Genomic DNA, 56,600 nt, shown 5'->3' on the forward strand with positions numbered 1-56,600 from the left:
GGTACGCAATCCGTCGGCGCTTTCGTGCGGGCATCATCGTCCCTTTCCCGAGGGTCGTTTCGCGGTGTTCACCTTCGCCGGACGGTTCCGGACGGGGCAATACCCGGATTCCCGACCTGGCAAGGTGTTCCGCCGAACGAACGGAAGTCGTGAAAGTTTCAGAACGACGGCGGGTTTGCTGTTAGCGTTAACTTCCGCATCGCCGCTCGATTCCGAGGAGGCTTTCCGACATGTCCTCGTTCAGCCGTCGCACCGTGCTGGGCCTGATCACCGTCAGCGGTGCCGCGGCGGCCGGCCTCCTGCGCGGCGGCACCGCCGGGGCCACGGCCGGGCCGGGCAGCTACACGCCCGCCTGGTCGTCGGTCGACCAGCACCCGCCCGCCGCGGAATGGTTCCAGGACGCCAAGTTCGGCATCTACTTCCACTGGGGCGTCTTCAGCGTGCCCGCGTTCGGCAACGAGTGGTACCCGCGCAACATGTACGTCGGCGGCTCGGCGGAGAACAACCACCACAAAGCCGTGTACGGCGACCCGTCGGCGTGGCCGTACCACAACTTCGTCAACGGGGCCCGGGACAAGGCGGGCAACTGGGTCCAGTTCGCACCGAAGCTCAAGTCCGCGGGCGGGAACTTCGACCCCGCCGAATGGGCGCAGCTGTTCGCCGACGCCGGTGCCCGGTTCGCCGGGCCGGTCGCCGAGCACCACGACGGCTTCTCGATGTGGAACAGCGCCGTCAACGAGTGGAACTCGGTCGCCAAGGGGCCGCGGCTGGACCTGGTGCGGTTGCACGCCGACGCGATCCGCGCCCGCGGCCTGAAGTTCATGGTGTCGCTGCACCACGCCTACCACTTCACCGGTTACTACGACCACGTTCCCGCGCAGTCGGACGCCGGTCTGCGCAAGCTGTACGGGCAGCTGGGCTCGGCGGCGGAAAACCAGCTGTGGTACGACAAACTCGCCGAAGTCGTCGACGGCTACCAGCCGGACCTGCTCTGGCAGGACTTCAACCTGCCCCGCGTCGACGAGTCGCGGCGGCTGAACTTCCTGGCGCACTACTACAACCAGGCCGTCGCGTGGAACAAGGACGTCGTCGCGACCTACAAGGACGGCTTCGACAACCGGGGCGAGGTCTTCGACTTCGAGCGCGGCGGGCCGGGGGACATCCAGAACCCGTACTGGCTGACCGACGACAGCATCTCCTCCTCCAGCTGGTGCTACACGACCGGCATCGGCTACTACTCGATGAAGGCGATGCTGCACGCGCTGATCGACCGCGTCAGCAAGAACGGCACCATGCTGCTGAACATCGCGCCGACGGCCGACGGCACCATCCCGGCCGGGCAGCGCACGATCCTGCTCGGCATCGGCGACTACCTCGGCCGCTTCGGCGAGTCGATCTACGCGACGCGCGCGTGGTCGGTCTACGGCGAAGGCCCGACGCAGATGGGCGGCGGGTCCTTCACCACGCCGCGCGAAGGCACCAACCGCGACATCCGGTTCACCCGGAGCAAGGACGGCACCGTCCTGTACGCCACGGTCCTGGGCTGGCCGGGCGCGACGCTCGACGTCACGACACTCGGCTCGAGCCGGATCGACCTCGCCTCGCTGAAGACGGTGCAACTGCTCGGCACCACCGCCGGGTCCTACACCGACCTGCCCGACCGCACGCAGGACGGTTCCGGGCTGCACATCCGGATGCCGTCGTCCGGCGCGCCGTTCAGCGCGCCGGCGTACGTGGTGAAACTGACCTTCGCCGGCCAGATCCCCGGTCCGGCGACCACGGGCTGGGTGCGGATCGCGAACGCCACGACCGGGCTCGTGCTCGACAGCGGCGGCACCGTCGCGTCCGGATCGGTGCTCAAGCAGTGGTCCTACGACGGCTCCACCAACCTGCACTGGCAGCTGGTCGACCTCGGCACCGGGTACCACCGGATCGTCAACCGCACCAACGGGATGGTCGCCGACAGCGGCGGGCGCACCGGCAACGGCGTCAACGCCGTGCAGGCGGCCTGGACGGGGAGCGACAACCAGCAGTGGCGGCTGACCGGCACCGGCAGCGGGCGCTACCAGATCGTCAACCGCGGCACCGGCACGGCACTCGACGGCGCGGGCAGCACCGCGGCCGGCTCGGCCGTCGTGTTGTGGGCACCGAACAGCAGCACCAACAACCAGTGGACCGTCACGGCCGTCTGAGCCCGTTCCCGACAGGAGAGAAAGACCATGCGCGGAAGGGTACGAGCGGCGATGGCCGCAGCCGTCGTCCTGGCGGCGGGACTGGTGGCCGCCGCACCGGCGCAGGCCGCCACCTCGATCACCGTCAGCGGGAGTTCGGCCGGCCGGACGTTCGACGGCGTCGGCGCGGTCAGCGGCGGCGGGGGCAACAGCAGGCTGCTGATCGACTACCCCGAGCCGCAGCGCGGCCAGATCCTGGACTACCTGTTCAAGCCCGGCTACGGCGCCGCCCTGCAGATCCTCAAGGTGGAAATGGGCGGGGACACCAACTCCACCAGTGGCGCCGAGCCCAGCCACGCCCACTTCCGCGGCGACCTCGACTGCAACCGCGGGTACGAGTGGTGGCTCATGGAACAGGCGAAGGCGCGCAACCCCGGTATCAAGCTCGTGGGCCTGCCCTGGGGCGCACCGGGCTGGATCGGCAACGGCACCTTCTTCTCCGCCGACCTGACGGACTACTACCTGTCGTGGCTGGGGTGCGCCAAGCAGCACGGGCTCACCCTCGACTACCTCACGAGCGTCCAGAACGAGAAGCAGTGGAGCGCCGACTGGACCGTGACCCTCCGCAATGCCCTCGACGCCAACGGGTACAGCGCCGTCAAAGTCATCTCCGGTGACTCGTGGCCGGGCGACTGGGGACCGGCGAGCGCGATCTCGACGAACACGGCGTACCGCAACGCGACCGACGTGCTGAGTGCCCACTACACCTGCGGCTACCTCAGCGCGCAGACCTCCTGCAGCGTGCCGGCCAACGTCACCAACACCGGGAAGACGTTGTGGTCCAGCGAAAACGGCTCCCAGGACTACAACGACGGCGCCAAGCCGCTGGCCCGCGGGATCAACCGCGTCTACCTCGACGGCAAGATGACCGCCTACCTCAACTGGGACCTGATCGCCGCCGTCACGCCGAACATCCCGTGGCCGACCGTGGGGCTGATTCTGGCCAACCAGCCGTGGTCGGGGTACTACTCGGTCGGCAAGGACGCCTGGGCGCTGGCACACACGACACAGTTCACCGCGCCCGGCTGGAAGTACCTCGACTCCTCCAGCGGCTACCTCGGCGGGAACCGCAACAACGGCAGCTACGTCTCGCTCAAGTCGCCGAACAACACCGACTACAGCACGGTCATCGAGACGATGGACGCCACGTCGGCCCAGACGCTGAACCTGAACGTCACCGGCGGCCTGTCCACCGGCCAGGTGCACGTGTGGGCGACCAACCTCAACTCGAACAGCCCGGCCGACCACTTCGTGCACAGCACCGACATCACGCCGTCCGGCGGCGCCTTCTCGCTGAACGTCCAGCCCGGCTACCTCTACTCCATCACGACCACCACCGGTCAGGGCAAGGGCACGGCGGCCGGCCCGCCGCAGGGCTCGCTGAACCTGCCCTACAGCGACGACTTCGAGGGGTACGCGAAGGGCAAGGAAGCCAAGTACCTGATGGACATGGAGGGCGCGTTCGAGACCGCCGCCTGCGGCGCCGGCCGCGCGGGCACGTGCGTGCGCCAGGCCGCGACGCAGAAGACGATCCCGTGGAAGAAGTTCGTCGATCCCTACGCGCTGCTGGGCAACATCGCCTGGAGCAACTACACGCTCAGCACGGACGTGCTGCTGGAGAAATCCGGCTACGCCGAGCTGCTCGGCCGGGCCGGCTCTCAGGACACGGGCAACCAGGGCGCGCTGAACGCGTACTACTTCCGGGTGAGCGACACGGGCGCGTGGTCGATCCGGCGCAACAACACCAGCCAGCAGAACACGACCCTGCGCACCGGCACGACGGCCGCGCTCGGCACCGGCAGCTGGCACAAGCTGGCACTGGGCTTCTCCGGCAGCACCATCACCGCCTCCGTCGACGGCACCGTGCTCGGCACGATCACCGACAGCACCTTCCCGGCCGGCCAGGTCGGCATCGGCACGAGCGTCGGGGAGACCGCGCAGTTCGACAACCTCGCCGTCGCCGGCTCGGGCGGCGGGTCGACGTCCGTGCTGCGCAACACCGGATCCGGCCGCTGCCTGGACGTCCCCAACGTGTCGCAGACCAACGGCACGCAGGTGACGCTGTGGGACTGCAACGGCGGTGGCAACCAGCAGTGGACCCTCACCTCGGGCAAGCAGCTCCAGGTCTACGGGAGCAAGTGCCTCGACGCCGAGAGCCAGGGCACCACCGCCGGCACGCGGGCGATCATCTGGGACTGCACCGGCGGGGCCAACCAGCAGTGGAACGCCGCCGCCGACGGGACGATCACCGGCGTCCAATCCGGACTGTGCCTCACCCCGGGCGGCACCGGCAACAGCACACCGGTGACCCTGCAGACCTGCACCGGCGGCAGCGGCCAGAAGTGGACGCGGAGCTAGCCGCGTTCGCGGGGATCGCCGGCCGGCGCGGGGTCGAGGTAGGGCCGCAGCCGCTCGGCCAGCGACGCCCGGGTGGCCGGCGTCACCGCCGGACTCGCTCCGCTGGAGCGCCGTCCGGCGGCGATGTCGGCGACGAACCGCGCGACCGCGGCCGGGGCCGGCACGAGGTCTTCGCTGCCTTGGTGGGCGATGACGTCCGGGGCTTCGGTGGGTTCGGTCTCCACCGCGAGTGACCAGCCGCGCCGTTCGCTCCACACCAGCATGACGTCGTGGTCGGGCCGGTCGAGCCAGCGCCGGGGGAGCCCGAGGTAGGCGGTGGCGGTGTCGCTGATCTCGACCGTGGTGCTTTCGGCCGGGATGCCGACCGCCTTCGCCACCGCGCCCACGTAGCGTCTCAGGCCGTGCTCGAGCGTCCGGATGTCGGGTTCGGGGTGCTCCATCCGGGTCACGCTAGAGGACGTCCGATCAGTTTGCCGCGCGGTTTCCGCCGGGTGTGGGTGCATCAGCTGGCCGGGCCGCTCGTCACCGCATGCGTTCGGGAACGGTGTCGATGGTGTGCAGCAGCCGCACCGCGAGCGCCTGGCAGGCGGTTTCGGACAGGTCCGTGTTCTCCTTCAGCACGTCCTGCACGAGCTTGATCCGCAGGTCGTAACGGGAGACGAAAGCGATATCCGTGGTCATGGTCATTCCTTCACCGGTCCATCGTGCCCGCCGGCACGGTCGTGCCGGCGGGGTGCATCCCCCGGGGGCCGGTGGTCAGCGGCGGCCGGACGGGTCGTACGCCGCCTCACCGGAGCGCTGCCGCGGGGCGGGCTCGCTGCCGGGCGACGGCGTGTAGACCGGCTGGCGGAAGAGGCTGCCGTAGCGGTCCTCCTGGGGCACGGTGAGCGCTCCGGGGCGGGATTCTTCGGTGACGGGGTGGCTGAACAGCAAGCTGTCCATTGTGGAAGTGGTGATCGGGGTTTCCTTTCGTGGACGCCGGTGTGAGCGGCGTGGTTCAGGCGGGCTGCGGTGTGCGGCCGCTCGCCGCGTCCGCGAGGACGCGTTCCGCGGTCTCCCGGCCGGTTTCCGGCGGGACCACCGCCAGCGTCAGCCGCTTGCGGTTCCAGCCGATCACGGTGAGGCTGCCGGCCGCTTGCGACCGGAACCCTTCGAGCCGGACGACACCTTCGTCGAAGGCGAGCCGGCGGTGTGGTGCCGGCCACTCCTCGAGGTGGTAGGTGACCCGGTCGATCCGGCCCAGCCGCTCGGTCACCGCGCCGAGCAGCGCGGGCAGCTCGGCGGACAGGTCACGGGCGTGGGGCCACCAGGCGCCGTCGAAGCGCCCGGTCGCGGCCGTCGTCAGCCGCAAGCGTGCTTCGGTGGCCGGTGAAGCGGAGGGGGTGGTGTTCGGGCCCGACGGCATGTCGGTGCTCCCGCCTCCGGCCGGTGAACGACCGGATTGGGGCCGAGGACGGCGCAGGCTCGATCACTTGCGCACGAAATGCTCTCGGACACCATTGAGCGTACACGACGTCTTCGCGGGGTCGGTATGGTGTGGGGTCGGTGCGCGGTCATCGCGCGACGAAGAGGAGCTCGGAGTGACCGACGTCGACGCGCAGACCGGCGACTGGGAGGCCGATCGGGCAGCGTTCGGCGCGGAACCGGCGGGCGACGGCTGGGACCGCTGCGGCGTCGACGCCGACGGGCCGCTCGCGCGGCGGTTCGGCGCGCTCGCCGCCGTCCTGCTCGAAGCCGGCTCCCTGCACGAGGCGATGGAACGCGTGGTTTCCGCGGCCCTGCGGATCGTTCCCGGTGCCGATCTGGTCAGCATCACCATGCGCTCGGCCGACGGCGGGTTCCACACCCCGGTCCGCACCGGGGAAGCGGCCGAGGAGCTGGACCGGATCCAGTACCGGACCGGCCAGGGGCCCTGTCTGGAAGCGGCCCACCAGGAGGGGCCTGGGCACTGCCTCACGAACGACCTGGCCGGCTCGGCGGCGTTCCCGGAGTTCGGCACGCGAGCCGCGCGGCTGGGGTTCGGGTCGTTGCTGGCGACGACGCTGCTGCCGGACCGCAAGGCCGAGCTGCCGCCGGGTGCGATCAACCTCTACGGCCGGCGCACGGGCGCGTTCGGCGACGAGGCCGTGAACCACGCGCTGGTCCTGTCGTCCCACGCCTCGCTGGCGCTGGCCGGGTCGGCCGCGCACACCGCGGCCGCGCTGCGGGAGCGGAACCTGCGCCGGGCGATCGACAGCCGGGACGTGATCGGCCAGGCCAAGGGCATCCTGATGCACCGCCGCGAGGTGTCCGCCGACGAGGCGTTCGACATCCTGCGCCGCACGTCGCAGGACCTCAACGTCAAGCCGGCCGAGCTCGCGCAGACGCTGACCGAGCGGCACCACGAACTCGAGGACTGAGCCGCCACGGCCGCCTGGGGAGCCGAACAGCGCAATGGCTGCCCCCGAATGGTGTGAATTCTTTTCGGGATGGGTAGTCAGGCGCCAAGTCCGGTCTTCTGCGCGCGGAAGACAGGGCCAGGTTCCGCCGGTCCAGACCTCGGGCCGGCGGAACCGCCCGGCTCAAAAAGTTCGCCGGGCCACTGTGGACTTCGTGGTGGGGCCGGGGAAGTTCACTCGCCGGCGCGGAGTTCGGTGTTGATGCGCTGGGCCTCGTGGAGCTGGTCTTCGAGGCTGATGATGCGGCAGGCGGCCTCGACCGGGGTGCCCTGGTCGACCAGTTGCCGGGCGCGGGCCGCGACGCGCAGCTGGTGGCGGGAGTAGCGGCGGTGCCCGCCGGCGGACCGCAGCGGGGTGATCAGGCCGGCTTCGCCGAGGCTGCGCAGGAACCCTTGGGTGGTGCCGAGCATGTCGGCGGCGCGGCCCATGGTGTAGGCGGGGTAGTGCTCGTCGTCGAACTTGTCGGCCGCGCTGGGCGTGGCCGGTCCTTCTTGGTCAGGGATCACTCGGCCTCCACGGCACACGAAGGACCCCGGGTGCCGTGCACGGCACCCGGGGTCCTCAAGGGTTGGGTTTCACCATTGTCTGCCGGCGCGACCGCCGGCTTCCTGCACCCGCGTCCGGCGCATCGCCGGAACAAGCGGGGATCGCTCATTCGTGACCGAGCACCACCTCCGAACTCGATGGAACTACGGCACCCGCGCGGCGCTACCAGCCCGCTGCGGGCGATCCCATGATGCTCCCGTTCCCTTCTTTCCGGTGTTTTCCACTTACTCGGTACTACCGCGGACGCCACGTGCCGGGAACCCTTCCACTGATCGGTCCCAGCACGCTCACGCCGCTGGTCACTGCCCGGAGCCCCGTTCACCGATCGGCTCCGGCCACCTGACCGGTCCTGCAACTGCACTGACAACTACCACTGACTGCAACTGCTGATCCTCGCGAGCTCAGGTGCTCCGCTCGCGTCTTGCCTCACTCGCGGGTAGTTACGTCGTCTCCCGCGCCGCTTGACGTTGTCTCTCTTCGTACGAGGAGAACGCTACACCCACCCGCCGTTGAATGTCTACTTCGGCGGGCATAGATTTTCTGGAGCATCTCGGACCGGCGCGGGGGAAGGGCGTAGCACCATGAGTGATCAGGTCTTCCGGGATTCGTTCGGTGAGCGGTATCGCCTGGACGGGGTTCGTGACCTGGACGAGTACGCCGAAGCGCTGAAGCAGCTGCTGATCCGGGGACGGCGGGAGCGGTGCGTGGCGCTGGTGTCGGAGGCCGAGGCCTACGCCGCGGCGGAACTGCTCGGGCAGTTCGCGCAGCTCGACCCGCACGCCACGATGAACCAGCTGGCCGCGTCGCTGGCCAGCCGGATCTACAGCCGGCTCGGCGCCTGAGGCACCTCGCGGGACGGCTGTGTCTCCACGGTGGACGCACTGGGCGCCGCAGCTGGTTCGGGGCCGGTCTCGCGCCGGGCTCCGGTGGCGGGATCACCTCGCCGGCAGCGCCTCGCGGGGCAGCTGTGTCTCCACGGTGGGCGCACTGGGCGCCGCAGCTGGTTCGGGCCGGTCTCGCGCCGGGCTCCGGTGACGGGATCACCTCGCCGGCAGCGCCTCGCGGGGCAGCTGTGTCTCCACCGTGGGCGCATCGGGCATGGCAGCTGGCTCGGGGCCGCGCCCGGGTCCGGCGGCGGGATTACCTCGCTGGCAGCGCCTCGCGGGGCGGCTGTGTCTCCACCGTGGGCGCATCGGGCATGGCAGCTGGCTCGGGGCCGCGCCCGGGTCCGGCGGCGGGATCACCTCGCCGGCAGCAGCTCGCGGGGCGGGGAATTCTCGTTCGCGGGCGAGCGGGGCTGCCGGGCCGGCGCGGTCGTGACAGCGGCGAGTACGGCGTCAGCGTCGAGGTCCGGGCGCCACAGCTGCATCCCGACGACGTGGGCGAGCCGGCGCCGCCGGTGCTGGTCGGTGTCGGTGAGTGCGACGTCGGTCGGGCGGCCGCGCTTGACCGCGTGGACCGCGCGGGTGACGAGGATGGCTTCCTGCCGGGTGGTGCCGAGTTCGGCTGCTGCGGCGAAGATCGTTTCGGCCGCGGCCGCGGCCGACGCGGTGTCGGTCATCGGGCTTTCACGCGGCGGTGAGGTGCGGGCGCGGGCGGTCCGGTTCGTCGGCCAGGACGTGCTCGGCGCGGGCCAGGTAGTCGTCGACGGCCCGCAGCCGGGCGGCGACGCGTCGTTCGGCCGCGGCGGCCTGGTCCAGCACCTCCGCGGCCTGACGGCGCGCGGTCGCGACGACGGTGCCGGCTTCGGCGCGGGCGAGTTCGAGCATCCGCCGGACGCGGTCGCCGAGCACGGCCGGGTCCGCCGGGGAGCGCAGGGCGTGGTCGAGCCGGGCGCGGAGCCCGGCGTTCTCGGCGCGGACGGTTTCGAGGCGGCGGGCCAGGTTTTCGGCTTCGGCGACGGCGGCGTCGCGGTCGAGGGTGAGCACCCGGATTTCGTCGTGCAGTTCGGCGACGTGCTGGTCGACCTGTTCGCGGTCGTACCCGCGCATGGTGAGCGCGAAGCTGGTCGGCAGGGGGAGCGTGCCGGTGGTCATCGGGCCCTCCCGGTGCGCAGCAGCGCTTCGAGCTCGGCCAGGTCGCCGGCGGCGCGGAGGGCCGGCGGGTCGAGCCGTCCGACGCGGTGGTCGTCCTCGCGCAAGGCCGTGACGAACCGGGCGACCGCCGCGGCCGCGGGGGTGACGGTCGGGCCGCCGAGGTAGCGGATGACGATGAGGTCTTCCCCGGAGTGGGTCTCGATCGCGGCCGACCAGCCGTGGACCTCGTCCCAGAGCAGGGCGACGTCGCGGCCGGGGTAGCCGGGCAGGCGCTCGTCGAGGGCGATGTAGGCGGAGACCGGGGTGTCGTGGTCGACCGTGCAGGACTCGAGGCCGATCCCGAGCGCGCGGGTGACCTCGTCGAGGTAGCCGCGCAGGGCGGCGAGGGCGGGGTGGGGGTGGCCGGTCGTGATGTGCAGCGATGCGGTCACGGGTGCGGATGCCTTTCTCGTGCGACTGCCCCGGGGGCGGGACCGGCTCGGGGTTACCGGTCCCGCCCCCGGGGCAGGGGCCTGTCAGGCCTGGATTTCCTTGCGGTCGCCCGAAGTGCCGGCGATGTCGATGCGCCGCGGCTTGGCCTTCTCGGCGATCGGGATGCGCAGGGTCAGCACGCCGGCTTCGTAGCCGGCGGTGATGTGGTCGGTGTCGAGGGTGTCGCCGAGGAACAGCTGGCGGGAGAACACGCCGAGGGGCCGTTCGGAGACCTGCATCTGGACGTCGCCGCCGGGGAGGGGCCGCCGTTCGGCCTTGACGGTCAGGACGTTGCGTTCGACGTCGAGCTCGATGGCCTCGGGGGTGACGCCGGGCAGGTCGAAGCAGACGACGAACTCCTCGCCGTCGCGGTAGGCGTCCATCGGCATCGCGGCCGGCTTGGACCAGGTTCCGGGGCCGTTGAAGACCTGCTGGGCGAAGCGGTCGAACTCACGGAACGGGTCGGTGCGCATCAACATGGGTTCCACCTCCTGGGTTTCGCTGATCTGGTGTCAACACGCACCACTGTTCTAACATGTCGTCGAAAGGATGACAAGTACTACGTCGTCGAAGGGATGACTTTCATGGAGAGGGACCCGGCTGGGGGCGTGCGAGATGTGCACGAAGCCGTGCTGGCGGCCCGGCGTGGCACCGGCCTGCCCCCGGAACGATGGCTGGCCGCGCTGACCGAACTGCGGGCGCTGCGGGAGCAGCTCGGCGCGTGGGAGCCGGAGCTGATCGCGGCGGCGCGAGACGGCGGCACGAGCTGGGCCGCCCTCGCCCCGGCGCTGGGCGTGGCGAGCCGGCAGGCCGCGGAACGGCGGTTCCTGCGGCTGCGGCCGTCTTCGACGGGGGAGAAGACCGGCGAGGCGCGCGTCGTCGCCGAGCGCGACCGGCGTGCGGGTGACCGCGCGGTCGCGGACTGGGCGCGGCGCAATTCGGCGGTGCTGCGGCAGCTGGCCGGTCAGGTCAGCGCGCTCGACGGCTTGGACGCGGCGGCCCGGGAAGGCGCCGAGCGGCTGGGTGCGGCGCTCGGCGACAACGACGTCACCAGCCTGCTGTCGCCGCTGGAGGCGGTCCGCGCGCGCCTGCCCCACGAGCACGCGGGCCTGGCCGACCGGCTGGGCGTGATCCGCGAGCGCACCGAGCAGCTGCGCCGGGAAGCGGCCGGAAGCCGCCGCGACCGGACCGGCTGACGGCCGCCGCACCGCGCGCTGCGCCGTCCGGGCGGTGCCGGGGTTGACCCGGCGCGATCGGGGAACCCGGCAGCGGTCGTCTTCAGCTACGGGGACAAGAGCGAAAAGGGTGGTGTCGGCCATGGCCGAGCGGGCAGCCGGTCCGGCCGCTTCACGACCGTGGTCGTGGAACCTGCGCGGTACGTCGGCACCGGTGCTGGTCGAAGTCCGCCGGTGGGCTTCCCGCGCGCTGGTCCTGGTCGACGACACGCACCTCGGCGACGTGCTGCTGGTGGTCACGGAGCTGGTGACGAACGCCTACGACCACGGCCGCGGTCCGCTGGAGGTCCGGATGGACTACGCCCCCGGCCCCTGCCGGGTGCGGATCGAGGTCGACGACAACAGCCTCGACCACCCCGTTCTCAGGGTGGCTTCGCCGCACGGGCGGCGAGGTCGCGGCATGGTGCTCGTGGACAAGCTCGCCGCGGGCTGGGGCGTCTCGGAGAACCGCGCGGCCGGCGGCAAGACGGTGTGGGCCGAGGTGACCTGCGACGGGGCCGGCGCTGTCCGGTGTGCCGCGGCCGCCTCTCGTACCGCCCGCTAACGGGGGCGGGGTCCACGCGCTCACCGCACCAGGCCGCTGTCCGGTGCCGGCGGGCACCGGTCCGCACGTCCGGAAGTGGCGGCGGTGCGCTGGTAGGCGGCGGCGAACCGGCCGGCGACCTCGTGGATGCCGAAGCGCCGTGCGACGGTCTCCCGGCCGGCCGCCGCGGCCGCCCGTGCTCGTGCCGGGTCGCCGGCCGCGCCGCGGACGAAGGCCGTGAGGGCGTCGCCGAACGTCCCGAGGTCCGTCGTGTCGGCGAGCAGGCCGTTGCGGCCGTGGTCGATGTAGTGGCCGAGGCCGCCGCGCCGGGGGCCGAGGACGAGCAGCCCCGCGTCCATCGCTTCGAGCACGGCGATGCCGAACTCCTCCTTGCGGCTGGGGCAGGCGTAGAGGTGCGGTGTCGGAGCGGGCAGCAGGCGGGTGAGGCCGTGCTCGAGCAGCCGCACGTCCTCGTTGCTCAACGCCGCCAGCACCGCCAGGCGGCCCGCGGCGTCCGGGTGGTCGTCCGCCAGCTGCCGGATGCGGTCCAGGATCCGGGCTTCGTCGCCGGTCGGGTCGGCCGGGTCGCCGCCGACGAGCACGAGTGCGCTCTCCCGGTACAGGCCGCGGGCCAGCCAGGCTTCGACGAGCAGGTCCTGCTGCTTGACCGGGTGCAGCCGGCCGACGGACAGCACGACCGGCACGCCCCGGGCTTCGGGCGCGAGCCGGGGGAGCCCGGAGCCGGCGGCGAACAGGGACGCGATCAGCTGCTGCTGGCGCGCCTCGGCCGCGGCCGTCGGGGAGAGCACGGGGATGCCTTCGGCCAGTGACTCCGGTTCCGGGCGATCCCGCAGCCGGGGGAAGTACGCGATGAGTTCGCCGTCCGGGCGGCCGGGCAGGCCCAGCACGGTGTCGGCGGCGGCCACCAGCCGGTCGGCGGCCCACACCCGGTGCAGGTCGAACCGCGCGGAAGCCCGGTCGGCACCCGGGCCGGGCCGGTGCCGCTCGGCGAGCGTGCGGTGCGGGTCGGCGGTGAGGGTGAACACGGTCCGCGAGCCCATCGCCCGGGCCGCGTCCGCGACCGCGGCGGATCCGTCGTCGGAATAGCGCACGTGGACGACGTCCGGCGTGCAGCCGGCGAGCCAGAGCAGGTGCCGGGCCAGGAACCCGATCGACGGCCGGTGCCGGGCGAGCTCTGCCTGGGCCGGTGCGCCGGGCGCGTCGACGGGCAGCCGGAGCACGACGTGCCCGCCGGTGCCGGCGTCGGCCAGGCTCTCCCGGTCGCGCAGCTGGTCGTGGCCGGCCAGGGTCAGCGTCACCACGCGCGCGATGCCGGGGTGCCGCGGCAACGCGCTCCCGAGGTGCCGCAGCAGCACGGTCAGCCCGCCGCTGGCCCCGGCTCCCGGCTGGTCGAAGGAGCCCAGCAGCATCGACTGCGCGACGGTCAGCCCGCCGCGGTCCGGCGGCGGCACCGTCCACAACGGACTCCGGTGGCCGTGCCCGGACTGGCGGGCCAGGCACACCGCGGACAGCAGGCGCTCGTAGTCGTCCTCGGCCCCGGCGTGCGCCGCGCTCAGCGCTTCGGTCGCCTCGGGGGTGGCGTCGCACTGGGAGAGGTAGCGCCACGCGGCGTGCCGGCCGCCACGGTCGCGCGGGCCGGCGTCGAGCACTTCGGCCACCGGGACGCAGCGGAAACCGTGTCGCTCGGCCAAATCCAGCACTAGCGCACGGCGTCGCGGTGACGCGTCGGCGAAGGCGGTGCGGATCGCCGTGGCCGCGGCAGCCCGGCCGTGCGCCGTGACCGCGTCGGCGAAGAGGTCGAGGACGACCGAGCCGGCCGTGGCGTCGAGCTGCGCGTCACCGGTTTCCGGCACCGCCCGCAACACCGCGGCGGCGCCGGGCGGTCCGTCTCCGCGGCCGAGGGCGCGCAGGGCGGCGACCGCCTCGCCGGGATCGCGGTCGTCCGGTCGCGCACCGGCGTATTCCACGAGCGCGGGACCGGCGAAGCCCGGGTGGAACGCCCGCCGGACCGCTTCGATCCGGGACGGTACGGCGTCGGGTGTCAGCGCCCGGAGCGCGGTGAGCGCGTCCACGCGGGTGGGGGTCCTGGTCTGCACGGTCACTGCGCTGCTCCAGCGGTCGGGCCGTAGGGTCGGCGGGGATGGGGGAGAGGGAGGGTTTCGGGATGGCCGCAGCGCGGGTCGTGGTGGTGAGCCCGCCGTTCGCTTCGCACGCACGTCCACTCGCGACGGTCGCCGCGGCGCTCGCGGCGGAGGGTGCGGAGGTGACGTTCGCCTGCGCGCCGGCGTTCGCGGAGCTGGCGGCCGAGCACGGGCTGCCGTTCGCGGCGCTTTCCTTCGGCGACAACGCGAACACCGGCATCGCCGAACGCACCCGCCAGGAGGCCGCCGGTGCGCGGCGGCTGGCCGAGTTCCTCGACGCCACCCGCGCCGGTGCGGTCCCCGCGCTGCTCGCGCAGGCCCGGCACCGGCGGGCGGACATGCTGCCCGACCCCGCGAGCGTGCTCGCCTCGGTCCGTTCGCTCGACGAGCGGCTGCGTCCCGGCTGGTACCTGATCGACCAGCTCGCCTACGCGGTCACCCTGGCGGTGTACGCGCTCGGCCGGCGCTGGGCCGCGTTCTGCCCGGGCCATCCCAGCTACGTCTTCGAAGGCGCGGACCGGTTCTTCGGGCTGCCGCCGTACTGGCCACGCGCGATCCGGCCGCCGCACGAGGAGCTGGACCGGCTGGTGGCCGAGGCCGGCGCCAACGACCGCACGTTCACCGGGTTGTTCGCCCGGTTCCTCGCGGAACACGCTCCGGGACGGCCGGCCCCGGCGAGGGCCTTCGGTCTGACGTCGCCGGAGGCGGTGCTGTTCAACTACCCGGAGCTGCCGTGGCTGCCGGACCTCCCGGCGGGGCCGGCGCGGATCTTCGCCGGGCACTGCAGCGACGTCGGGCGGGCGCGGCTGCCGGGCGCTTGGGCCGAGCGGGTCACCAGGCTGACCGACGGCGGCCGGCGGAAGCTGGTCCTCGTGTCGTTCGGCACCTTCTTGTCCGCGCGGGACGACGTGCTGAGCACGGTCGTCCGGGGCCTGCTCGCCCTGCCCGGCGTGTCGGTCCTGGTCGCCGCGGGTGACCGCGCGCCCGGTCTGCGCGCGGAGTTCGACGGCGAGTCCTTCGTCGACGTCGCCGACCAGGTGCCCCAGCGCGCGCTGCTGCCGCGGGTCGCCGCCGTGGTGCACCACGGCGGCAACAACTCGTTCACCGAGTGCCTGGCCGCCGGGGTCCCCGCGCTCGCGCTGCCGTTCTCCAGCGACCAGTTCGCGGTCGCCCACGACCTCGAACGCATCCCGGCCGGCCGGGTGCTCGACCCCCACCGCGTGACCCCGGACGCGGTGACCCGGGCCGCCGCGGAGGTGCTGGCGACGGCTCACGAGGCGTCCGGCGCCGGACACCGGCTCGTCGCCGGCCGAGGGCCGGGACGGGCCGCGCGCGAAGTGCTGACAGCCATGCAACGCTCTCCGATCATCGATGCAGAGACGATGCGAATCTAGAACCGTGACGCTGCCGCTGCCGCGCAGGCCGACGACGTCCGTGCGTGGCCGGCTCGGTCAGCGCTGGGCCGCGGAGCCGAATTCGCAGGTAGAATGTGGGGGGTGCGGGCAGTCGGGCCGTGCGAACCGGCTCGGAAAAGCCGCCAGTTTGCATCGCAGTTGCATCGAACGTGCTCGCGGAGTGGAGGTAGCCTTGGCCGCAACGCCGCCCGTCGTCGCCGTGCTCCGGGAACGGACCCGTGACGCCCTCTTCGCCCGGATCGCGGGCCCGGACGGTCCCCGCAACCGGACTCGCATCCACGAGTCACCCGGCCCGCGGTGGTTCGGCCCGGACAGCGCGATCCGCCGGGTGCACGGCGACACCGCGATGTTCGTCGGTGGTCTGCGCGCGCTGCTGCTGCAGTCGCTGCACCCGCTGGCGATGGCGGCGGTGGCCGCGCACTCCGGCTACCGCGGCGACCCGTGGGGCAGGCTGCAGCGAACCAGTACCTTCCTCGCCACGACGACGTTCGGCACGGCCGACGACGCCGCCCGCGCGGTCGCGGTCGTGCGGGCGGTGCACCGGCGGGTCCGCGGAACCGCCGCCGACGGGCGGCCCTACCGCGCGGACGACCCGCACCTGCTGACGTGGGTGCATATCGCCGAGGTCGACAGCTTCCTGCGCGCCCACCAGCGCTACGGCGCGCACCCGCTCGACCAGGCGACCCAAGATCGCTACGTCGCCGAGACGGCCGTCATCGCCGGCAAGCTCGGCGTACCGGATCCACCGCTGACCGTGGCGGCGCTCGACGAACAGCTGGCGCAGTACCGCCCGGAGTTGCACGGCACGCGCGACGCCCGGCTGGCCGCACGTTTCTTGCTGGTCACCCCGCCGATCCCGTGGCCGGCGAAGCTCCCGTACGCGGCGTTGGCGGCGTCGGCGGTGGCGATGCTGCCGGGCTGGGCGCGCCCGGAGCTGCGGTTGCCCCACCTGCCGGTGGCCGAGGCCACCGTCGTGCGCGCCGCCGGGACGGGCCTGGTGAAGGCGGTGCGCTGGGTGATGACCGCACCGGAGCCGCCGGGACGGTCGGCCTGAGCCGTGGGTGCTTCGGGATCGCGAGGCCTACCCCGGGTCCCGACCGGGTGGCGGCCCCCTGCCGCGCCCTGCCGGAGTTCCCCGCGGACTCGCGGCCGGTGGCGTGGTAAGACGAGTTCGCCTTCGGCCCGGAACTGATCGTCGACGGCCCGCGTCGCCGATCGAGGCGCTCAGCCCGGCGAGCCCGCGAGCCTGCCGCGAACGCGGCGGAGTTCGCCGCCGGTCACGCCGGCGTCGAGCAGGTACCGCTCGGCGTCGAAGCCGTCGAGGGTCGCCATGACGGCCTCTTCGGTGGTGGTGCCCCGGTCCGCGAGGACACGCTGGATGACCGGTTCCTGGTCGGCGGTTCCCATCGCGGCGTACAGCGCCTTGAGGGCTTCGGCGGACAGGGCGTAGTCCGCGGCGATCGCCCGGGGTTCGACGCCGGCCAGCGCGAGCAGCAGAAGCGCGATCAGCCCGGTCCGGTCGCGCCCGCCCCCGCAGTGGAACAGCACCCCGCCGGGACCGGCGTGGGCGATCGCCTTGACGGCGGCGGCGCACCGCTCGGCCTTCCGCCGGAGGAAGCCGGGGTAGTAGAGCGGGGTGCCGTTGAGCCGCTCACGGTTGACGCGCTGCCAGAACTCGACGTCGCCGATGTCGTCGAGCGGGACTTCGAGCCGGTCGACGCCGGTCGGTGTGGCGGGACCCGCCGGGCTAGCCGCGAACTGCGCCGAGCCCGCCTGCGCCGTCAACGAGGTGTCGGTGGGCCGGATCTCGTCGGCGTTGCGGAGGTCGATCACCGTGCGGACGCCGGCCTCGCGAGCTTGGGCCCACCCCGTCTCGGTGACGAACCGAAGGTCCGCTGCCCTGAAGAAGGCTCCGCGGCTGGTCGTGCCGCCGGATCCGGTGGGCAGCCCGCCGAGGTCCCGGGTGTTGTAGAAGCCCTCCCAGGGCACTGCTCTGCTCATGTCCGGCTGACCTCGCTCGCGGGCAGGACCCGGTTCCACACCCGGACGTCGTCGATGCTGCCCGGCCAGAAGTCGCTGTGCTGCCCGCCCGAGACCGCGCGGCCGATCGCCAGCGGGCCCGGTGCGGCGTCGCCCGCTGCCTGGCTCCACGTCTTCGCCTGCGCCACGCCGTCGACGTAGAGGGTGTACGTGCCGGCGTCGGCGTCGTGCACCCCGGCCAAGTGGTACCAGCGCCCGGGTTGCGGGGCGACGTCGGACAGGGCCCGGCCCGAACTGGTCGAGAACGCCAGGCGGTCGTCGGCCGCCGAATACTGGAGGTAGAAGCCGCTGCTCGGGGTGCCGTCCTGGCTGAGCGCCGTCGCCCAGGAGCCGGTGCGGTCGAGGCGGACCCGGGCGCTGACCGAGTAGTTGCCCGTGGTGTCCACGACGGGGCCGCCGGTCGCCGCGTACTGGCTCGAGCCGTCGAGCTGCAGGGCCGTGCCGGCCGGGCCGGGGACCCACGCGGGGGAGCCGGTCAAGGTGGCGTCGTGCGTTCCCGCGCTGTCGTGGGCGAGGGTTCCGCTGCCTTCGTCGAGGTTCCAGGCGCCGACCGGGTCCCGCTGTCCGGCGGGATGGGCGATCTGGAGGTTCTGGCGCTGGTGCGTGGTTTCGGTCCGGCCGCCGGGGCCGCGGTAGGACGCCGTCGCGGTCACCGTCGCCGCGCTGCCCGGCTCGGCACCCGGCGGTGCGGTCAGCGTGTAGGTCCAGGCCCGGCTTTGCCCGGGCGGGATCGCCGCGGGCGGGCGGCCGTCGGCCGTGACCGACCAGCCGGCCGGGACGGCGACGCTCACCCGCGGGGAGCCGAGCGGGCCGCCGGTGGTGTTCCGCACGGTCACGGTCAGCGGCGTGCTCCCGCCGACCGTGATGACGCCGTTGGCGTTGGCGGGCCCGGCGGTGATCCGCGCGTCGCGGCTCGACGGCGTCCAGGACTGCAGCTCGGTGACGCCGACGAAGGCGCCCGGCGGATTCGTGAACACGAGCCGGACCTTGCTGGTGGTCAGCGTCGGGAAGGTGATCCGGTTGACACCGTTGCCCACCGGGTTCGCCTGCTCGCGGATCTGGCCCGGGACCTCCTGCCAGGCCGAGCCGGTCCAGTACTCCAGGCGGTAGGCCGCGGCCGGTCTGACCCCGCCGCCGTCGTCGTAGCCGTGCCAGCGGATGTCGCCGACCGGGGTCGGGGCGCCGAAGTCGACGCCGTAGAAGTCGCTCGCGTTCGGCGAGGAGTAGTTGGTCCAGCGGGTGTTCTCGGGGACTTCGCTGTACCAGACCTTCCCGTCGAGCGCGCTCCACGGGTTGTCACCTCCCCACGTGTACGACGTGATCGGCTTCGGGTAGCCGGTGCGCAACGGGTTCGCGGCGTCGTCGACGAGTTCCCCGGGCCGGGGGAGCGCGGTGCGGCCGACGTCGATCGTGGTGGCGCGCAGCGTCGCCGAGCGCTGGACGAGCCGTCCGTCGACGTAGAGCCGCATCCCGGTGCCTTGCCCGTAGTGCTTGCCGTCGCGGTCCCACAGCACGGTCACGGAATGGCCGTGGTACGGCACGTTTTCGGCGGCGAAGTGGTCCCAAGCGGACGGGGTGAGCGGCTGGACGCGCAGGGTGTCGTCACTCTGCGGGCGCAGGCCGATCAGCCCGGACAGCACGAGATCGGTGTAGGTGGAGTGGTTGTAGTCCTCGCTGTGGTTCTGCCCGTCGTAGATCCACGCGTCGCGGTCCGGGTCGTGCGCCTCGGCGACGTAGGGCTTGCCGTTCTTGGTCTGGGTGCGGGCGTAGGTCGCCAGCGCCGCGGCGTAGTCCTCTTTGGACACGGTGGGCTGGGCCGGGTAGTCGTCGAGGAGGTTCGCCAGTCCGGTCAACGTCTGCGCGGTGGCGAAGGGCCAGCTCGGCCCGTCCCAGCGGCAGCAGGAACCGGCGTCCTTCATGAAGTACGGGCTGCGGCGCTCGGCCGTGGCCGGGCCGAACGCGCTCGCGAAGCCCTGCGGGTCGAGCAGCTGGGACCAGGCCGTGCTGTCGCCGGGCTGGGCGGCGCCGAACATCCAGGGGAGGTACCCGATCTGCTCGCGGCTGCCGGAGAGCTTGTGGCCGGGGTTGTCGTCGCGGGCCATCGCGAAGTAGAAGCCGCGGTTCGGGTCCCACAGCCACTTCTGTAGCGAGGTCTTCAGTTTCGCGGCGCGCTGGGCGTACTCGGTGGCGAGCTTGCGGTCGCCGACCGAGTCGGCGATGCGGCTGATCGCGAGGGCGTCGCCGTACTGGTAGGAGTTGAGCGTGGGCCGGTAGCCGGCGCCACCGTGGTAGGGGTTGGGCGATTCGTAGGAGGAGGCGGAGAACTCCATGGCGTCCCACACCGGCACGGACCAGTACAGCCCGAGATCGGCGTCGAACTGCTTGTCCCAGCCCCGGTACTGGCGCACGAGCGACGGCAGCAGTTCGCGCAGCGGGCCGAAGTCGCCGGTCACCTGCGCCTGTCCGTAGGCCGAAGTGGCCAGCCAGACGCTGTACTCGTGCGCCCAGTCGGTGGTGTCGGCGTTGACGTCGTCGGTGGCGGGTTTGGCGCCCGCGCCGGGACCGGTGAGCCAGAACCGGAGGTAGTCCTGGCCGTAGGCCGGATCGCGCAGCCAGCGCCCTTCGGTCAGCTGGTGCCCGGCGGCCGCGTTGATCGCCTGGTAGGGCGCGGCGTAACCGCAGCAGTCGAGGAACTCGGTCGAGATCCAGCCGTCGGCCGGGTCGGTGTAGCGCAGGTGTTCCTTGAAGACGCGCCAGCGGTAGTAGTAGACGCTCTCCATCGTGGTGTCGGGCAGGTCCACGAAGGGGATGTTCGCTTCGTACCAGGCGGGATCGGCGTACCCGGCGAGGGCGGCGGAGTGGTCGAGGAAGTGCGTCCCCGAGCCGGTGCCGGCTGCTTCGGCGGCGCCGGCGACGGTGCCGCCGGCGAGCGCGACCTGCGCGAGCAGGCCCACGGCGGCGAGCCAGGTTCTTCCCTGCGACACTCGGCGGCGCATCGGGTCCTCCATGGTTTACAACGTTGTAAAACTCAGACTCGACCACTATCGCTCAGAACCGCTCAGAAGGGAACACCCGGTTGTGCGCTCCCGCGACGTCGTCCGACGGCCCGCCGCGCGAGTCCGTTCTGTAACCGGAAGGCGTCTTTCGTCCCTGTCCGCTCCCGTCCAGTACAACGGCCTCGGCACCGCCGGGTTCGTCCTCGGCCTCGTCGGCCTGGTCATCTGCGTCCTGTGGATGGCCGCCTTCGGCAAGGCGGTCAGCGACACCGCCAACGGCCTGCCGACCGCCGGCGCCGCCCCGAGCGCGGCGGCGGCCCAGCACACGGTCGTCCTGGAAGTCACGACGGCGGCGAAGGCCAACGTGCAGTGGGGCAGCGGGTTCACCGCGAACTCCCAGGAAGTCTTGGAGAAGGGCAAGAGCCGGCGCCAGGCCCTGTCGATGGACGACCTCGCGTTCACCCCGGTCACCGTCACCGCGGTCGACTTCAAGCTGGGCGCCAAGGACAACACCTGCAAGATCACCGTCGACGGGCCGGCGGCGGCTCGGTTCCGGTGGTCCCAGGTGGATGGAAGCCGTTTGGAAGTCGGGTCCGGCACCGTGAGCGGCACACGGAAGGGATTCGACCGATGAAACGTTCTGGTGCGGCCGCCTTGCTCGTCGCGGCGCTGTTCGTCCTGCTCGCTCCGGTGGCGGCCGCGGTGGAAGGGTCCCCGACCGGTGCGTCGCCCGTCGGCGGCATGGGTGGCGGTCCCTACATCGGTGACGTCCCGAAGCCCTGACCCCGGGCCTCTTCGACGTCGTCCGAGCACGCGCTGCTACCGGAACGACCACGCAGCCGCGTGCCCCGGGTCCGGATTTACCGGACCTGAACACGACCCGGACCGGCTCGACGATCGCGGCCTTGGCGTGCGGGTACGGCGGCAAGGACAGTGGCTACGCGGGTGTTCCACGGCCGCGGCGACGACAAGTCGACTTAGGCGATGTCCATGCAGCAGGCCGCGTACCGCACCGGGATGATGGGCAAGTACCTCAACGGCTACGACCCCGAGGCCGCCCGCGGACTACCTCGTCGACGTCATGGCGGGCAAAGCCGCGCGGTTCATCTCGGACTCGGCGGCCGCGCACACGCCGTTCGCGCTCGAGCTCGCCACGTTCGCCCCGCACGGCCCCTACCCCCCCGGCGCCTGCCCTCCGCCGCGTCGTCGTGGCTCGCGTCCCGGACACCGTTGACGGACAAGGAAAAGCAGACCGTCGACAAGGACTTCCGCAAGCGGGCGCAGGCCGTGCAGTCAGTCGACCGGATGATCGGCACCGTGCAGGAGGCGCTGGACAAGGCGGGCGTCCGCGGCAACACCGAGCTCGTGTTCACCTCGGACAACGGCTACCACATGGGCGAACACCGCCTCACCCCCGGCAAGCAGACGGCGTTCGACACCGACGTGCACGTGCCGCTGCTGACCGGCACCGCGCCGCCGGCGTGGCGCACCGTCGGGCTGGTCGAGCACCACGGTCCCGACTTCGACCGGACCGACCCGGACAAGCCGAAGAAGAACAGCGGCAACCCGAGCACCTGCGAAGCGATCCGCGGCCCCGCCTTCACCTACGTCGAATACACCCGACGGCACCCAGGAGTTCTACGGCCGCGGGACCGATCCACAACACCGCCGCTCAGCTGCCGCCGGACAAGGCGAAGCAGCTGCACGACACCCTGCGGGCGCTGGTCTCCTGCCACGGCGCGGCCGCGTGCCGGTACTGATCCGCCGAACGGCGGCATAGCACCGCGCCGCGGTGAATCGCATGCCCGCGACGACCTGCGGTGCGGCGCGTCAGCCCCTCGAAAGTCGCTGCCGCGCAACGGAAAGCCCGGCCTAGCATCCCTCTTCCGCGGGCGGTCTCGCGTCCGCCGGGGAACGAGGAGATGCGTCGATGCGGAAGCTGTTTGCCATCCTTTGCTGCGCCTTGGCCGCCACGACGGCCACGATCGCGCCGGCCGGTGCGGCGGTCGCGGCGGGGGTCGTCCCCGGCTTGACCGGTGCCGCCGCGAAGGCGGCCGCCGGGCCGATGGCCGATCGGTTCCGCCAGCTGCGCCAAGGGAAAGCCGTCGCGCAGCGGCACACGTTCTGGGGGCCCGAACCGCAGCTCGCCACCAGTGCGGACGGGCTGGTGGTCACCCAGAGCGTCACACCCGGCCTGCGCATCTCCAACCGCAACGACGTCGTCTACGCACCCACGATGAAGCCGACCGGCCACTCGTGCGTCGAAGTCGTCACCGCCTACGGGCTCGGCGAAGCGGCGCAGGTCTGGGCGTGGGACTGGTGCCGTTCGGTGTCGCCGGCGAAGGTCGTCCCGATCGACAGCGCTTTCCTCGCCGCCTACACCACGTCGGTCGACGGGCACCCCGCCTACACCGTGCAGGAGGTCCGGACCAACGCCACGGCCAACAGCTGGACGGCCTCGCTGTACAACGTGAAGACCGGCGCGTGGGACACGCTGTTCACCCAGAGCGGCAGCGACCAGAGCTCGCTCGACGAGGGCTGGGACATCTTCGAGCTGTACTCGACGCGCAACCCCGCGACCGGCAACGCCTACTACTGCGCGGACGCCCGCGGCTCGGTGTTCGAGTCGAGCTCGCTGCAGCTGCGCGTCGGCGGCCGCTGGGTGCCGGCGTCGCCGGCGAACTCGCCGCTGCGCCCGACCGCGAACCCGCGGCCGGCCGACTACGACTGCTCGACGCTGCGGTTCGAGGTCCCCGCGCCGAACAGCACCTGGCGGGTCACGGTCTGAGCAGCTCGCGGCCGCGTTCGCGCCACCAGGTGTCGAACGCGGCGCTGCAGCCCTCGCGCCCGGCGTAGCTCGCCGCGACGGCGGCGTGGATCTCTTCGGCGTGCGCCGCCACCGGGGTGCCCGGCCGGTAGCAGAGCCGCAGTTCCTGCCACAGCGGCTCGCCCTCGACGGCGCGCACCGCGACCGTCGACGGCCGGTCTTCGCGCGTCGCCAGTGCCGGGGCCACGGCCATGCCGGCGCGGACGAGGTCCAGCAGCGTCGCCAGGCACCGCGGCCGGTGGGGCTGGTCGAGCACGACGCCGTGGCGCCGGCACACCCGCTGCAGGTACGCCGACCAGCGCGTCGTGCCCGGCGGGTCGTCGGCCCACGGGTGCTCGCCGAGGCCGGTGAACGGGACCGCGGGTGCCGCGGCCAGCGGGTGGTCGGGCGACAGGATCACGAACACCGGCTCCCGCGGGTGCACCACGAGGGTCTCGACGCCGTCGGGGACGACCGGGCCGGGCAGCGGCGGCAGGTAGACCAGCGCGAGGTCCAGCCCGCCCGCGGCGAGCCGGGCGAGGGTGATCGACTCGTCCGGGTCCTCGTGCACGCTCACCCCGCGCGTCCACGGCTGCTCGCCCAGCCAGCGGGACACGGCCAGGTGCAGGAAACCGCAGTAGCCGCCGACGCGCAGCGGCCCGGTGGGCGCGCGCTGCTCGCCGATCCGGTCGGTCAGCGCGGACACGCCGGCCAGCACCGCCCGGGCTTCGGTGACGACGTCGGTGCCGAGCCGGGTGGGTTCGCACCCGGTGGGGGACCGGAGGAACAGCGCGCCGCCGACCGACCGTTCGACCCGCCGCAGGAGCCCGGACAGCGCCGGCTGCGAAACGTGCAGCACGCGGGCCGCGCGGGTCAGGCTGCGCGCGTCGGCGACGGCCACGAGGGCACGCAGGTGGCGCAGTTCGAGCTCCACGCTCCCACTGTAGGCCGGGTGATCAGCGGGGACACCCGACCTGAGTCGGGTAGTGCGCGCGAAGGGGGAGGGCTCGGCGGCGAACGGGGGGCGTTCCGCCGCCGAGCCGGACTGCCGTGCCCGGACCGATCGGGGGGCGTGCCGGTCCGGGCACCTCAGCACCCGACAAGAGGGCCGGGGGCCGCCGGAATGACGTCCCGGGCCCGCATTCACCGATTCGGGTGACGCGGGCGGGCGCCGGTATAGTGCTCGGGCACAGGCACCGATCCGGCGATCACCGGGGAGCCTCCGGAAGAACGGGCCGGCCGGCCCCAGTAGAACCGGACGGGCGTCGCACGTCACGCGGCCGAAGCGAGGGGCACCCGGTCCGCCGGGTGCAAGCGGGGTGGTACCGCGGAGAACCGGGCAGCCGGGCTTCGTCCCCGCAGGGATGAGCTGACACCTCATCCGTGCGAGACGTGACGAAGCCGAGGAGCCCGCGAACATGACCGAGAACAGGCCGCCGTCCCCCTTCACCCCGCTGCCCGCCGACGTCGACTTGCGCGCCCTCGAGCGCGGCGTGATCACGTGGTGGCAGGACAACGACGTGTTCGCCCGCAGCCTGAAGCAGACCGCGGACGGCCCGCCGTGGGTGTTCTACGAGGGGCCGCCCACCGCGAACGGGCACCCCGGCACCCACCACGTCGAGGCCCGCGTCTTCAAGGACGTCTTCCCGCGCTACCGCACGATGCGGGGCTACTCGGTACCCCGTCAGGCCGGCTGGGACTGCCACGGCCTGCCGGTCGAACTCGCCGTGGAGAAGGAACTCGGGTTCTCCGGCAAGCCCGACATCGAGAAGCTCGGGATCGCCGAGTTCAACGACCGCTGCCGGGAATCCGTGCTGCGCCACGTCGGCGAGTTCGAGCAGCTCACCGAGCGCATGGGCTACTGGATCGACCTGTCCCACCCCTACCGGACGATGTCGCCGGAGTACGTGGACAGCGTCTGGTGGTCGCTGCAGCGCATCCACGAGGCCGGCCGGCTGGTCGAGGACTTCCGGGTCGCGCCCTACTGCGCCAAGGACGGCACCACGCTGTCCGACCACGAGGTGGCCCAGGGCTACGAGGTCGTGACCGATCCGTCGGTCTACGTCCGGTTCCCGCTGACCACGCCGGTCGCCGGGGTCGCCGGAGCCGAGCTCCTGATCTGGACCACCACGCCCTGGACGCTCGTGTCGAACACCGCGGTCGCGGTGCACCCCGAGGTCACCTACGTCGTGGCCCGCACCGCCGAAGGCACCTTCGTGGTGGCCGGACCGCGGGTCGCCGCCGTGCTGGGCGAGGACGCCGAGACCCTGGCGACGGTCACCGGCGCGGACCTCGCCGGGCTGCACTACCGGCGTCCGTTCGACCTGGTCGAGATCCCCGACGCGCACGTCGTGGTGCCCGCCGGGTACGTGACCACCACCGACGGCACCGGTCTGGTGCACCAAGCGCCCGCGTTCGGTGCGGACGACCTCGCGGTCTGCCGCGCGAACGGGCTGCCGCTGGTCAACCCGGTCGGCCCGGACGGCCGGTTCCTCACCACCGTGCCGCTCGTGGGCGGGCTGTTCTTCAAGGACGCGGACGCGCCGCTCGTCGAAGCGCTGCGGCAGAGCGGCACGCTGTTCCGCTTCGAGGAGTTCGAGCACTCCTACCCGCACTGCTGGCGCTGCCACACGCCGTTGATCCACTACGCGCAGCCGTCGTGGTACATCCGCACCACCGAGGTGCGCGACGCGCTGGTGCGCGAAAACGAGCGGACGAACTGGTTCCCCGAGCACATCAAGCACGGCCGCTACGGCGACTGGCTGGAGCACAACGTCGACTGGGCGTTGTCGCGCTCGCGGTACTGGGGCACACCGCTTCCGTTGTGGCGCTGCGGGAACGGGCACGTCACGGCCGTCGGCTCCCGCGCCGAGCTGGGCACGCTGGCGGGCCGGGACCTGGCCGGGCTGGACCCGCACCGCCCGTACGTCGACGCGATCACCTTCGCCTGCCCCGACTGCGGGGAGACCGCCACCCGCGTCCCCGAAGTGATCGACGCCTGGTACGACTCGGGCGCGATGCCGTTCGCGTCCCTGGGCTACCCGCACCTGCCGGGCAGCGTCGAAGCGTTCGAAAAGACCTACCCGGCCCAGTACATCTGCGAAGCGATCGACCAGACCCGCGGCTGGTTCTACACCCTGATGGCGATCGGCACGCTGGTCTTCGACGAGTCCCCGTACGAAAACGTCGTCTGCCTCGGGCACATCCTGGCCGAAGACGGCCGCAAGATGAGCAAGCACCTCGGCAACATCCTCGAGCCGATCCCGCTGATGGACGCGCACGGCGCCGACGCGCTGCGCTGGTTCATGGCGTGCTCCGGTTCGCCGTGGTCGGCACGCCGGGTCGGCGCCGGCCCGCTCGACGAGATCGTGCGGAAGGTCCTGCTGACGTACTGGAACACGGCGTCGTTCTTTTCGCTGTACGCGGCGGGTGCGGCCTGGACGCCGGAATCGGCGCGCCCGGCCGGCGAGCGGCACGTGCTGGACCGCTGGATCCTCGCCGGGCTGCAGGCGCTGACCGCCGGGGTCACCGAGCAGCTGGACGCCTACGACACCGCCCGCGCCGGCCGGCTGCTCGCGGACTTCGTCGACGACCTGTCGAACTGGTACGTCCGCCGGTCGCGGCAGCGCTTCTGGGACGGGGACCAGGACGCGCTTTCCACGCTGTACGAATGCATCGACGTGCTCACCCGGCTGCTGGCGCCGCTCGTGCCGTTCATCACCGAAGAGGTGTGGCAGCTCCTCGTCCGCCGCGGCGACCCGGCGGTGGCCGAGTCGGTCCACCTTTCGACCTGGCCGCGGGTGTGGGACGACCTCCTCGTCCCGGAGCTGCCCGGGCAGGTCGCGACGGCGCGGGCGCTGGCCGAGGCCGGCCGCGCGGCGCGCAAGACGACGAGCATCCGGGTGCGCCAGCCGCTCGCCCGCGCGCTGGTCGGCCTGCCGCCGGGTGTCACGCTGCCCCAGGACCTGCTCGACGACGTCGCCGACGAGCTCAACGTCAAGGCGCTGCAGCCGCTGGACGCGGCGAGCGAGGTCGTCGACGTCCAGGTGAAGGCGAACTTCCGGGAGCTGGGCAAGCGGTTCGGGAAGCGCACCCAGCAGGTGGCCACCGCGATCGCCGGGGCGGACGCCGGGGCCGTGCTGGCGAGCCTGCGGGACCGGGACGCGTTCACCGTCGACGTGGCCGGCGAAGAGCTGGAACTCGGCGCGGCCGACGTGCTGGTGACGGAGGTCCCGCGGACGGGCTGGGTCGTGGAGTCGCAGCGCGGCGTGACGATCGCGCTGGACACCGGGCTCACCCCGGACCTGGTGGCCGAGGGGATCGCCCGCGACGTCGTCCGCGCGGTGCAGCAGGCGCGCCGGGACGCCGGTCTCGAGGTCGCCGACCGCATCACCCTGGCGATCGGCGCCCCGGCGCAGGTGCGGCAAGCCGTCTTGGCGCACCAGGACCTCATCGCCCGCGAGACCCTCGCGGCTTCCTTGACGGTGGCCGAAGAAGCCGGGGAGATCGCCGTGCGGGTCGCGAAGGCGTGAGTCAGGCGACCCGGTCGCGGTGCCACTGCGCGGTGGACCGCGCCAGGACGCCGTCGATCCGCCGCAAGCCGCGCTCCGGGCCGAGCAGGACGAGGAAGTCGAGCAGCAGGTGACCGTGGGCGGGTCCGGTGACGGCGGTGCGCACCGCCGTCACCGACGCCTTGGCGAGCCCGCCCTTGAGCAGGGCCGAGAGCGTTTCTCCGGTCCACGGGGAAAGCGCGGCCAGTGCGTCGCGCGCGGCTTGCAGCGCGCCGAAGCCCGGTTCCTGGGTCGCGGCGGGTTCGTCGTCGAAGAGGGCCGCCGCGGCCCGTGCGGCTTCGGGGAGTGATTTCGCCCGGCGCCGCAAGGCGGGAGCCGCCCGGGTGAGCAGGGCGAGCCGGTCCCCGTCCAGCGGGGCCAGGTGCGGCACGAGCGCCTCGGTGAACTCCCCGGCGGTCAGCTCGCGCAGGTGGGTCGTGTCGAGGTCGGTGAGCCGCTTGACGTCGAGGCGCCCGGGGCGGGTGCGGACGCGCCGGACGTCGAAGCCCGCCACCAGCTCCGCCGGCGTGAAGACGCCGCCGCGCGTGGGGTGCGACCAGCCCAGCGCGGCCAGGTAGTTGACCATCGTGCGCGCCTGGACGCCCGCGTCCCGGTAGCCCAGCGCGTCCGCGGCGGGATCTTGCTGGCTGTTGAGGATCTTCGCGTTCGAGGCGAGCACCATCGGCACGTGCGCGAGCCGGGGGACCGCGCGGGCGACGCCGATGCGTTCGAGCGCCCGGTAGGCCGCGAGCTGGCGCGGCACCAGCGGCAGCATCGCGTCGCCGCGGATGTTGTGCGTGATGCCCATCAGCGCGTCGTCCACCGGGCCGGCGAGCGCGAAGGTCGGCCGCCCGTTGGCGCGCACCAGCACCGGGTCGGCCGCGCTGCCCGCCTTGAAGACGATCTCGCCGCGCGTGAGGTCGTCGAAGACCGTCTCGCCGTCGGGCAGGCGCAGCCGCAGCGAAGGGCGGCGGCCGACGGCGCGGTGCGCGGCCTTCTCCCGCTCGCTCGTGTGCCGGTCGGCGTTGTCGTACCCGAGCCGCGGGTCCTGGCCGGCCCGGGTGCGCCGCTCGGCGACCTCCTCCGGCGTCGAGAACGACTCGTAGAGCTCGCCGGCCGCCAGCAGCCGCCGGGCCACGTCGAGGTGCAGCTCACGGCGTTCGGTCTGCAGGTACGGACCGTGCGCGCCGCCGGTACCCGGACCCTCGTCCCAGTCGAGGCCCAGCCAGCGCAGCACGTCGAGCAGGGGCTCGTAGAACTCGGGCCGCACCCGGGCCTCGTCGGTGTCTTCCACGCGCAGGACGAAGGTGCCGCCGTGGTGGCGGGCCAGCGCCCAGTTGTAGACGGCCATGCGGACCAGGCCGAGGCTCGGCCGGCCGATCGGCGAAGGGGCGAAGACGGTGCGCACCGGCGCGGGGGGAAGGTCGGGCATGGTCGTACTCCACGGGTCGTGACTGGTGGACGGGCGGGGCTCAGGAGGCGGCGGGGACTTCGGCGGGCTCGGGGTTCCGGCGCGCGGCCCACGCCACGACCGCGCCCGTCGGCAGGCTCGCGAGCACGAACGCCGCGCCCAGCACGAACCAGCCGGGGGAACCCCATTCGATCATCAGGAACGTCAGCAGGGTGGGGGCGACCATGACCGCCGCCGCGTAGCCGGTCATCGAGAAACCCTGGTATTGGCCCTGTTTCCCGGGCGGGGCGAGCTTGAAGGTGATCGTCCAGACGGCCGCGGACACGAGCATCTCGCCCAGCGCGAGCACCGCGCCCGCCGCCACCAGCAGGACGATCGACAGGGTCGTCGGGCCGAAGGCCGAGAAGGAGAAGAGCGCGCACGCGGTCAGCAGGACGAACCCGGACAGCCGGGCGGTGCGCACGGCCCGCTCCATCGTGCTCACCCGCATGCCGATCCGGATCTGGAAGAGGATCACCGCGACGCTGTTCAGCACGAACAGCACGGTCACCACGGCGGTCGGGACGTGGGTGTGCCGGGTGATCCACAGTGGTATCACCAGTTCCAGCAGCACCGTGTGCAGCGAGAGGACCGCGGTGATCGCGGTGAGCGCCGCGAAGGGCGCGTCGCGCAGGACGGCCCGTTTGGGCGCGTCCGCCGCCGGTGCCGGGGTCGGCGCGACGTAGGGGAGCGACCGGAACAGCGCCGCCGAGACGAAGTAGCTCAGCACGTTCACGATCAGCACGACCGAAAACGCGGTCGGCGTCGCGATCTGCAGGGCGATCCCGGCGATCGCCGCGCCCACGCCGATGCCGATGTTGTTGACCGAGCGCACCACGGCCTGCGTCCGGACCACGCCGTCGGCGTCGACCAGGCCGGCGATCAGGGCTTGCAGGGCGGCGCGCGATCCGCGTTGCACCACCACGAAGAAGCAGGCCGTGACCAGCAGCGCGGCGAAGCTGCGCACGAACAGGTACCCGGCCGTGCCGACGCCGTTGAGCGCGACGAGCCACGCGGTCGTCGCGCGCGGGCCGAGCCGGTCCGCCAGGTGCCCCAGCGGCATGCCCGCCGGCAGGCCGACCGCGCCGGCGATGGTCAGCCCGAGGCCCAGCTTGGCCGGCGAAAGCCCGGCCACCTGGGTGAAGTAGAGCGCCGAGCAGGTCATGAACGCGCCGTACCCCGCCGTCAGGAACAGGCTCGCGAGCGCGATCCGGCGCGCGGCCGCGGGTATCGAGCGGAACACCGGGAACTCCTTCGCGTCAGGACAGCAGCAGGCGGGGGCGGCGGAGGTCGAGCCACGCGGCCAGGTTCAGGCAGCGCTCCAGTCCGCTTCGGACACCGGGCGCGCCCGGTTCCCGCACCGCGGCCGCCAGCCAGGCGCGGTTCACCAGGTCGAACACCGGGTGCGGCCGCTCGGCGAGCAGCTCGTTCGCCTGCTCCCGCAACGCCGCCAGGTAGCCCGCCGCCTGGATCGACGGGTAGGCGCTCTTGACCCGGGTGGCGACCGAGTGCGGCAGGAGATCGCCCGCCGCCGCGCGCAGCAGGCTCTTTTCCCGGCCGTCGAAGCTCTTCTGCGCCCAGGGCGCGTTGTGGACGTATTCCACCAGCCGATGGTCGCAGAAGGGCACGCGCACCTCCAGCCCCGCGGCCATGCTCAGCCGGTCCTTGCGGTCCAGCAGCATCCGCATGAAGCGGGTGATGCCGAGGTACGACGTGACCCGGCGGTCGCGGGTCTCCGCGTCGTCGCCGGGCAGGTGCTCGACCTCGGCGACCGCTTCGGCGTAGCGGTCGCGGGTGTAGGCCGGGATGTCGAGCAGGTCGAGCAGTTCGGGCCGCAGGACGGTGCCATCGCGGCCCTGCCCGTTCGCCGGGGCGCCGTTCGCCGCCGACATCCACGGGAACGTGCCCGCGCGCTGCGCTTCGGGCGAGCGGTGCCAGTGGTAGCCGCCGAAGACCTCGTCGGCGCTTTCACCCGACAGCGCGACCGTGGAGTGCTTGCGGATCGCGCTGAACAGCAGGTAGAGCGAAACGTCGGTGTCGCCGGTGCCCGCCGGGACGTCCCGGGCCTCGATCACCGCGCGGCGGACCGCCGGGTCGGCCATCGCGCCGGCGTCGAGCACGATCTCCGTGTGCACGGAACCCACGTGCGCGGCCACTTCCCGGACGTAAGGCGCGTCGGGGGTGGGCCGCGCCGCGTCGGGCACGTACGTTTCGCTCTGGCTGGCGAAGTCGACGGAGAAGCTGTGAACCTTTTCGCCGTGGCCGGCCAGTTCCCGGGCGGCGAGCGCGGTGACGGCACTGGAGTCCAGCCCGCCCGACAGCAGCAGGCAGCGGGGGACGTCGGCGATCAGCTGCCGGGTCACGATGTCGGTCAGCAGGTCCCGCACGCGGGCGATCGACTCGGCGCGGTCGTCGGGGTGCGCCACCGTCTTCAGCGACCAGTACGCGTGTTCGCGCGATCCGCGCGCGTCGACCGTGACCACGGTGCCGGGCCGGACTTCGCGCATCCCGGCCCACACCGCGTGCCCCGGGGTCTTGACGAAGGCGAACAGCTCGCGCAGGCCGTCGAGCCCGACCTCGCGGCCGGCCTCCGGATGGGCCAGCAGCGCCTTGGGTTCCGAGCCGAACAAGACTCCGTCCGAAGTGGACTCGTAGTACAGCGGTTTGACGCCCATCCGGTCGCGCACCAGCACGAGCCGCTGCGTCCGGGCGTCCCACACGGCGAAGGCGTACATGCCGTTGAGCCGTTCCGCGACCGCCTCGCCCCACTCCAGGTAGCCGCGCAGGACGACTTCGGTGTCACCGGTGGTGCGGAAGTCGTGGCCCCGGCGGCGGAGTTCGGCGCGCAGCTCGGCGTAGTTGTAGACCTCGCCGCTGTAGGTGAGCGCGAGGGTCCCGCCCGGGACGTCGAGCGTCATCGGCTGGGTGCTGCCCTCGAGGTCGAGGACGGCCAGCCGGCGGTGCCCGAGCGCCGCCGTCCCGCGCGGGTCGACCCAGGTGCCGGCCGCGTCCGGACCGCGGCACGACATGGTCGCGGTCATCGCCGCCAGTGCTTCGGTTTCCTGGCGGAGGTCGCGGTCGAAGGCGACCCAGCCGGTGATGCCGCACATGCGTCTGCTCCTCCGGGTGCGAATTCCGTTGCGGGGAAGGGAAAAGTCTCGACGGGACGCTACCAGCGGTTCCGTCGCGAGGAGCCCGGTCGCGGTAAGCACCGCGCCACCGGGCGGTAATCCCGGCCGCCGCGGGGGTTTCGTGCGCTCATCGAGTGTCCTCTCCGAACAGTCGCGGGAAGTGGCCGATGTCGTCGGAGACGCGGTCGACCAGCGCGGCCATGTCCGGCTCGCCGGGCGGCAACCGCAGGCTCCGCCGGTTCCGCCGCACCGACGCCGGGGAAAGCGGGAGCCCGCCGGCCGCGGCGTAGCGGATGGCGCCGGTCGCGTCCCGGCAGGGCAGCACCTCGCCGCGGGCGTGCTTGCTGGCGCTGAACGGGATGTCGAGCGTGCCGTCGGCGAACGCCTCGACGACGGCACGGGCCGGGTCCGCGGCCGAGAGGACGGGCCCGGCGAGCTCGTCGACCTCCGCGAGGATCCCCGCGAGTTCCGCCTCGACGGCCTCCTCGTCGACGCGGACGAAGTCCAGCAGCGGCGAGTTCGCCACGGCGGCCAGGCGCATCCCGTCGACGTTCGCCGCCGCGTCGGGGATGCCGAGCGCCTCCTGGTGGGTCTTGGTGACCAGCTTGGCGGCGCCGCCGAGCCGCGCGGTGAGCGCCCCGTAGAAGATCAGCTGGTCGGCGTTGACCCGCTGAGCGGGGAAGACGCCCATGAACTCGTGCAGCACCGGGTAGACCTCGACGCCGTCCGGCAGGTATCGCTTCGCCAGCAAGGGGATCGCGCGCAACGAGGCGACGTCCTGCGCGAGGTTCCCGCCCTGCGGGTAGGACAGCGACAGGCACGCCACGCCCTCGGCGGCGGCCAGGCTCGCTTCGATGATCCCGACGGCGAGGCTGATCGACGGCGGGACCAGCACCGCGGTCAGGGTGCCGAACAGCTCGCGGTCCAGCGTGAGCCCGGCCCGGTGGAGGTCGCCGGTCAGCGCGTCCACCTCGCGCCAGCAGGCGAGCGAGTGCGCCAGCGGGACGTCCTTGCAGTACGGGAGGTTGTAGGAGATCCCGCCGCCCTCGAACGAGGTCGCGCCGGCGGCCACGGAGACCCGGAACAACGCGCGGGCGTCGGGGGAGCCGTGCCGGATCTCCACCGGGGCGGAGACCGCTTCGACCAGCTCGCGGCCGCGCCGCCAGCCGTGCGCGACGAGGGGGTAGCCGTTGAGCGCCGCCGGGTCCGTGTTGACCGCGCGCAACGCCTGGTCGAACCGGTTGAGCCGGGTGAACGAGTCGATGGTCAGCGTCAGGATGTCCGGCGCCGCCCCGGTTTCCAGCTGCCGCAGCAGCCGGAGCATCTCGGCGTGGCCGCCGACGCCGCAGCGGGGCTGGATCGCCGGCACCCCGCGCCCGGCCGCCCGCGCGAGCACGTCCCGGGCGGTCGGCCGGGCGCGGGCGTACCGCACGACTTCGGCCGTGGACGGGAAGTCGGCCTCCGCACCGGGAGCGGCGAAGGGGAGCAGGGCCGGCAGGCCGTTCATCCGGCGCGGGGCGCCCGCGCGGAAGCGGCGCGCCGCTCCAGTTCGCGCAGCAGCGGCACGAGTTCGCCGAGCCCGGCCAGGACGTGGTCGACGCCGAGCGCGCGCAGCCGGTCCTCGGCGCTGCCGTCCTTGTGGCTGCCGACGGACAGGTTGCCGCCGAGCACGATCGGGCACGGCAGGTCGCCGGCGGCCCGGGCGGCCGGCAGCGGGCGCAGGTCGTCGCAGGCGTGGCCGTTGAGGCTGCCGACGACCACCGCGAGGGTGTCCGGGTGCTCGCGCACGGCCTGCGCGAACTCCTCGACCGGCGTGCAGGCACCCAGGTTGACGACGGTGTAGCCCTCGGCCCGCAACCGGTGGGCGATGAGCTGGTTGGCGACCGAGTGGGCGTCGCTGGCGGTCACACCCAGGACGATCGGGCCGCGGCCGGGCATCACCGCACCTCCTGCAGCGCGGCCTGCTCCCGGGTGGCGCGGACGTCGCGCTTCCCGTTGGCGTTGACCTGGATCTCGGGGACGACGTGGATCCGCCGCGGCACCAGCTCGGGCGGCAGCAGCGTGGCCAGCCCCGCGCGGATCTCCCGTTCCGTCGGCGCGTCCCCGCGGTGGTCGAAGACGACGAACGCCTCGACGACGTCGAGCGTGCCGCCGCGGATGATGTCGAACGCGGCGTCGGCCACCCGCGGCAGCGTCAGGGCGTGCCGGCGCAGCTCGGCCTCCTCGAAGCGGTGACCGTTGACCTTGAGCTGCCCGTCGGCCCGCCCGAGGTGCAGCAGCATCCCGCCGGGCAGCACCTCGACGATGTCGCCGGTCCGGTAGGCGCGGCCGCCGAACGCGGGGTCGTCGAGGAACCGGCCGCCGTCCCCGCCGAGGTAGCCGCGGGCGATGCCCGCGCCGGCGACGAAGAGCTCGCCGTGGCCGCCGGCTCCCACCGGCTCGCCGCGTTCGTCCAGCACGTACGCCCCGGTGTTCCAGGCCGGCGTGCCGATCGGCACGGTCGGCAGGTCCGGCAGGTCGCGCACCTCGCTGCGGTGGGCGAAACAGCCGATGGTGGTCTCGGTCGGCCCGTAGTGGTTCACCACCTGAACGCCGTCGAGCCGCTCGCCCATCGCTTTCAGCATGGCGGGTTCGAGGGGCTCGCCGCCGATCATCAGCCGGTGCGCGACGGCCCGGTAGTCCGGCTCGAGCATCCGCTCGAACAGCCGGAAGTGGCTCGGGGTGGCCTTGATGAAGTCGTAGGGGCGGTCGCGGCGGGCGAACAGGCTCGCGTAGTTCCACGAGGACTCGAGCAGGACGATCGTGCGCCCGTGCGCCAGCGGCACCCACAGCGTCGTGAGCGCCAGGTCGAAGCTCATGCTCGCGAAGACCGGGCAGGCCGCGCCGCCGGCGGCGGGCAGGACGTGCGCCTCGGCCCAGCCGATGTAGTTGACCAGGGACCGGTGCTCGACCTGGACGCCCTTCGGCAGGCCGGTGGAGCCGGAGGTGAACACGACGTAAGCGACGTCGCCCGGCCGCGGCTCGGCCATGGCCGGGACCGTGCCCGGCTCCGGCAGCCGCGAGGTGTCGACGCCGGGGTAGCCGAAGGTGCAGTCCGCGTCGCCGGTCCCGTCCCACAGCACGAACCGGGGGCTGACCTGCTCGAGGATGAGGCGGACCCGCCCGGCGGGGTTGGTCGGGTCGATGGGCGCGTAGGCCGCGCCGGCCGCCATCACCGCGATCATCGCCGCGATGCTCTCCGGGGTGCGGCGCGCGACGACGCCGACGAGCTCACCGCGTCCCACGCCCATCTCGCGCAACGCGGCGGCGATGACGACGGAGCGCCGCCAGAGCGTGCCGAAGGTGGTCACGCCGCCGTCGCTTTCGATCGCGACCGCGCCGGGCGTGGCTTCGGCCCGCTCGCGGATGAGGGTCACGACGGACGCCGCGGTCAGCTCGTGGTGCTCGCCGGTGAGCGTCGCGCCCGGGAAGCCTGCTGCTCGTTGGCCGGCCACTGGGAATCCTCTCTGCCTCTGGCGGTGGGAAGGGCCGGCTAGCGCCAGCCGCGGCCGGACACCCCGCGGAAGTCCCACGAGTCCGGCTTGACCAGGTCCGCCAGCGCGGCGGGGACGGTCTGCGCGCCGGTCGCCCGGATCAGCAGGCTCGGCAGCGGCCGGTCGCGGGTGGGCCGCCCGGTCGGTTCGACGAACTCGGCGCCGAGGCCGGCGAGTTCCTTGAGGACCGGGTCCGGCAGGTCGCGGGTCCACAGCAGGAACCGGGTGCCGGGCAGGGTTTCGGCGGCGAGCCGCACGAGGTCGGCCTGGACGTCGTCGCTGCTCGCTTCGCAGTCGACGACCGTGGTCGGGGTCGGCCCGTCGTCGGTGTCCACACCGGACCGGTGGGCGACGAGGTACCCCTCCACCGCGCCGGTTTCGCTTCGGGCCAGGAGGTAGTAGTACTTCGCCAGCGGGTTCGCCGCGCGCCAGCCGAAGTACGACGCCGTGCGCGCGACCCGGACCCGGCCGTCGCCGGGCAGGGCCGCCGCGACCGCCGCCATGGCCTCGACGTCCGGTGCGGTGGCCGCGGTGATCGTCACGCCGGACCGCGTGCCCCGTGCGTCGGGGAGCGCGGACCACGGGCCGCGGAAACCGTGCCCGGCCGGGCGGTTCAGCACCGCCTGCCCCCACGGGCCGACCTGCTGCCAGCCGCGGATCAGCATCGCGGGCACGGTGCCCTGGTCGCCGAAGTCCAGCAGCCACGGCACGTTGTCCCGGCGCAGGCGGGCGAGGACCTCGTCGACCATCGCGTGGAACACCGGCCCGTTGCGGTGCTCCGGCGCGACGATCGTGTCGGTCAGGCACGGCAGCACGAACCGCTGCCCGTCGACCTCCCAGCCGGACCCGAACACGCCGACCATCCCGGCCAGCTCCCCACCGGGAGTCCGGGCCAGCACGACGTACCGGCCGTCCAGGTAGGGGTTTTCGTGGTACTTCCAGTCCAAGTAGGACCCGTTGCCCTCGGGACCGCCGCGCAGCAACGGATCCTGCAAGGCGCAGGCTTCGGCGCGGTCTCCGGGCGTGTAGCCGGTGAGGACGAAGTCGACGGCCACGTCAGGCGTCCCCGCCCTTGGCGCGGACGAACCGCGCGATCCGTTCGAGGGTCCGGAAGTTGTCCTGGCTGATGTCGTCACCGGTGATGCGGATGCCGAAGTGGTCTTCGAGCTCGACGAACACCGCCAGGAAGCGCGAGGAGTCCAGCACGCCGCTGGCGATGAGGTCGTAGTCGGCCGCGAGCGGCTCCACGGGCAGGACCTCGCCGAGGCACGCGCGGAGCCGGTCGAGCACGGCCTGCTCCGCGGCGGTCGCGTCGGTTTTCATCGGTCACCTCAGATCCGGGGTCGGGCGGTGGTCCGGGCTCCCCGAACGTAGCGCGGGCGCCCCCGCGCGGAGGTAATCGCGCGGCACGTGGGGCGCCACCGCGGCGCACTGGCCGCCGGTTACCCGCCGATTACCCCGGCACGGCGGATTACCGCGCGGTGAGCGCGGCCGCGGTGCCGTTTACCCGGTGGTGGGCGGGTCGCGCCTAGCGTGGGCTCGCGTCCACCGCACGACCGAAGACGGAGGTCAAGGTGTCGAAGGGATCCTACGAGGAGAAGGCCGCTCCCGGGTACGCCCGGTCGCGCCACGAACTGCTCGACGCCGGCCGGGTGCTGCCACCGCCGTTCGACGGGGTCGCCAAGACCTCGGCACCCCGCGCGGCCGACGTCTTCGCCCTCGTCGAGCCGATGCTGCGTGAGCACGGCGCCGGCGTGGTGCTGCTCGACGAGCCGTTCGCCGACGAGGAGTTCGTCGCGTTCGGCGCCCGGCTCGGCACCGCGACCGAGGAGACCGACCCGGCGGTGCAGCCGTTCGTGACCGGCGGCGTGATCCTCAACCTGCTCGGCAAGAACCGGCGCACCGACGACGTCTCGCTGCAGCCGTTCGCCGAGAACTCGCTGTCGCTGCACACCGAAGGCAGCGGCCGGGTGGCCGTCGACCAGCCGCGGTACATCGTGCTGATGTGCTGCCACCCGGGCCCGCGGCCGACCGCGGCGCAGACCGCCCTGGTGCCGATGGAAGAGATCTTCGGGCGGTTGTCCGCGGGGGACCGCGAAGTGCTGTCCCGCACCCGCTACGCGCACCTGCCGCCGGGGGAGACGATCCTGCGCGAGCACGACGGCCGTCCGGTGTTCTCGTTCCGCGACTTCCTCGGCGGGCGCCTCGACTGGGTCAACGACGGCGGCGACCCGCCGGAAGCGGTCGACGTCGCGCTGGAGAACCTCCACGCGGCGATGTACGCCCCCGGCGCGCGGGGTGTGCACTGGCAGCGCGGGCTGCTGGTGGTGATCGACAACCGGCGCCACTTCCACGGCCGGACGGCGGGCACCGCCCCGGCGGGCGAACCGCGGCACCTCAAGCGGCTGCGCATCCGCTGATGCGGGGCATCGAACGCACGACCGTCGGCAAGGTCCCGGGCCGGCCGGTCACGGAAGTCGAGTCGTACACGCTGCACACCGGTTCGGGGTTCGCGATCACGGCGTGGAGCTACGGGGCGACGCTGGTGGAGGTGCTGGCCGCGGACCGGGACGGGCGGCACGCCAACGTGTGCCTGCGGCTGCCGGACCTGGACGCCTACCTGGACCGGGCCCGCAACCCGTACGTCGGCGCGACGGTCGGTCGCTATTGCCGCTGCGTGGCGGGTGCGGAGTTCACCTTGGACGGCGTGCGCCACCGCCTGGACCGCAACGAAGGCCGCCACCACGTCCACGGCGGCACGGAGGGCCTCGACCGGCACGTGTGGTCGGCCGAGGCGTCCCCCGACGGCGACGCACTGGAGGTCCGGTTCACGACGACCAGCCCGGACGGCGACCAGGGCTACCCCGGCGAGCTGACGGTGTGCACGAGCTACCGCGCCGAGCCGGACGGCACACTGGTGATCGCGCACCGGGCGCGGACGACGGCGCCGACCGTGGTCGGCCTCACGAACCACGCGTTCTGGAACCTGGGTGGGCAGGGAACGATCGACGACCACCGCCTGCGCCTCGCGGCGACGGAAGCGGTTCGTTTCGACCCGGACCTGGTCCCGCTGCCGGGGGCACCGGAGGCGGTGTCCGGCACCGCGCGTGACTTCACGGCGGAGCGTGAGCTGGCGGGGGTGCGGGTGGACAATTGCTTCCTGGTCCCGGCTTCGGAGCACCTCGCGACGCTGACCCACCCGCCGAGCGGCCGGGTGATGCGGGTGAGCACGGACCAGCCGGCGGTCGGGGTCTACACGGGGGACTGGTTCACGGGGAACCCGCGCGGCGGGATCTGCCTGGAGACGGGCGCGTTCCCCGATGCGCCGAACCGCCCGGACTACCCTTCGGTCCGCCTCGACCCGGGTGAAACGCACCGGCACCGGACGGTGCACCACTTCGGGGTGGTGGATGCGGGGTGATGCGCACGGTACCCGTGTGGTGCGCTGGTTCGGTCGCGCCGACCGCGGGTGCGCCGCTGTGGCGCCGTGCGGTGCACCACTTCGGGGTGGCGGATGCCGGGTGACGCGCACCGGTACCCGCGTGGTGCGCTGGTTCGGTCGCGCCGACCGCGGGTGCGCCGCTGTGGCACCATTTCGGCCGCGCAGCCAGTCCCAGCGCTGTCTGCCGCTTTCGGGCGCGTTCCGGATACCGCGAATGACTCATGGGGGACCTCCAAGGTCCCCCATGAGTCACTCGCGACCTCGGTCGCCCCACCCCAACCCGTAACGGATCAGCCCAGCGGGTGGTGGAGGTAGGTCCGCCGCGGCGAACCCTCACCGCCGAAGATCGGGCCGCAGCGGGTGAAACCCAGCAGGACCATCACGTCCACTGTGGACTCCAGATCCGGATTCGCTTCCGCTCGCAGCGCATCCGCACCGCTCTCACGCGCGATCGACACCGCGCGCCGCAAGCACTGCGGCCCGGCCAGGGAACTGCCCAGTGAAGGGTGCACGGCGAGCCTGCTCAGGTAAGCCGGGGTGTGCGCCTCCGGAAAGACCCCGGTCGGCGGCTCGAAAGCCGGGTGCCAGGTCAACGTGAACATCGCCGCCGCGCGGTCGTCCGCGCGCAGCAGGTGCACCACCCCCGCGCGCACGCGGGACTCGGTCGTGGCGGGGTTGCGCGCCGGGACGGGGGAGCCGAACCGGCGGCCCTGGTGCTGGTCGCTCGCGCAGAGCAGCGCGTGGACCTCGGCGGCGTCGGTCGCGATTTCCCAGTGCTGCGTGGTCATCGTCCTCCCCGTTCGTCGGGTGGCACGCGGGGCGCACGGTCCGGGCGAACCGTGCGCGTCCCGCTCACCGCGGCAGGTCGGCGCAGGTCTCCGCGCTCTGCTTCTCCTCGGCGAGGAAGATGGTCTGGGCCATCATCTTGTAGTCGCGCATGCTCTCGCGGAACACCTCGATCGACTCCTCGGGGTGCACCGAGTCGATGACCGCGTTCGGGCCGATCGCGTTGAACTGGTGCGAAGTGCCGCGCGGGATCTGCATGTCCACCCACGAGTTCTCCGGCACGATCAGGTTGTACCGCGTGCGCCGGTGGCCCTCCGGGGTGCCGGGCAGGTCGTCTTCGAAGGCTTCCGGCGCGAACGGCGTCACGCCCGGGACGTCACCGACGATGAACGGCGACAGGCTGGAGACGCGGATGCGCGTGCCGGGCCCGGTCATCATGCGCACGAAACGCAGGCCCGTGTGCAGGTGCATGCGGGAACACATGTCCCGCTCTTCGACGTCGTAGAAGTCCATCAGGTAGCGGTCGGCGAAGTACCCGTCGAACGGGCTCGCCAGCATGTAGACGTCGCCCTCCTCGAACGTCTGGGCGCGGACGATGCCCTCGGCGTCGGGGGAGGTGGCTTCTTCGGACTTGTGCGCTTCGCGGACCACCGACGCCAGCCGGTCGACGATCGCGAAGGCGATGTCGGCGGGCCATTGGGCGACCGGTGTCACCCGGTTCTGCGCCGGGTCGCGGAACCCGATGAGGTCCTGGACCTCGTTCTCCTCGTCCGGCGCGTGCTTCATCGTCTGGGAAACCGCTTCCATCGACCAATCCTTTTCCTCGGCGTTCCGGGCTCTGGCTCCGGCGCGAACGGCGATTCGTCGGGATCGCCAGTGATCCTGGCCGCCATCGAACGTACGGTGCCGGTGCGACATCTGTACAGTTACGAATTCAGGGATCCGCTCATCGCGCGGTAATCAGCCACCCGGTATTCACCGCGGGAAATCACGCTTTACCGTCCGGTTACCCCGGACATTTTATGTCGCCGGGGTCGATTACCCGGTGATGAGGGGGCGAAGAGCGGCGTGGTTGGCCGGGTCCGGGCCGAATCGCTAACGTGATCGGTGCCCGCAATTCGGGGCGAAATCACCGAAGTCGCACCTTCGCGCAGCCGGCGGTTCGTGCCGGCCCCATCCCACGCCTGCGGATCTGGTGAGCTGTCCGATCAGGCCCGGCCCAGAACGGAGCCCGGTTCATGCCGCTGTTCGATCCCCCGTCCCGGCCACGGCGCATAACGGTTCCCGAAGACGCGCGAGCCTGTGCCGCGCTCGCCCGGCCCGCCGAGGCGGACCTGGACACCTTCTGCCCCGACGTCGACGACCGGCTGCTCGACGTCATCGCCCGCGCGGAAGATCCCGGGGACGCCTTCGAACTGCGGGACCTGTGGCTCGGCCGCGTCGAACACGAACTCGGCGCCGACGCCCTGCGCCCCGGTCTCGCCGAACTCTGGCGCGGTTCCCGCCGCCGGCGCCACGTCGGCGCCGAAGAAGCCCTGGCTTCGCGAGCCACCGTCCGGTTCGTCAAGGAGCTCTTCAACTGGTACTTCCGCGACGACCTCTACGGCGACCTCGCGGCCGACCGGCAGCTGCTGCTCTCGAGCGGCGCGGTCGACGAAGAACGCTGGGGCCTGCCCGCCGCGCTCAAGGACTGCGTGCGCTTCGCCCTCGACCGCGACTGGTACGGCTACTCGGACTCGCGTGGCCGGATACCGGCGCGGGAAGCCGTCGCCGCGTACGAGAACGCCTTGATGGAGCGGGACGTCTACGACGAGCACAACGTCGCGCTCACCATGGGCGGTACCTTCACCGTGAGCACCCTGGCCGATTTCCTCCTCACCGGCCGGACCGGCCCGACCGGGCCCGCGCTGTGCGGCATCCCCAACTACCCGCCGCTGGTCGAGGCGGTTGCCCGCCGCGGCGACGTCCGGCTGGTGCCGCTGCCCAGCACCGCGGGCCGGACGTCGCTCGAACCGCTCATCCAGGCGTTGTCGGCCGACACGCCGCTGGTCATGATCCAGACCGCCGCCAACCCCACCGGCGCGCTGGTCGACGAGGACGAGCTGACCCGGCTGATCCGCGCCGCGGGTCCGCGCACCACGATCATCCTCGACGAGTGCCACGAGTGGCTCGGCCCGCGGCGCACCCGCGGCACCGCCCGCGCCGCGAGCAACGTCGTGCGCGTGTCGAGCCTGTCGAAGAACTGGTCGGCGCCGGGCATGAAGATCGGCTGGATCCTGGCCGGCCGGGAGTTCATCGACGAGTACTACGAGCACGCGTCGACCGCGTTCGGGGGCCCGCCGTCGTTCCTCTACACGGTCGTCGAGCTGCTCGCCCGGATGGAACGCTGGCTGGTCACCGGGCTCGACCGGCCCGGCGCGGCCGAGGTCGCGGAGTTCGAGCCCGCCTACCGCCTCGACGCCGACCGGCTGGGCGTGGCCTACGCGGGCTACCGGCGGGAGCGCTGGGAACGCCAGGACGCGCTGACGGCGTTGCGCGACGCGACGTGCCACCGGCTCTCGGCGGTGGCCAGGGTGACCGTCCCGGCGTACTCCATCAACGCCGCGGTCCGCGTCCCCGGCTGGGACGACAGCTACCGGTGCTTCCGCGACCTGCTGCGCACCACCGGGGTGTCGACCTACCCGGGCATCCTCAACTTCTGCTTTTCCGGCGGGGTGGTCCGGGTGACCACGGCCCGGCCGTGGGCGGAGCTCGCGGAGGCCGGTGACCGCCTGGCCTACGCCGTGGCCGAGCCGGGGGTGCTCCGTGTCTGAGCGCCCGACGGCCGGGTTCGCGGCCCGCGCCGGGCACAAGGCGGTGCTCGGCATGATCCACCTGCCGCCGCTGCCCGGCAGCCCGTACCACCGCAGCGGCACGTTCGCCGGGATCACCGAGACCGCCGTGCGTTCCGCCCGCGCCCTGGAGAACGGCGGCGCCGACGGGTGCCTGGTCCAGACCGCCGACCGCGTCTACGGGACCGAGGACGAAGCCGACCCGGCCCGCGTCGCGGCGATGGCGCTCGTGGTGGCCGAAGTCGTACGGGCCACCGGACCGGGCTTCCGGACCGGGGTGCAGATCATGCGCAACGCGATTTCGGCGTCGCTGGCCGTGGCGGCGGTGGCGGGCGCGTCGTTCGTGCGCGCGGCCACCCTGGTCGGGGCCACGCTCAGCCCGCAGGGCCTCGTCCAGGGCGACCCGCTGCGGGTGATGACCTACCGCCGCGCCATCGAAGCCGGGGACGTCGCGGTCGTCGCCGACGTGGACTCGATGCACTTCTCCTGGCTCACCGGGGACAAGACCACCGGGCAGGTCGCGAAGCACGCCGTGGACGCCGGCGCGGACGCGGTCACCCTCGCCCACCGCGACGAGGACAAGGCGCTGGCGATGATCGCTTCGGTCCGCGAGACGGCGCCCTCGGCGCCGGTGCTCCTGGCCGGGCACACCCACCACCGCAACGCCGCGCGGTTGCTGGGCGCGGCCGACGGCGCGTTCGTCGGCACCTGCCTGGAACGCGACGGCTGGGGCGGTGAGATCGACGAGCGGCTCGTCCACGACTACGTGCGCGAAGTCCGCGCGGTGCAGCAGTGAACCACGAAGGGCGGGCGAACCGCGGATGAAGGCGGAAGTGCTGGTGCGGCAGGCGGATCGGCTCGGTGCGGACCTGCGGGCGTGCGCCGGCGGGATCGCGGAACGGGTGGCGGACCTCGTGGCGGCGCCCGGGTTCGCCGGGATCGGGCGGGTCGTCCTGCTCGGCAACGGCGATTCCCACCACGCCGCCCACGCGGCCGCGCTCGCGTTCGCGCGGTTCGCCGGCGTCGCGGCCGAACCCCTGCCCGCGCAACGGTTCGCCGACCACCCCGACCCCGGGACGGGCCCCGGCACGCTCGCCGTCGGCGTCTCGGCCTCGGGTGGCAGCCCGATGGTGGCCGAGGCGCTGGGCCTGGCGCGAGAACTCGGCGCGGTGACCGTCGCGGTGACCGGACGGCCCGGCACCGCCGTCACCGGCGCCGCGGAGCACGCGCTCGTCACCGAACTCACCGACCTGGAACCGTCGCCGGGCGTCCGCACCCACCAGCTGAGCCTGCTGACCCTGCTGGCGCTCGCGATCGGGCTCGGCGCGCGCCGAGCCGTGTTGTCCACAGTGGACGCTCAGGGTCTGACGGGCGAACTCGGCGGCCTGGCCGCGGTGATCGAGGAGACGGCGGAACTCGTCCGGCCCGCCTGCGTCAAGACCGCGGCCGACATCGCGCACGCGCCGCTGCGGGTGTTCCTCGGCACCGGGCCGAGCCACGGGACCGCCCTGCACGCCGCCGCGAAGCTCATCGAGGCCACCGGCGCGCCCAGCTTCGGGCAGGACACCGAAGAGTGGTGGCACGTCGAGCGGTTCTGCCGGCCCACCGACCTCCCGGTGTTCGTGCTCGCCCAGCCCGGGACCGCGCAGCGGCGGGCGCGGGCCCTCGCCGAACGGGCCCGGCAGCGCGGCCGCCGGCTGCGCTTCGTCGGCGGAAATGCGGCCGACATCCCGGTCGCGGGCCCGGTGCGGGAGGAGTTCGCGCCGCTCGCGCACGGCGTCTTCGCCCCGTACCTCGCCGCGGCGATGGCGGCCGAGCTGGACCGCGAACCGTTCCTGGCCGACCTGCCCGGCTGAACCGCACCGAGGAAAGGACACAGAGGACCATGGGAAACGCACTGGCGGGGCGGACCGGTGACGCACTGGTCGCGGCCCTGCGCGAGCTCGTCCTGCGCCAGCTGCCCGCCACCGCGGCGGACCTGGGCCCGGACTCCCCGCTGGGTGAGGCCGGGCTGACCTCGTTGCGCACCGTCGCGACACTGGTCGCCATCGAGGCCGGCCTGGGTACGGAGCTGCCCCCGGAACTGATCACCCCCGACACCTTCCGCAGCGTCCGCACGCTGGCCGCCGCGATCGAACCGGTGGCCGCGGCGGCGGGACCGGCTCGTGACCGCGTCTGAACCGCGGCTGCGGTTCGGTGTCCATTCCGGACAGCAGTACGAAAGCTACGGTGAGATAAGGGAACTGTGGCAGCGCGCCGAAGAGCTCGGGTACGACTGGTGCTCGGTGTTCGACCACCTGCGCCCGCCGATGGGCGGGCCGGCCGGGCCGTGCTTCGAGGGCACGACCCTGTTGTCCGCACTCGCCGCGAGCACCAGCCGGGTCCGCTGCGCGCTGATGGTCGCCCCGGTCGCGTGGCGGCACCCGGCCGTGCTGGCCGCGCTCGCCGCCACCATCGACCACGTCAGCGACGGCCGCGTGGAACTGGGTATCGGCGTCGGCGGTGCCGATCTGGCGCACGGGCAGTACGGCCTGCCGCAGCCGCCCCGCGCGGACCGGCTCGGGATGCTCGAAGAGACCGCGGAAGTCCTCAGAGGACTGTGGTCGGGCGAACCGGTGACGTTCGTGGGCAAGCACTTCCGGCTCACCGAAGCCCACCTGCGGCCCGTCCCGGTCCAGCCGCGGCTGCCCCTGGTGGTCGGCGGCGTGAGCGAGCCGGTGCTGCGCACCGTGGCGCGGCACGGGGACGTCTGGAACAGCCTGCTCGCCGACCCGGCCGAGTACCGCGAGCGCAGCGCGCGCCTGGACCGCCGGTGCGAGGAAGCCGGCCGCGACCCGGCGAGCGTCCGGCGGTCGATGACCTTCCGCGCCCTGCTCGTCGAGGACCCCGCGGACCTGCCCGGTGAACTCGAGCGGCTGCGGCGGCGTTACCCGCCCGATTCCCCGGTGTGGCCGGAATACCTGGTCTTCGGCACGCCGGAGCAGTGCGCCGAAGCGTTGCGGCCCTACGTCGGACTCGGGGTCACCGACTTCGTGCTCGGCGTCCGGCCGCCGGTGGACTGGCGCTGCGTCACGCTCTTCGCCGACCAGGTCGTCCCCCAGCTCCGCGCGTCCCGGTGACGCCGGTGAGAAAGGAAGCCACGATGGGCAACTACTATTCGGAGGGGTTCGCCTCCTTCTTCGACAACAGCTACACCGGCTGGGTCAACCGGTTCTCGCCGAAGCTGGTCGCCCACCTGGCGACCGTGCCGGGCACCGACCGCACCGCCGTGGACATCTGCTGCGGCACCGGCGTCACCGCGGCCTGCTTCCTTGAGGCGGGCTGGACGCTGCACGGCGTCGACGGGTCAAAGTCGATGCTGGACCTGGCCCGCGCCCGCCACGCCGGGGCGATCGAAGCCGGCCGGTTCTCGGTGGTGCAGTCCGACGCCCGCGCGTTCCGGCTGCCGGCACCGGTGTCCGCGTGCGTCAGCATGGACGGCGCGCTCAACCACCTGCCGTCCACAGAGGACTTGCAGGCGTGCTTCTCCGCGGCGCACGCGGCGCTCGCCCCGGGCGGCGAGTTCGTCTTCGACCTCTACGAGCAGACGCACTTCCTGCACTGGAACAACGTCACGCTCACCGACACCGACGAGGCGGTGGTGGTCAAGCGCGGGGTCTGGGACACCGACACCCGCACGGGCATGCTGCGCGTGTCGGGGGTGTTCGGCGCGGGGGACCGGGTGCAGCGCGTGGACCAGACGCTGACGAGCTGGTACTACGACGCCGAGGACGTCACGGGCGCGCTGCGCGCGGCGGGCTTCGAGCCCCTGCCGCACGACTTCGGCGGCGAGGACCTCAAGTGCGACTCGGGCTCCTGCTCCCGGACGGCGGTCCCGTGCCGCGCGATCTACCGGGCCCGCAAACCCTGACGCACCCCAATGTGGCGTTGGGTGCGCTGGACGCACCCAACGCCACATTGGGGCGCTCGGGGCCGGCGTTATCCGGTGGGCGGCAGCGGCCAGATCGTCCGCTTGACCCGGTAGTCCTCGACCGCCGCCGCGAGGTGCTCCGGGCGGCACGGGAACCCGCCGCCGCCGAGCGCGCCCGCGGCGCCCGGCACCCAGTTGACCGAAATCTCCTTGGCGCGCAGCAGGTGCGCCACCTCGAAGGCCTCCTCCGGCGGTCCCCACACGCTCGCGGCGTGGGCGGCCGCCGCGGCGGACCCGGCCAGCCGCGCCGCCGCCTCGGGATCGGGCGCGGCCTGGACCGTCAGCAACGGCCCGGGCACCTCCTGCAGCACGGCCGGGGCGTCCGGCGCGAGATCGGCCAGCACGCGCGCACCCCGCCAGAAGCCGTGCTGTTCCTCCGGCCCCAGGCGGGTTTCGGCCTCGAAGCAGAACCCGGCGTCGCTGGTGGCCACCGCGGTGTCGAACAGGCTGAGCTGGTCGAGGTTGTTCAGCGGCCCGAAATCCACGCCCGCGCGGCACTCGGCGACGGCGTCGGCGAGGCCGTGCACCACCTGCTCGTAGTTCTGCCGCAACGTGATCACGCGCGCCGGCGCGAAGTTCTGCCCGGCGTTGTGCGTGCGCGCCCTGGCCAAGGCCCGGAACGTCGACCCGGGTGCGCCGGGCAGCACGACCGCGGCGCTGTTGCCGCCCCACCGCAGGTGCGCCGGCCGCAGCCCGGCGCGGTGGGCGACGTCGATCGCGCCCCCGGTGTTCCCGGCGAAGGACAGCGCGTCCACCTGGCCGGCCACCAGGCTGCGCCCGGTCCGGCGGTCGCCGGTGACCACGCCCAGCACGTCGGCGCCCAGCACCGGAACGGCGCTTTCGGCCAGGAACTGCACCGAGTCGGGCGTGCTCTCGGCCGGTTTCACCACCACGGCGTTGCCCGCGACCAGCGCGGGCCCGGCCTGGTGCAGCGCCGAGAGCAGCGGAAACGCCCAGTGCACGAGCACCCCGACGACGCCGAGCGGAGCGGAGCTGCCCGGCAACGGCGCACCGGCCACGGCGGCGCAGGAACGCAGGTGCCGCACGCCGGCCGCCACCTCGAGCCGCGCGTCGGCGTCCGGCTTGCCGGTGCCCGCGCACTCCAGCTCCACGTACCGGTCGGCGCGGTCTTCGAGGTGGCCGGCGAGCGCGTCCAGCCGCTCCGCGCGATCCGGGCCGCTCAGCCGCGACCACGTCTTCGCCGCGTCCCGCGCGGCCGCGACCGCGGCGGACACGGCGTACTCGTCGCCGATCGGCGCCATCCCGCGCACCTGCCCGGTGCGCGGGTCGAGCAGCAGGGTCGCGGGCCCGCCGGTGACGGCCGGTTCGTCTCCCGGCGTCCGGTGCTCAGTCCCGAACACGCGCGCTCAGGTCGTCCCTCAGCTGCGGGCGCAGCACCTTCCCGGTCGCGGTGCGGGGGATCTCCGCCAGCGTGATCACCCGTGACGGCAGCACCCCCTCGGCGAAGGTGGCCCGCAGCGGCTCGGTCAGCGTCGCGACGTCGGTCTCGCCCCCGGACAGCACGACGGCGGCGATGATCTTCTCCCCGGCGAAGCGGTCCGGCACCGTGACGCACGCGGCGTCCCGGACCTGGGGCAGGGCACGCAGCACGCGGTCCATCTCGTCGAGGGAGACGGTCTCCCCGGCGACCTTGGCGATGTTCTTGAGCCGTCCGGTGAGGACGAAGAAGCCGCGCCCGTCCCGCTCGACCCGGTAGCCGAGGTCCTGGGAGTGGAACCAGCCGTCGCGGAACGCTTCGCGCGTCGCGTCGGCGTTGCGCACGTACCGCGACATGACGTTGAAGCCGCGCATGCAGACCTCGCCCACCTCGCCCGGGGGCAGCGGCGCACCGGCCGGGTCCAGCACGGCGACCTCGTTGCCGTAGACCGCGACCCCGACGGAGGGGATTTCGGCGTCGAGCATCAGCCGCCGGTAGGTGTCGTCGGACAGGCCGGGCGGCATCGTGCAGGAGAAGTTGGTGGTCTCGGAAAGGCCGTAGCCCTGCAGCACGCGAGCCCCGAGGCGCTCGGCGACCGACCGCGCGGTGCGGCTGGTCAGCGGCGCCGCGGCGGAGACGAAGTAGCCGAAGCCGTCGGGAAGTTCGGGACGGCGCCACGTCTCGACGAGCGCTTCGAGGATGCCGGGCACGACGCTCGCGATGCGCGGGCGGTAGGTCCGCAGGGTGCCGGGGTAGGCGAGCGGGGAGAAGGAGTCGCACAGCACCGTGTGCGCGCCGGCCGCCATCGTGCCGAGCACGGTGAAGTGCAGGCCGTTGACGTGGTGGATGGGCAGGCAGGCGAGCACCCGGTCACCCCGGACGAGCCCGTGGTGGCGGCGCACGGCTTCGGCGTTGGCCACCGCGTTGAGGTGCGTCTGGGCGACGAGCTTGGACGCGGCCGTGGAACCGGACGTCGCGAAGTAGAGCGCGTCGGCCGCGGGGTCGATCGCGGGAAGGGCCGCGGTGGGCTCCGGCAGCTCGGTCCAGTGCGGGAGGAGCCGCGAGTCCGGGGCATCGGTGCCGGGCAGGTGGACGGTGGCGAGCGCACCGGCCGCTTCGAGCTGCCGGGCGCGCCGCTCGGGCGGGTCCGACGGCCCGAGCATCAGCAGCCCGAACCCGGCCCGGAGCACGGCCAGCACGGTGAGAACCGACGGAATGTCGTTCGCCGGCGCGAAGCCGAGCACGGCGGGCCGCGCGGTCCCGAACTCGGCGCACAGCCACCCCGCGAGCGCCCGGCTCGCGATGGCGGCCGTGCGGTAGTCGAGGGTGGTCGCGCTGCCATCGGGCGCGACGGCGGTGACGAAGGGCGCGTCCCCCTGGCTCACGGCGAACCAGTCGAGCGCGTCCAGCGGGGTGCGCCACGGCGAGGAGGGCACCGCCGGCCCGGCATCGCCGTAGCGGCGCGCGAGTACGTGATCCGCAACCGTCATCGAACGTAACCCTTTCCTCCGGCGCACCGTCCGTTCCGCCTTGCCGAACGAGCCTAGGCCGGGCGGCCCCGGAGGGCGGTAATCCGGAAACCGGCCCGGAAACGGCGGAGTAATCGCGCGGTTTGCGGTGTCGCCTGGCCGGTGCACAGCGGCCGACGCGCGCGGGCCGCGTCTGCCCGAGCCGGGCCCGGGCTCAGCCGACCGAGGCGCGGTCGGGGACCGCCGTGCTCTTCCGCTCGTGCGCGGTGCTCCGTTGCGGCCGGGCTTGCCCGCCCCAGGGCAGGGGCGGGAGCCTCGGAAGCCGAGCCTGGGCTCGGCCGACCTGGTGATCGCGGTGTGCTCCGCGCGCGGTGCTCCGGCGGCCCGGCCACCGGCGTGCGGGAGCTGCCGGCCCCCGGGGCTCAGCCGACCGGAGACCGGGCCGCCACCGCCGTGCTCTCCACGCTCGCCCGCGGTGTGCGGGCCGCGTCGATCAGCTGCTCCTTCCGCGCCCGCACCGGCGCCGGCACCCGCGACAGCGCGACCTCCCGCAGCCGGGTGTTCGTGAACGCGTAACGCGTCCAAGCCAGATCACCCGGCCGCCGGACGCAGCGCAGCATTCCGCGGTTCACCAGCAGGCGCAGCCACCGTCCGCTGGCGTGGTAACCGTCCTCGGCCGCCAGCGTGGCCACCACCGTCTCGGTGACGTCGTCGCCGCACACCGCCACGTCGTAGAGCACCGCCCGCGCCTCCGTGGGCAGCAGGTCGAGGGCGACCTCCAGCCGGGAACGCACCGAGTACGGGATCGGGTCCGGGAGACTCGCCGGATCCGCGCCGGACAGCCGCCGGCCGTACTCGATCGCGAACAGCGGGTTGCCGCCGAGGGCGCCCGCGAGCGGGACGAGGGACTCCGGGTGCTCGTCCGGGACCGCGTGGCCGGCCGGGATGCGCGTGGCCTTGTACGCCTCCCACATCAGGCGCGCGGCTTCGTCGTCGGCGAGCGGGTGCAGGCAGACCGACGTGCTGTGCAGCTTGCCCCCGCCCCACGACCGGCGGCGGGTCAGCAGGTCCGGGCGGGCGCTCGCGACCACGAGCAGCGGCACGCCGCCCGACCGTTCGAGGAGGTGGTCGAGGAAGTCGAGGACGACGTCGTCGCTCCACTGCAGGTTCTCCACCACCAGCGCCACCGGCGTCCGCGCGGCCAGCGCCTCGAAGAACTGGGTCCACGCGTCGAACGTGTCCGCGGTCCAGGCGCGGTCGCCGTGGTCGGCCTCCAGCAGCACACTCAGGTGGGAGAGGATCCACGGCGCCCGGCGTTCGTCGACGACGCCGTTCACGACGTCGCCCAGCCGCGCCAGCGCGAACGGCATAGCGTCGGCCGCGCCGATGCCCGCCGCCGCGCGGACCAGCTCGGCCAGCGCCGTGACGCGGCTGCCCACGCTGATCGCCGACGGCGTGCGGCCGACCAGCACCGTGGTGCGGGTCCCGGCGTCGCCCGGGCCGCGGCGGCGCCATTCCTCCAGCAGGCGGGTGCGGCCGGAACCGGCCTCGCCGAACAGGGTCAGCAGGTGCGGCTGCCGCAGCGTGCGGGCGCCTTCCAGCGCGGCGTCGAGGGCGGCGAGCTCGCGCTCGCGGCCGACGAACGGGAGGTCGTCCGGCCGGTTCAGCAGCCGCACCGCCTCGGCCGTGGTCGGGCAGACCCGCACCGGGCCCGCGGCGTCGTCCTCCAGCAGGCGCAGGCAGAGCTCGACGAGGTCGTCGGACGGCCGTGGCCAGGACCGCGCCGGGTCGCCGTGGCGCACCACGGCCGGGCCGGTGGCGACGACGACGCGCACCTCGAACGGCAGCTGCTGCCCGTCGGCGGTGCGGCACCGCGGCTCGGCCGTCAGCCTGCCGTTGAGCGCGTGCGCCAGCTGCAGTGCCTGCCACGGTTCGGCTTCGCCCACCGCCCCGTGCCCGGCGGTGACCAGCCACACCGGGGCCGACGGCGCTCCCGTGACGTCGCGCCAGACGCGGTGCGCGGGACCGAGCAGCGCGGCGCAGTCACCGTCGCCGGTCCCGTCCGGCCCGATCACGCGGGTCCGGCGCGACCGGGCTTCGGCGCGGACGACGTCGTCGAGGTAGCCGCGGATGGCGGCGAGGTCCTGCGGCCCCGCGGACAGTCCGGGCGCGGGCCCGGCGGCGATCACCACCGTGCTGATGCGCTTGAGCTCTTCCAGCGGGACGTGTGCGCCCTCGGTGCCCGCCGTCCGCGGTTCCGGAACTTCGGCGCCGGGCCCGCCGGACGGCGGCTCCGGCGCTCGCTGCCCGGCGACGACCGGCTCGGCCACCTGCCCCAGCGAGCTGTCCTGGGTGAGGATCGCGTGCTCCAGCTGCTGCAGCTCGGGGCTGGGGTCCAGGCCCAGCTTCTCCACGAGCGCGCTGCGGGTGCGGCTGTAGACGGCGAGCGCGTCGGCCTGCCTGCCGCGCTGGTAGAGCACCCGCATGAGCAGGCCGCACAGGCGTTCCCGCAACGGTTCCTGCTCGACGAGCACCTCCAGCTCGGTCAGCACCTCGCGGTGCCGCCCGAGGTGGAAGTCCGCCTCCATCCGGTCTTCCAGCGCCATCAGCCGCGCGTTGCCGACGATGCCGATCTCGGGCCAGTCGAGGGCCTGGTCGGTCAGGTCGGCCAGGATCGGGCCCCGCCACATGGCCGTCGCCTCGCCCAGCAGCTCGGACGCCTGCTCCCAGCACCCGCCGGCGAGCGCCGCGTGCCCCTGCACGGCGACTTCGTTGAAGCGCACGAGGTCGATGTCCTGCGGCCGGATGCGCAGCAGGTAGCCGGGGGAGCGGGTGAGCAGCAGCGGCGGTTCCGCGCTGTCGTCCGAGGCGAGCAGTTTCCGGAGGCCCGAGACGGCGTTGTGCAGCATCTTGCGCGCGGAGACCGGAGCTTCGTCCGGCCAAAGCGCGTCCATGAGCTGGTTGACCGAGATCAGCGAGTTGTGCCGCAGCAGGAGGAGCGCGAGGGTCAGGCGCTGCTTCACGCCGCCCAGCGGAACCCGGCGTCCCTGCGAAGTGACTTCGAGCGGGCCGAGCAGGGAAAACTCCATGAATTCGCTCCAGGTGGTCGCAGCCGGGCCGGTACCAATTCACATCGATCGTGGAAGTCGGTTCGCAGGCGAATTCCCCCAGGGCATCGGGAACCGTGTGGGCTTTGCCGATGATCTTAGGTGATCGGCCGCTCCGAGGTCGGCTGAGCGGGCCTTCCGTGCACATCCGCGGGCACTTACGGGCAGCGGGCGGTACGGACACCGCCATTGTGCTGATCCCGGGCAAGTCCGTCCGCCGCAGTGGGTTCGGCGCGTCCCGCTGACCGGGCAGGCCCGGCGGTCTTTTCTGTCGCCCGATCGGCCCGCAGGTGGGAAAAGGACAAATCGGATTCGATTGTTCGGCCCTTTCCGGCGTTACGACATCCGGGTGGTAGTTCCGGCGTCGAGTGGCAGAAACCGTCGTGCGCCCGGTGAAAGGTGCCACGCACGGTTCCGGAATACGCGCCTCCCGTCGCTCCGAAGTGTGAGGAAAACCCGGTGGATTCCGATCGTTCGGCCCATTCCCGGCATCGCCTGCGTAGGCCTGTACGCAGGCCGTTAACCCGTTGAGCCCTGGGCGCAGGGCGTTCCGGGTGACGTCGGCGGCCGCGGCTAACAAATCCGCGCGCCCGCCGTCTTTCACACGAACCCCACACCGAATCCGGCTTCCCGCCGGTGCTCGAAAGGGATGTCCCATGTCGCGAAGATCGATTTTCGTCGCCCTCACCGCGGTCGGTGCGCTGCTGGCCCCGACGGCGGTGGCATCCGCCGCGCCGCCGGGGGTGGATCCGGCCACCGTCGACCTGACGCTCGCCGCCGGGCAGAGCACGACCGTCACCAAGCACGTCACCACCTCCGCCGTGCCCCCGAACCCCGACCTCGTCCTGCTGGCCGACACCACCGGCAGCATGGGCAGCGCGATCTCGAACGTCCGGACCAACGCCAACGCCATCACCGGGGACGTGCTCGCCGCGCAGCCGACCGCGCAGTTCGGCGTCGCCGAGTACAAGGACTTCAGCGACACCGTGCCGTTCAAGGTCAACCAGGGCATCACCGGGGACACCGCCGCGATCCAGGCGGGCACGAACCAGTGGACGGCCTCCGGCGGCGGGGACTTCCCCGAAGCCGACCTGAACGCGCTGTACGAACTGGCCACCGGCGCCGTCACCTTCCGGCCCGACGGCACCCGCATCGTCGCCTGGTTCGGCGACGCGCCGTCGCACGACCCCAGCGGCGGGCACACGCTGGCCGACACGATCACCGCGCTCAAGGCGGCGAACATCCGCGTGGTCGCCGTCAACGTCGGGGCGCTGGACGCCGAGGGGCAGGCCACGGCCATCACCGACGCCACCGGTGGGGTGCTGCTCAACAACGTGCCCTCGAACCAGGTGTCGCAGGCCATCCTGGCCGGCATCAAGTCCATCGAGGTCACGGTGGCCCCGCACGTCACCAGCTGCGACCCGCAGCTGACGCTCACCAACGCCCCGGCGAGCGCCACGGTGGCCAGCGGCGACGTCGCGACGTTCACCGAGACGATCGCGGCGGCGGCGAACGCGGCGCCCGGCACGTACCACTGCTCGGTCGACTACCTGGTCGACGGCGTGTCCCGCGGCTTCGTCGAGACGACGACCGTGCGCGTGCTCGGGTTGAGCATCAACGACGTCACCGTGGCCGAAGGCTCGGGTGGCGCGCCGGTGCCGGCCACGTTCACCGTGTCCCTGCTCGGCGGGGCGAGTCCCGACCCGGTGAGCGTCCACTACGCCACCGCGAACGGCACCGCCACCGCGCCGGCGGACTACGCCGCCACCAGTGGCGACGTCACCTTCGCACCGGGTGAGACGGCCAAGCCGGTCACGGTCCTGGTCAACCCGGACACCGTCGACGAGCCGGACGAGACGTTCACCGTGAACCTCTCCGCCCCGGCCGGCGCCGGGCTGGTGGACCCGACGGGGGTCGGCACGATCGTCGACGACGACCGCGACGGCGCCTTCTCCTGCACCGGCACCGCGGCGAACGTCATCGGCATCACGGCCGCCGTGGCCAACCCGCAGAACCTGCCGTGCGCCGACGACAGCGAGACCGTCCTCGACGCGACGCTCAACGCGGGCCTGATCAAGGTGCAGACCCACGCGCTGACCTCCTCGACCGACCTGACCCCGGACAACCAGTCCGCGGCACCGGCGGCCGGCGACCACGCGCAGGCGACGGCCAAGATCGACAAGACGGTGATCAGCACGGTCGGCCTGACGATCGAGCTGGGCGTGATCCAGTCCCAGGCGGCGGCGACCTGCCAGCCGACGACGGGCGGCCTCGCCCCGGCCCTGACCGGCAGCTCGAACATCGCCTCGCTGAAGATCAACGGCGTCGCGGTCACGGTCGGTTCGGCCCCGCTGACCATCCCGCTGGTCATCGGCTCGCTGAAGCTGAACGGCCAGACGGTGTCCGGCGGCGTGGTGAAGCAGCAGGCGGTGGCGCTGGACACGGCGCTGGCGAAGATCGTGCTGGCGGAGTCCCAGGCGGACGTGCACGGAACCACCGCGCACCCGGCGGGCAACCCCTGCCGCCGGTGATCCGGTGAAGTGAGCCGGGGCGGGCGGAGACCCCGCCCGCCCCGGCTCCCTGCTCGGGCGGTCAGGAGTTCGTGGTGCGGTAAGCCCCGCCGAGCGCGTGCATGAGCGCGTCGTCGTCACGGTTTCCCAGGCTTCCGACTTCGATCAAGCGACCCCTGCCTGTGGCTGCGGGTTCCTGGTAGACGAACCCGTGGGACGTGGTTCCGCCTAAGCCGTACGTCTGAGCCGGGTCGCTGCCGAGTGGGCGGCTTCCCTTGCTCGGCTGGAGCCAGTCGGCGTAGGTGGCGGTGGCGATGGCGCCGCAAGAAACGCTGATGAAGCCGGGAGCATAGTCTGGCTCGGGTTGGGAACTGCATTGGTCGATGGAAACGGCGGCGGTGTGAATCGGCTGCTCGACGTGGTATTTCTCGATCCCGTGCTTTCCCACGAGTGCTTCCATCGTCCCGGTCGTCAGGGGTTCGATCATTCGGAGCGGCTTCTCTAGGGGTTCTTCCAGACTTCCCCGCCGCCCAGGGTTTCCGGCGTCGCGGCGGGGTAGAACCGGGGCATGGTGAGCACGGAACCCGGGGTCGTCGCCTTTCCTCGGCGGTCGCCCGGTCAGGTCACTCCGCCCGACGGCTACGCCGACCTCCGGGCCCGGCCCGGTCTCTGCCGGACCGTCCTGCCCGGCGGTACGCCCGTCTGGCTCGTCGCGCGGCACGAGGACGTGCGGGCCGCGCTCACCGACCCGCGGCTCAGCTCCGATCCCTCGAAGCCCGGGTTCCCCGCCACCGGCGGAGCACCGGAAGCGCTTCCCGGGTGGTTCGTCGCCATGGACGCGCCCGAGCACACGCGGTACCGGAAGCTGCTCATCCCCGAATTCACCGTGCGGAAGGTGCGGGAGCTGCGGCCCGGCATCCAGCAGGTCGTCGACGAGCGGATCGACGCCATGCTCGCCGCCGGGAACTCCGCGGACCTCGTCGCCGCCTTCTGCCTCGTGCTGCCTTCGCTCGTCATCTGCCAGCTGCTCGGCGTGCCCTACGAGGACCACGAGCACTTCGAGTCCCGCACCCGCGTGCTCGTCAGCCTCGCGTCGACGGCCCGGCAGCGGGAAGTCGCGCTCGGC

At 72.9% G+C, this 56,600-nt stretch carries 50 protein-coding genes and 1 pseudogene (2 of these 51 cut by a window edge); 23 read left to right on the forward strand and 28 right to left on the reverse strand.

The annotated features are described in order from the left end of the window. Positions 1-34, reverse strand: partial view of a glycoside hydrolase family 27 protein gene (locus tag ACLJQM_RS37050; protein WP_410634991.1) — the start only. 1,586 nt of this gene lie to the left of the window's left edge; only the first 34 of its 1,620 coding nucleotides appear in the window; its start codon is at positions 32-34; the stop codon falls past the left edge of the window. Positions 35-230: 196 nt separating this feature from the next. Here ACLJQM_RS37050 and ACLJQM_RS37055 point away from each other — a divergent pair, with 196 nt between their 5' ends. After that, positions 231-2,192, forward strand: coding sequence for an alpha-L-fucosidase (locus tag ACLJQM_RS37055; RefSeq protein WP_410634993.1), 1,962 nt, complete (start codon positions 231-233; stop codon positions 2,190-2,192). A gap of 51 nt (positions 2,193-2,243) precedes the next feature. Continuing rightward, positions 2,244-4,589: a ricin-type beta-trefoil lectin domain protein gene (locus ACLJQM_RS37060; protein ID WP_410634995.1), complete on the forward strand. Its 2,346-nt coding sequence runs from the start codon at positions 2,244-2,246 to the stop codon at positions 4,587-4,589. Here ACLJQM_RS37060 and ACLJQM_RS37065 read toward each other — a convergent pair. The 4 genes from ACLJQM_RS37065 to ACLJQM_RS37080 all read right to left on the reverse strand — a co-directional run bounded on the left by ACLJQM_RS37065 (position 4,586) and on the right by ACLJQM_RS37080 (position 5,994). Next, positions 4,586-5,029 (reverse strand): DUF6292 family protein, encoded by a 444-nt coding sequence (locus tag ACLJQM_RS37065; protein ID WP_247024920.1) that lies wholly within the window; start codon positions 5,027-5,029, stop codon positions 4,586-4,588. The genes ACLJQM_RS37060 and ACLJQM_RS37065 overlap by 4 nt on opposite strands. An 82-nt stretch (positions 5,030-5,111) precedes the next feature. After that, complete coding sequence (locus ACLJQM_RS37070) at positions 5,112-5,270, reverse strand: DUF6307 family protein (RefSeq protein ID WP_410634996.1); 159 nt, start codon at positions 5,268-5,270, stop codon at positions 5,112-5,114. Positions 5,271-5,345: 75 nt separating this feature from the next. Further along, positions 5,346-5,531: a hypothetical protein gene (locus ACLJQM_RS37075; RefSeq protein ID WP_247024918.1), complete on the reverse strand. Its 186-nt coding sequence runs from the start codon at positions 5,529-5,531 to the stop codon at positions 5,346-5,348. A gap of 55 nt (positions 5,532-5,586) precedes the next feature. Further along, positions 5,587-5,994, reverse strand: a complete 408-nt coding sequence (locus ACLJQM_RS37080) for a DUF5994 family protein (RefSeq protein ID WP_410634998.1) — start codon at positions 5,992-5,994, stop codon at positions 5,587-5,589. A 175-nt stretch (positions 5,995-6,169) separates the two neighbouring features. Here ACLJQM_RS37080 and ACLJQM_RS37085 point away from each other — a divergent pair, with 175 nt between their 5' ends. After that, positions 6,170-6,988, forward strand: a complete 819-nt coding sequence (locus ACLJQM_RS37085; RefSeq protein ID WP_410635000.1) for a GAF and ANTAR domain-containing protein — start codon at positions 6,170-6,172, stop codon at positions 6,986-6,988. Positions 6,989-7,200: 212 nt separating this feature from the next. On the opposite strand, the gene ACLJQM_RS37090 is transcribed toward ACLJQM_RS37085, so the two are convergent. Beyond that, positions 7,201-7,533, reverse strand: a complete 333-nt coding sequence (locus ACLJQM_RS37090) for a helix-turn-helix domain-containing protein (RefSeq protein ID WP_360772897.1) — start codon at positions 7,531-7,533, stop codon at positions 7,201-7,203. A gap of 621 nt (positions 7,534-8,154) precedes the next feature. Here ACLJQM_RS37090 and ACLJQM_RS37095 point away from each other — a divergent pair. After that, positions 8,155-8,415, forward strand: coding sequence for a hypothetical protein (locus ACLJQM_RS37095; protein WP_247024914.1), 261 nt, complete (start codon positions 8,155-8,157; stop codon positions 8,413-8,415). Positions 8,416-8,813: 398 nt separating this feature from the next. On the opposite strand, the gene ACLJQM_RS37100 is transcribed toward ACLJQM_RS37095, so the two are convergent. The 4 genes from ACLJQM_RS37100 to ACLJQM_RS37115 all read right to left on the reverse strand — a co-directional run bounded on the left by ACLJQM_RS37100 (position 8,814) and on the right by ACLJQM_RS37115 (position 10,559). Beyond that, a complete protein-coding gene (locus ACLJQM_RS37100) occupies positions 8,814-9,134 on the reverse strand; it encodes a hypothetical protein (protein WP_410635002.1) in 321 nt (106 codons plus the stop codon). 7 nt (positions 9,135-9,141) lie between these two features. Beyond that, on the reverse strand, positions 9,142-9,609 hold the full coding sequence (locus ACLJQM_RS37105) for a hypothetical protein (protein ID WP_410635003.1): 468 nt from the start codon (positions 9,607-9,609) through the stop codon (positions 9,142-9,144). Continuing rightward, complete coding sequence (locus ACLJQM_RS37110) at positions 9,606-10,040, reverse strand: DUF6292 family protein (RefSeq protein ID WP_410635004.1); 435 nt, start codon at positions 10,038-10,040, stop codon at positions 9,606-9,608. Before ACLJQM_RS37110 ends, ACLJQM_RS37105 begins: the two co-directional genes overlap by 4 nt. An 84-nt stretch (positions 10,041-10,124) precedes the next feature. Next, entirely contained in the window at positions 10,125-10,559 is a 435-nt protein-coding gene (locus ACLJQM_RS37115) for an Hsp20/alpha crystallin family protein (protein ID WP_247024910.1), read from the reverse strand. A 105-nt stretch (positions 10,560-10,664) separates the two neighbouring features. Between ACLJQM_RS37115 and ACLJQM_RS37120 the strand changes: the two genes are divergently transcribed. After that, a complete protein-coding gene (locus ACLJQM_RS37120; RefSeq protein ID WP_410635006.1) occupies positions 10,665-11,276 on the forward strand; it encodes an HSP18 transcriptional regulator in 612 nt (203 codons plus the stop codon). Between the two features lie 121 nt (positions 11,277-11,397). Continuing rightward, positions 11,398-11,859 (forward strand): ATP-binding protein, encoded by a 462-nt coding sequence (locus ACLJQM_RS37125; RefSeq protein WP_410635007.1) that lies wholly within the window; start codon positions 11,398-11,400, stop codon positions 11,857-11,859. 20 nt (positions 11,860-11,879) lie between these two features. Here ACLJQM_RS37125 and ACLJQM_RS37130 read toward each other — a convergent pair whose 3' ends face one another. Then, entirely contained in the window at positions 11,880-13,955 is a 2,076-nt protein-coding gene (locus ACLJQM_RS37130; RefSeq protein ID WP_410635008.1) for a glycosyltransferase, read from the reverse strand. Between the two features lie 68 nt (positions 13,956-14,023). Between ACLJQM_RS37130 and ACLJQM_RS37135 the strand changes: the two genes are divergently transcribed. Together ACLJQM_RS37135 and ACLJQM_RS37140 are read left to right on the forward strand one after the other, a co-directional pair. Continuing rightward, positions 14,024-15,394: a glycosyltransferase gene (locus ACLJQM_RS37135; RefSeq protein WP_360772876.1), complete on the forward strand. Its 1,371-nt coding sequence runs from the start codon at positions 14,024-14,026 to the stop codon at positions 15,392-15,394. A gap of 193 nt (positions 15,395-15,587) precedes the next feature. Next, entirely contained in the window at positions 15,588-16,469 is an 882-nt protein-coding gene (locus ACLJQM_RS37140) for an oxygenase MpaB family protein (RefSeq protein WP_410635009.1), read from the forward strand. A 170-nt stretch (positions 16,470-16,639) separates the two neighbouring features. On the opposite strand, the gene ACLJQM_RS37145 is transcribed toward ACLJQM_RS37140, so the two are convergent. Together ACLJQM_RS37145 and ACLJQM_RS37150 are read right to left on the reverse strand one after the other, a co-directional pair. Continuing rightward, positions 16,640-17,416 carry a tyrosine-protein phosphatase gene (locus tag ACLJQM_RS37145; protein WP_410635011.1) on the reverse strand — a complete coding sequence of 259 codons (777 nt, stop codon included), beginning with the start codon at positions 17,414-17,416 and terminating at the stop codon, positions 16,640-16,642. After that, a complete protein-coding gene (locus ACLJQM_RS37150) occupies positions 17,413-20,451 on the reverse strand; it encodes an MGH1-like glycoside hydrolase domain-containing protein (RefSeq protein ID WP_410635012.1) in 3,039 nt (1,012 codons plus the stop codon). Before ACLJQM_RS37150 ends, ACLJQM_RS37145 begins: the two co-directional genes overlap by 4 nt. Positions 20,452-20,533: 82 nt before the next feature. Between ACLJQM_RS37150 and ACLJQM_RS37155 the strand changes: the two genes are divergently transcribed. From ACLJQM_RS37155 to ACLJQM_RS37170, 4 genes and pseudogenes are all read left to right on the forward strand, one after another. After that, complete coding sequence (locus ACLJQM_RS37155; RefSeq protein ID WP_410635014.1) at positions 20,534-21,085, forward strand: hypothetical protein; 552 nt, start codon at positions 20,534-20,536, stop codon at positions 21,083-21,085. Next, a complete protein-coding gene (locus ACLJQM_RS37160) occupies positions 21,082-21,234 on the forward strand; it encodes a hypothetical protein (protein WP_410635015.1) in 153 nt (50 codons plus the stop codon). Before ACLJQM_RS37155 ends, ACLJQM_RS37160 begins: the two co-directional genes overlap by 4 nt. A 522-nt stretch (positions 21,235-21,756) precedes the next feature. Continuing rightward, positions 21,757-21,852: pseudogene (locus tag ACLJQM_RS37165) on the forward strand (hypothetical protein); the annotation flags it as partial. Positions 21,853-22,381: 529 nt separating this feature from the next. Next, the gene (locus tag ACLJQM_RS37170) at positions 22,382-23,239 is read left to right on the forward strand and encodes a carbohydrate-binding protein (RefSeq protein WP_410635016.1); all 858 of its coding nucleotides are present in this window, start codon (positions 22,382-22,384) and stop codon (positions 23,237-23,239) included. Here ACLJQM_RS37170 and ACLJQM_RS37175 read toward each other — a convergent pair. Next, positions 23,229-24,191 carry a LysR family transcriptional regulator gene (locus ACLJQM_RS37175; protein ID WP_360772855.1) on the reverse strand — a complete coding sequence of 321 codons (963 nt, stop codon included), beginning with the start codon at positions 24,189-24,191 and terminating at the stop codon, positions 23,229-23,231. The genes ACLJQM_RS37170 and ACLJQM_RS37175 overlap by 11 nt on opposite strands. A gap of 484 nt (positions 24,192-24,675) precedes the next feature. Between ACLJQM_RS37175 and ileS the strand changes: the two genes are divergently transcribed. Next, complete coding sequence (ileS, locus tag ACLJQM_RS37180) at positions 24,676-27,789, forward strand: isoleucine--tRNA ligase (RefSeq protein ID WP_410635017.1); 3,114 nt, start codon at positions 24,676-24,678, stop codon at positions 27,787-27,789. Position 27,790: 1 nt separating this feature from the next. Here the strand turns inward: ileS and ACLJQM_RS37185 are convergent, their stop codons facing one another. The 8 genes from ACLJQM_RS37185 to ACLJQM_RS37220 form a co-directional block, all read right to left on the reverse strand. Continuing rightward, on the reverse strand, positions 27,791-29,239 hold the full coding sequence (locus tag ACLJQM_RS37185) for a glutamate--tRNA ligase (protein ID WP_410635019.1): 1,449 nt from the start codon (positions 29,237-29,239) through the stop codon (positions 27,791-27,793). A 40-nt stretch (positions 29,240-29,279) separates the two neighbouring features. Beyond that, positions 29,280-30,500 (reverse strand): MFS transporter, encoded by a 1,221-nt coding sequence (locus ACLJQM_RS37190; protein ID WP_410635021.1) that lies wholly within the window; start codon positions 30,498-30,500, stop codon positions 29,280-29,282. Between the two features lie 16 nt (positions 30,501-30,516). Further along, positions 30,517-32,367: an asparagine synthase (glutamine-hydrolyzing) gene (asnB, locus tag ACLJQM_RS37195; protein ID WP_360772842.1), complete on the reverse strand. Its 1,851-nt coding sequence runs from the start codon at positions 32,365-32,367 to the stop codon at positions 30,517-30,519. Between the two features lie 148 nt (positions 32,368-32,515). After that, positions 32,516-33,895 (reverse strand): methylaspartate mutase, encoded by a 1,380-nt coding sequence (locus tag ACLJQM_RS37200; RefSeq protein WP_360772839.1) that lies wholly within the window; start codon positions 33,893-33,895, stop codon positions 32,516-32,518. Beyond that, positions 33,892-34,326: a cobalamin-dependent protein gene (locus tag ACLJQM_RS37205; RefSeq protein ID WP_410635022.1), complete on the reverse strand. Its 435-nt coding sequence runs from the start codon at positions 34,324-34,326 to the stop codon at positions 33,892-33,894. The genes ACLJQM_RS37200 and ACLJQM_RS37205 overlap by 4 nt, the downstream gene beginning before the upstream one ends. Further along, on the reverse strand, positions 34,326-35,882 hold the full coding sequence (locus ACLJQM_RS37210; protein WP_410635023.1) for an amino acid adenylation domain-containing protein: 1,557 nt from the start codon (positions 35,880-35,882) through the stop codon (positions 34,326-34,328). The genes ACLJQM_RS37205 and ACLJQM_RS37210 overlap by 1 nt, the downstream gene beginning before the upstream one ends. Positions 35,883-35,920: 38 nt before the next feature. Next, on the reverse strand, positions 35,921-36,976 hold the full coding sequence (locus ACLJQM_RS37215; RefSeq protein WP_410635024.1) for a GNAT family N-acetyltransferase: 1,056 nt from the start codon (positions 36,974-36,976) through the stop codon (positions 35,921-35,923). A 1-nt stretch (position 36,977) separates the two neighbouring features. After that, entirely contained in the window at positions 36,978-37,244 is a 267-nt protein-coding gene (locus tag ACLJQM_RS37220; protein WP_247024884.1) for an acyl carrier protein, read from the reverse strand. 251 nt (positions 37,245-37,495) lie between these two features. On the opposite strand from ACLJQM_RS37220, the gene ACLJQM_RS37225 reads away from it, so the two are divergent. After that, a complete protein-coding gene (locus ACLJQM_RS37225) occupies positions 37,496-38,341 on the forward strand; it encodes a TauD/TfdA family dioxygenase (protein WP_410635025.1) in 846 nt (281 codons plus the stop codon). Further along, the gene (locus ACLJQM_RS37230; RefSeq protein ID WP_360772823.1) at positions 38,341-39,342 is read left to right on the forward strand and encodes an aldose epimerase family protein; all 1,002 of its coding nucleotides are present in this window, start codon (positions 38,341-38,343) and stop codon (positions 39,340-39,342) included. The genes ACLJQM_RS37225 and ACLJQM_RS37230 overlap by 1 nt, the downstream gene beginning before the upstream one ends. Before the next feature lie 311 nt (positions 39,343-39,653). On the opposite strand, the gene ACLJQM_RS37235 is transcribed toward ACLJQM_RS37230, so the two are convergent. Both ACLJQM_RS37235 and ACLJQM_RS37240 read right to left on the reverse strand, forming a co-directional pair. After that, positions 39,654-40,151, reverse strand: a complete 498-nt coding sequence (locus ACLJQM_RS37235; protein ID WP_410635027.1) for a hypothetical protein — start codon at positions 40,149-40,151, stop codon at positions 39,654-39,656. A gap of 64 nt (positions 40,152-40,215) precedes the next feature. Continuing rightward, entirely contained in the window at positions 40,216-40,956 is a 741-nt protein-coding gene (locus ACLJQM_RS37240; RefSeq protein ID WP_247024876.1) for a hypothetical protein, read from the reverse strand. A gap of 431 nt (positions 40,957-41,387) precedes the next feature. On the opposite strand from ACLJQM_RS37240, the gene ACLJQM_RS37245 reads away from it, so the two are divergent. From ACLJQM_RS37245 to ACLJQM_RS37270, 6 genes are read left to right on the forward strand one after another with little or no spacing between them, the layout of a single operon-like run. Then, positions 41,388-42,962: a pyridoxal phosphate-dependent aminotransferase gene (locus ACLJQM_RS37245; protein ID WP_410635028.1), complete on the forward strand. Its 1,575-nt coding sequence runs from the start codon at positions 41,388-41,390 to the stop codon at positions 42,960-42,962. Then, positions 42,955-43,776, forward strand: coding sequence for a BtpA/SgcQ family protein (locus tag ACLJQM_RS37250; protein ID WP_247024872.1), 822 nt, complete (start codon positions 42,955-42,957; stop codon positions 43,774-43,776). The genes ACLJQM_RS37245 and ACLJQM_RS37250 overlap by 8 nt, the downstream gene beginning before the upstream one ends. Positions 43,777-43,801: 25 nt before the next feature. Continuing rightward, positions 43,802-44,836, forward strand: coding sequence for an SIS domain-containing protein (locus tag ACLJQM_RS37255; RefSeq protein ID WP_410635029.1), 1,035 nt, complete (start codon positions 43,802-43,804; stop codon positions 44,834-44,836). Between the two features lie 29 nt (positions 44,837-44,865). Then, positions 44,866-45,159 carry a phosphopantetheine-binding protein gene (locus ACLJQM_RS37260; RefSeq protein WP_360772812.1) on the forward strand — a complete coding sequence of 98 codons (294 nt, stop codon included), beginning with the start codon at positions 44,866-44,868 and terminating at the stop codon, positions 45,157-45,159. Continuing rightward, positions 45,146-46,099 (forward strand): LLM class flavin-dependent oxidoreductase, encoded by a 954-nt coding sequence (locus tag ACLJQM_RS37265; RefSeq protein ID WP_410635030.1) that lies wholly within the window; start codon positions 45,146-45,148, stop codon positions 46,097-46,099. Before ACLJQM_RS37260 ends, ACLJQM_RS37265 begins: the two co-directional genes overlap by 14 nt. A 5-nt stretch (positions 46,100-46,104) precedes the next feature. Next, positions 46,105-46,890 carry a class I SAM-dependent DNA methyltransferase gene (locus ACLJQM_RS37270; RefSeq protein WP_410635031.1) on the forward strand — a complete coding sequence of 262 codons (786 nt, stop codon included), beginning with the start codon at positions 46,105-46,107 and terminating at the stop codon, positions 46,888-46,890. Between the two features lie 68 nt (positions 46,891-46,958). Here ACLJQM_RS37270 and ACLJQM_RS37275 read toward each other — a convergent pair whose 3' ends face one another. The 3 genes from ACLJQM_RS37275 to ACLJQM_RS37285 form a co-directional block, all read right to left on the reverse strand. After that, positions 46,959-48,311 carry an aldehyde dehydrogenase family protein gene (locus ACLJQM_RS37275; RefSeq protein ID WP_360782233.1) on the reverse strand — a complete coding sequence of 451 codons (1,353 nt, stop codon included), beginning with the start codon at positions 48,309-48,311 and terminating at the stop codon, positions 46,959-46,961. Then, entirely contained in the window at positions 48,298-49,878 is a 1,581-nt protein-coding gene (locus ACLJQM_RS37280; protein WP_410635033.1) for a class I adenylate-forming enzyme family protein, read from the reverse strand. Before ACLJQM_RS37280 ends, ACLJQM_RS37275 begins: the two co-directional genes overlap by 14 nt. Before the next feature lie 401 nt (positions 49,879-50,279). Beyond that, positions 50,280-52,946, reverse strand: a complete 2,667-nt coding sequence (locus ACLJQM_RS37285; protein WP_410635034.1) for a BTAD domain-containing putative transcriptional regulator — start codon at positions 52,944-52,946, stop codon at positions 50,280-50,282. A 674-nt stretch (positions 52,947-53,620) separates the two neighbouring features. On the opposite strand from ACLJQM_RS37285, the gene ACLJQM_RS37290 reads away from it, so the two are divergent. Next, on the forward strand, positions 53,621-55,495 hold the full coding sequence (locus ACLJQM_RS37290) for a Calx-beta domain-containing protein (RefSeq protein WP_410635036.1): 1,875 nt from the start codon (positions 53,621-53,623) through the stop codon (positions 55,493-55,495). A 61-nt stretch (positions 55,496-55,556) separates the two neighbouring features. Here ACLJQM_RS37290 and ACLJQM_RS37295 read toward each other — a convergent pair whose 3' ends face one another. Further along, a complete protein-coding gene (locus ACLJQM_RS37295; protein WP_410635037.1) occupies positions 55,557-55,961 on the reverse strand; it encodes a hypothetical protein in 405 nt (134 codons plus the stop codon). An 81-nt stretch (positions 55,962-56,042) separates the two neighbouring features. Here ACLJQM_RS37295 and ACLJQM_RS37300 point away from each other — a divergent pair, with 81 nt between their 5' ends. Continuing rightward, positions 56,043-56,600, forward strand: partial view of a cytochrome P450 gene (locus tag ACLJQM_RS37300; RefSeq protein WP_247024854.1) — the 5' end (the start) only. The gene runs 603 nt beyond the window's last position; 558 of the gene's 1,161 nt are visible here — the first part of the coding sequence; it begins with the start codon at positions 56,043-56,045; its stop codon lies beyond the right edge, outside the window.

It is taken from the genome of Amycolatopsis sp. cmx-4-83, from assembly GCF_046548815.1.
GTDB lineage: Bacteria > Actinomycetota > Actinomycetes > Mycobacteriales > Pseudonocardiaceae > Amycolatopsis > Amycolatopsis pretoriensis_A.

Coding starts and splice junctions, on each gene's coding strand:
- ACLJQM_RS37105 (WP_410635003.1), bottom strand. CDS start 9,609: ATGACCACCGGCACGCTCCCCCTGCCGACCAGCTTCGCGCTCACCATG.
- ACLJQM_RS37080 (WP_410634998.1), bottom strand. CDS start 5,994: ATGCCGTCGGGCCCGAACACCACCCCCTCCGCTTCACCGGCCACCGAA.
- ACLJQM_RS37290 (WP_410635036.1), top strand. CDS start 53,621: ATGTCGCGAAGATCGATTTTCGTCGCCCTCACCGCGGTCGGTGCGCTG.
- ACLJQM_RS37065 (WP_247024920.1), bottom strand. CDS start 5,029: ATGGAGCACCCCGAACCCGACATCCGGACGCTCGAGCACGGCCTGAGA.
- ACLJQM_RS37125 (WP_410635007.1), top strand. CDS start 11,398: ATGGCCGAGCGGGCAGCCGGTCCGGCCGCTTCACGACCGTGGTCGTGG.
- ACLJQM_RS37240 (WP_247024876.1), bottom strand. CDS start 40,956: ATGGAAGCGGTTTCCCAGACGATGAAGCACGCGCCGGACGAGGAGAAC.
- ACLJQM_RS37120 (WP_410635006.1), top strand. CDS start 10,665: ATGGAGAGGGACCCGGCTGGGGGCGTGCGAGATGTGCACGAAGCCGTG.
- ACLJQM_RS37135 (WP_360772876.1), top strand. CDS start 14,024: ATGGCCGCAGCGCGGGTCGTGGTGGTGAGCCCGCCGTTCGCTTCGCAC.
- ACLJQM_RS37100 (WP_410635002.1), bottom strand. CDS start 9,134: ATGACCGACACCGCGTCGGCCGCGGCCGCGGCCGAAACGATCTTCGCC.
- ACLJQM_RS37205 (WP_410635022.1), bottom strand. CDS start 34,326: ATGCCCGGCCGCGGCCCGATCGTCCTGGGTGTGACCGCCAGCGACGCC.
- ileS (WP_410635017.1), top strand. CDS start 24,676: ATGACCGAGAACAGGCCGCCGTCCCCCTTCACCCCGCTGCCCGCCGAC.
- ACLJQM_RS37150 (WP_410635012.1), bottom strand. CDS start 20,451: ATGCGCCGCCGAGTGTCGCAGGGAAGAACCTGGCTCGCCGCCGTGGGC.
- ACLJQM_RS37185 (WP_410635019.1), bottom strand. CDS start 29,239: ATGCCCGACCTTCCCCCCGCGCCGGTGCGCACCGTCTTCGCCCCTTCG.
- ACLJQM_RS37055 (WP_410634993.1), top strand. CDS start 231: ATGTCCTCGTTCAGCCGTCGCACCGTGCTGGGCCTGATCACCGTCAGC.
- ACLJQM_RS37235 (WP_410635027.1), bottom strand. CDS start 40,151: ATGACCACGCAGCACTGGGAAATCGCGACCGACGCCGCCGAGGTCCAC.
- ACLJQM_RS37220 (WP_247024884.1), bottom strand. CDS start 37,244: ATGAAAACCGACGCGACCGCCGCGGAGCAGGCCGTGCTCGACCGGCTC.
- ACLJQM_RS37280 (WP_410635033.1), bottom strand. CDS start 49,878: ATGACGGTTGCGGATCACGTACTCGCGCGCCGCTACGGCGATGCCGGG.
- ACLJQM_RS37260 (WP_360772812.1), top strand. CDS start 44,866: ATGGGAAACGCACTGGCGGGGCGGACCGGTGACGCACTGGTCGCGGCC.
- ACLJQM_RS37285 (WP_410635034.1), bottom strand. CDS start 52,946: ATGGAGTTTTCCCTGCTCGGCCCGCTCGAAGTCACTTCGCAGGGACGC.
- ACLJQM_RS37245 (WP_410635028.1), top strand. CDS start 41,388: ATGCCGCTGTTCGATCCCCCGTCCCGGCCACGGCGCATAACGGTTCCC.
- ACLJQM_RS37070 (WP_410634996.1), bottom strand. CDS start 5,270: ATGACCACGGATATCGCTTTCGTCTCCCGTTACGACCTGCGGATCAAG.
- ACLJQM_RS37295 (WP_410635037.1), bottom strand. CDS start 55,961: ATGATCGAACCCCTGACGACCGGGACGATGGAAGCACTCGTGGGAAAG.
- ACLJQM_RS37060 (WP_410634995.1), top strand. CDS start 2,244: ATGGCCGCAGCCGTCGTCCTGGCGGCGGGACTGGTGGCCGCCGCACCG.
- ACLJQM_RS37095 (WP_247024914.1), top strand. CDS start 8,155: ATGAGTGATCAGGTCTTCCGGGATTCGTTCGGTGAGCGGTATCGCCTG.
- ACLJQM_RS37145 (WP_410635011.1), bottom strand. CDS start 17,416: ATGAGCAGAGCAGTGCCCTGGGAGGGCTTCTACAACACCCGGGACCTC.
- ACLJQM_RS37230 (WP_360772823.1), top strand. CDS start 38,341: ATGCGGGGCATCGAACGCACGACCGTCGGCAAGGTCCCGGGCCGGCCG.
- ACLJQM_RS37255 (WP_410635029.1), top strand. CDS start 43,802: ATGAAGGCGGAAGTGCTGGTGCGGCAGGCGGATCGGCTCGGTGCGGAC.
- ACLJQM_RS37075 (WP_247024918.1), bottom strand. CDS start 5,531: ATGGACAGCTTGCTGTTCAGCCACCCCGTCACCGAAGAATCCCGCCCC.
- ACLJQM_RS37200 (WP_360772839.1), bottom strand. CDS start 33,895: ATGAACGGCCTGCCGGCCCTGCTCCCCTTCGCCGCTCCCGGTGCGGAG.
- ACLJQM_RS37160 (WP_410635015.1), top strand. CDS start 21,082: ATGAAACGTTCTGGTGCGGCCGCCTTGCTCGTCGCGGCGCTGTTCGTC.
- asnB (WP_360772842.1), bottom strand. CDS start 32,367: ATGTGCGGCATCACCGGCTGGGTCGCCTTCGACCGCGACCTCCGCCAG.
- ACLJQM_RS37115 (WP_247024910.1), bottom strand. CDS start 10,559: ATGTTGATGCGCACCGACCCGTTCCGTGAGTTCGACCGCTTCGCCCAG.
- ACLJQM_RS37170 (WP_410635016.1), top strand. CDS start 22,382: ATGCGGAAGCTGTTTGCCATCCTTTGCTGCGCCTTGGCCGCCACGACG.